Genomic DNA, 57,108 nt, shown 5'->3' with positions numbered 1-57,108 from the left:
CGACAAAGAAACCGGACAACCGACCCTCCCCCACCCTTCGATCGGGGAGACCGCTGCCCTTCCTATCTGACGACCGACCGAGCAACGCTGCCGAAGCAACACGCCCCGTCCGGTGAAGCGGCATATATGGACCACCCTCGAACGGGTCAAGCGATTCGATGACAGTTTTTTGGCGCGATGGTGTCAGTCCGCCGCATGGGTCAACCGCGCGACAAGACTGGCTATTTGACTTCGAAGCTCGAGACGCCGCCGCTGCGCCGATCGGTTGAGTGCCCGACCCAAGATGGAGATCGCCGCGAGCGACCGCCCCACCCCGACCAATCCCGAACAACAGCAGTCGATGCCGGGAGGAGGAAGCGCGCGGGACGCAGCGGCTGGTCGAGCAGGAGGCTCGGCGGCGCCGCCACGCAGCTGCCGATCCCCAACTCCTTTCCCGCAGAAGAAGGAGGACCAGGAGCATAATTACGACTTCTTCGTCACGTCGCTAACCGGCAGCTACCCCGAGGGACGCTTTACCAGCGGGCCTAGCATCGACCGGCGCGGCGAGTTCACGGTGTTCCGCAACGAGCCCCCGGGCGGCGAACCCGAGCCCGGCGCGGCACGGCCCGACGGCATGGCGCAGGTCGAGCAGACCGACACGACCTCGGCCTGAGCGACGTGGCCGGCGCGACCGTTGCGCGCCGGCCACAGCTGGAGCGGGATCGTTCCGATGCGGTCCGGTCGCATCTTTGAAATCGATTAGAGCGGGCATAGGATCACGGACGACGCCACTCCCATCGAGAGGGTGACGCGACCCACGTTCCTCAGGAGGGGAAGATGCCGCTACTCACCACGCGCCGCGCCGCGCTGCTCGCCGGCGCCGCGTTGCTGCCGAGCGCCCCCGCGCTGGCCCAATCCACCGCCGGCCCCGTGGCCACCCAATCCGCCGACCAGACCGGCACGGCCTCTCCCGCGCAGGACGCGGCGAGCGCCGCCCCCGACACCGCCCCGGCGGCCGACAATGGCGACGGGCTGCAGGATATCGTCGTCACCGGCCAGACCTCGCGCGACCGCCCGCTGATCACCTCCTCCGCCGACATCACCTACGCCACCCGCGACGACATCGATCGCCGCGCGCCGCGCTCCACCGCGGACATGCTCGAACTGGTCCCCGGCATCTTCGTCGAGGGGACCGCGGGCGAGGCGTCGAACAATTATTCGGTGCGCGGCCTCCAGGGCGGCGGGCAGCGCTTCGTCCAGCTCGAGGAGGACGGCATGCCGATCCTCTACGGCGGCGGCGGCGCCGACTTCTTCTTTCAGCAGGATCTCACGATCGACCGGCTCGAGGCGGTCAAGGGCGGCTCGTCCGGCGTGCTCACCGTCAATGGCGCGGGCGCGACGATCAACTTCATCTCCAAGCGGCCGAACCAGGAGCGGTTCGAAGCGATCGCGCGCGGCACCTATTACAATTACGGGCTTAAGCGCGCCGACCTCTACGTCTCGGCGCCGCTGGCGGAAAATCTCGCCTTCAGCATCGGCGGCTATTATCAGAGCAGCCCGGGCGTGCGGCGCAACCCGTTCGACTATGACGGCTATCGCGTGAAGGCGATGCTGGAATATCGCTTCGACGGCGGCGGCTTCCTGCGGCTCTCCGCCAAGCGCGGCGACATGAACACGGCCTATTACGCCAGCATGCCGTACCGCTACGACAATGGCGAGCCGAGCGGCTTCCCCGGCCTCGACACGCAGCGCGACAATATCGGCGGCGACGCCTTCCGCAACATCGCCGTACCGGTGTCCACCTTCGTCGAGCGCGACGGCATCCGCAACTTCCGCTACGATCAGGGCATCAAGTCGATCTCGAACCAGTTCCGCGTCGACTTCGAGAAGCCGGTGACCGACACGTTCGACGTCTTCCTGCGCAGCCGCTATCTCGACTACAGCTACGACTTCAACGGCCTCTTCCCCGGCTCGGGCACCGGCAATGCCGGCCTGGCGAGCGCGGTGAGCTATCTCACGCCCGGCAGCGGCTCGCCGATCAACGACCTGCTCAGCGCCGGCGCGGTGGCCTTCCCTGCGCGCGCGAGCTTCGGCATCCGCAACCTGCGCACCGGCACGGTGATCGGCGCCAACCAGACGAGCCAGCTCGACGCGCTCAACGGCAACGGCTTCCTCCAGCGCACCACGCTCAACCACGACCGGCTCGACGCGCACGACTTCGGGCTTAATCTGGGCGGACGCTGGGAATATCAGGGCGGCAGCTTCACCAATTCGCTCACCGCGGGCATGATGTATTACGCCGTCCACCGCCGCCAGAACCAGTCGGCGGTCGCCAGCGTCGTCAACGACGTGCGCAACAACAGCGACATCTACGACATCGTCGCGCTCGACGGCGGCAACAACGTGATCGGCACGCTGAGCGACAACGGCCTGGTCTCCTACGGCGACTGGGGCAACGGCATCCGCGTGCGCGACGATAACGCCGTGTCGCTCTACGCCAACGACGAGCTCGCGATCGGCAAACTCCGCATCGACGGCGGCATCCGTTTCGAGAACATCCAGTCGACCGCGCGCGACGGCATCGACGCCGCCGGGGTCGACGCCGCCAACCGCATCGTTGAGATTCGCCCGGGTGTATTCCAGCAGCTGGTACCCCAGGGTACTGCCGGTCTCGTGCCGACGGTCGGCCCTACCTTCGCCGGCCAATATACCACGCTCAACCGTTCGCAGGAGAAGATCGCCTGGACGGTCGGCGCGAACTATCTGATCACGCCGAACCTCTCGATCTACGCGCGCTATGCCGACGGTTTCCAGACCAACAGCGCCGATCCGATCACCACGATCAAATTGTACGAAGCCGGCATCCGCTACCAATATGAGCGCTTCTTCAGCGGCTCGGTCACGGCGTTCCGCACCAACTTCGACGACCAGAACTACAATTTCGCCAATCCCGAAAACCCGGCGCAGCAGCAGAACATCAACGCCGACCTGCGCACCAAGGGCATCGAGGTGGACCTGATGCTCCGCCCGGTGCGCTGGTTCTCGATCGACGGCCAGGCGGTCTTCCAGGACCCGAAGCTGGAGAACCTCCAGCTCGATGGCGCCACCCAGGCGGGCTATGAGGGCAACCGCCCCGAGCGCACGCCCTCCACCTTGTGGACGGTGACGCCGGCGATCCAGCTTCCCAATGGCCTCGGCGACATCTTCGCGCGCTACAAATATGTCGGCAAGATCTTCGCCGACGCGGGCAACGGCGTCGCGCTGCCGGGCTACGGCGTCACCAGCGCGGGGATCAACGTCAACGTCACGCCGCAGCTGCAGGTGAGCTTCAACGCGGAGAACATCTTCAACGTCGTCGGCCTGACCGAGGGCAACCCGCGGCAAGGGCAGACCCAGGCGATCACCCAGGGTTTCTTCTATGCCCGCGGGATCGTGGGACCGACCTATGGCGGGTCGGTGACGCTGCGGTTCTGAGGACGAGAGGGCGAGCGGCAAGGATCATTCGTCCGTGCCGCTCCCCAAACAGAACGCGGCAAGCTTCGAGGCGCAGAGCGTGTACGTCCGGGACGAGCAAACCGCGCGCCTGCGCACGCAGGAGCCCAGAGCCGAGAGCGCGACGGCTGCCATGCCGGGCTCCTGGGTGCGCAGGAGAACGGCAACGGCTAGCGTGCTGATGCCTCTGCCCCCCACATCCGGAGCCCGATCATGACCCGCGCCGCCCGCCTCCTCGCCGCGCTGCTGCTCGCGGGCAGCGCCGACGTGGCGCTCGCCCAGCGTCCGCCCGAGCTCGCCTATCAGCTCAACGAGGGCGACAATCTCAACGCCTTCCTGCGCAACGGCGCCACCGCGGCCCACCTGCTGCTGCGCGACGGCGCCGAGCCGCGCATCCTCGTCGCCTTTCCCGCGGGCAATAGCGGCGTCGGTCTCTGGTTCGAGCGCGCCGCCGTGCCGGTCACGTGGCGGCTCGACCGCGCACCCGCCGCGATCACCCTGGCCGACGCGCGCGGCCGCCCGCTCCATGGCATCCGCGCCACCGCCAGCGTCGCCGCGCCGCGGTTGGCGCTACGTCAGGCCGTGCTGTCGAACGTCCGCTTCCTGCGCGACTATCAGAGCGTCGGGCGCTTCCCGCCGGAGGTAGCGGGCGCTCCCCGCCTCGGCGGCGACACGATCACCTATGCGCGCGACCGTGCCGACGGCGCGCCCGGCTATCGACTCGCCCTGCGCGTGCTCGCCGGCCGGATCGAGCGCGGTGCGTTGGTGGCGGGCCGCGACGGCCGCATCCAGCTCGAGATCACCGCCGCGACCGGCGACACGCCGCTCACCGGCATCGCGCTGCCCGAGCTGCTCAACGCTAACGCCGCCGACGATCGCCAGGCGCGCAATGCCCTGCGCTTCCTCAGCTATCGCGAGAAGTTTTTGGCGGGCTCGTGGCGCTTCGACACCTATTTCGGGCGCGACACGCTGATGTCGGTGCGACTGCTCATGCCCGTGCTCCAGCCCATTGCGATCGAGGCGGGGCTTGGCGCGGTGCTGGCGCGGCTCGCGGCCGACGGTGACGTCGCGCACGAGGAGGGACTCTCCGAGTTCGCGCTGCTCGAGAACCGCAAGGCCGGACGCAGCGGCGATGCCGCCACGCTCGACTATGCCATGATCGATGACGACTTCATGCTCGCGCCCGTCACCGCCGCCTATCTGCTCGAGCACGCCGACCCGACCCGCGCGCGCGCCTTTCTGGCGCGGCCGATCGCCAGCGAGGCGCGCCCCGGCACCAGCGAGCCCGCCGGCGCGGCGCTGCTGCGCAACCTGCGGCTGGTGATCGAGCGCGCGCGCGGCTTCGCCGACGCGCCCGCGGTCGATCGCCTCGTCGCGCTCCGCCCCGGACGCATGACCGGCCAGTGGCGCGACAGCGAGGAGGGGCTTGGGCGCGGGCGCTACCCCTATGACGTCAACGCGGTGCTGGTCCCCGCCGCGCTCGACGCCGCGGCCCGGCTAAGCGCGGCGGGGCTGCTCGACCCTTATGTGAGCGCGTCCGACCGAGCCGGGCTGGCGCGCGCCGCGGCAATGGCGGCGACGTGGCGCGAGCATGCGCCCGCGCTGTTCCGCGTCGAGCTGCCCGCGCGCGAGGCGGCGCCGAAGATCGCGGCCTATGCGCGCACGCTCGGCGTCTCCGCCGCGCCCGCGCTGGCGAGCCTGGGGCAGGCGCCGCTGGTGTATCACGCGCTGTCGCTCGACGAGCGCGGCCGGGCAGTGCCGATCCTCAACTCGGACGAGGGCTTCGCTTTGCTGTTCGGCGAACCGCCTGCGGCCGAGCTGGAGCGCGACGTCGCCGCGCTGGCACGCCCCTTTCCCGCGGGGCTGATGACCGACGTCGGCCTGCTCGTGGCCAATCCGGCGTTGGCGGACGCGGCGACGCAGGCGCGCTTCACCCCCGCGGCCTATCACGGCGCCGTGGTGTGGTCGTGGCAGCAGGCGCTGTTCGCCGCCGGGCTCGAACGGCAGCTCAAGCGCCTAGATCTGCCCGCCGCGACCCGCACCGTACTGACCGACGCGCAATCCCGGCTGTGGCGCGCGATCACGGCGACGCGCGCGATGCAGAGCTCGGAGCTGTGGTCCTGGACCTATCGCGACGGGCGTTACGAGGTGGTGCCGTTCGGCGCGGGCAAGAAGGACGTCGACGAGTCCAACGCGGCGCAGCTGTGGAGCACGGTCTATCTGGCGGTGCGTCCGCCGCGGTGATCTTCCTCCCCCGTCTTCCCGGACCAAGTCCGGGATGACGGACGGGGCAGCAGGACCCATCCTCACGCCATCGCCGCCGCCAGCGCGGCGTCGTGCATCGGCAGCGTCGGGGCGGCGCGCGCGATCAGCGCGGCGAGCGCGCGCACCTGATCGATATTGGCCGCACCGTCCAGCGCGTCGGCGAGCGGGTGATAGCCCTCGGCGACGATCCCCTGCCCTTCCAGCACCGCCAGCCAGCTCGCCTCGCGGAACAGCTCGTCGGTCTCCAGCATCAGCCGCCCACCGCGGCGGTACAGCGCCTCGCGCTCGACCAGCGCGTCGGGCAGCGCCATCGCGCGACACGCCTGCCACAGCGGCTCGGGTTTATCGCTCTGCGCGTGATAGTGGAGGATCAGGAAGTCGCGGATCCGCTCCATCTCCGCCGCCATCAGCCGGTTATAGCGTGCCGCCAGCGCTGCGTCGTCGCCGCGCGCGGGGAAGAGCGTCAGCAGCTTGGCGATGCCGCTCTGGATCAGGTGAATGCTGGTCGACTCGAGCGGCTCGAGGAAGCCCGCCGCCAGCCCGATCGCGACGACGTTGCCGCGCCACGGCTCGGGCCGGGCGCCCGCGGTGAAGCGCAGGAAACGCGGCTCGCCCAACGCCTCGCCGTCGAGATGGGCGAGCAACGTCGCCGCCGCTTCGTCGTCGGAGAGAAAAGGCGAGGCATAGACATAGCCGTTGCCGGTGCGATGCTGGAGCGGGATGCGCCACTGCCACCCCGCCGCGCGCGCGGTCGAGCGCGTGTACGGCAGCGTCGGCCGCGTCGCCGCGCTGGGCACCGCCACCGCGCGGTCGCACATCAGCCAGCGCGACCAATCGTCGTAGGATGCGCCCATCTCGCCCGCGATCAGCAGCGCGCGAAAGCCCGAGCAGTCGACGAACAGCTCACCCGCGAGCCGCTCGCCGCGCTGGCTGGTGAGCGCGGTGACGCGGCCGCTCGCCGCGTCGCGCTCGACTGCGGCAAGCCGCCCCTCGACCCGCACCACCCCGGCCGCCTCGGCCAGTCCGCGCAGGTGCGCGGCATAGCGCCCGGCGTCGAAATGATAGGCATAGCCGAGCGTTGACAAAATCGAACGCTGCTCCGCCGCGGGCTTGGCGAAACGACCGGTGAGCGCCGCCTGCGTGGTCAGCGACAGCGCCGCGAGCGGCAGATCGAGCCCCTCCGCCCGCGCGCGCAGCCAGCGGTGGTGGAAGGCGACTCCAGGCAGCGCCGCGCCATAGAGGCCGAACGGGTGGAAATAGCAGTGCCTCGGCCGCGCCCAGTCGACGAACTCGATACCGAGTTTGTAGGTCGCGCCCGTGGCCCGCAGGAACGCCGCCTCGTCGAGCCCGATCAGCTGGTTGAACCAGTGGATCGTCGGGATCGTCGCCTCGCCCACGCCGACGGTGCCGATCTCCTCCGACTCGAGCAAGGTGATCGCCACCGAGCGCCCGAGCTGGCGCGCGAGCGCGATCGCGGTCATCCAGCCGGCGGTGCCGCCGCCGAGGATCACCACGCGCCTCACCCGTTCCCGCTCCGCCACGTCCGTCTCCTCTCGACGACGGTGTAGGGCGGAACGGGGCCGAGCGGGAGCGGGGAAGCGTTGGGCCCGACGCGAGAGAGCACACCATCTCCCTCGGCGTCATCCTGAACTCGTCTCAGGATCCACTGGTCCGCCGGCGCCGCGACCGCTGAGTCAGCGGCGCCGGAATCCTGAGACGAGCTCAGGATGACGGCTGAAGAAGAGGCCGCGACACCACATCCGCCACCCGCCTCCGCACACTGGCCGCGCCCCCGCCCGCTCTGCTATCGCCGCGGCGATGACGTGCTCTCCGCTGTCCGCCCGCGTGCGCGCCACCGCGCTGTCGCTGCTGGCGCTGCTCGCGCTCCTGCTGGCGCCGTTCGCCGTCGCGCAGGTCGATCCGGTCACCGCCGCCACCGCGCGGCTGATCAAGGCCGAGCGCGAGGTGCGCTCGGTCGACGGCGCGCTCGACCAGTCGACCGACCGCGAGGCGCGCGACACGCTGCGCGAGCGGGTCAACGCCGCGCGCGAGGACGCCGCCGCCGCCGCCGACGACCTCACCGACCAGCTCGCGCTCGTCGATTCGCGCGCCGCGCAGCTCGGCCCCGCCGCCGCGGGCGAGGCGCCCGATCTGGCCGCGCAGCGCGCGCGGCTGGCGCGGCAACGCACCACGATCGACTCGAACAGCAAGCGCGGCCGGCTGATCGCAGTCGAGGCGCAGCAGCTGGTCGAGGAGATCGACCATACCGAGGCCGAGCAGTTCAGCCAGACGATCGCGGCGCACGTCCCTTCCCCGCTCTCACCCAACTTCTGGGGCGCGGTGCTGCAGGCGGCGCCGCGCGACCTGCGCCGGATCGAGGCGGTGGTCACGCTGGCGACGCGCCAGCTCGCCGCGGGGTGGCGCGCCGCGCCGGTCTGGCCGGCGCTGCTCGGGCTACTCGTCGCGCTGGCGGTCGCGCTGCCCGGGCGCGCCGCGGCGGTGCGGATGGGGCTGCGCTTCCTGATCGACGACGCGCCCGGGCATCGCGTGCGGCGCTCGGGGAATGCGATCTGGCGCGTGCTGATCGGCACAGTGACGCCGCTGCTGGCGAGCTTCGCGCTGGTGCAGGGGCTGCGCTGGGCGGGGCTGGTGCCTGCGGCGGTCAACGGGCTGGCGGACACGTTCGTGCAGGCGAGCTCGTTCGCTGGCTTCACCGTCGCGGTGACGGGCGCGGTGCTGATGCGCAACCAGCCGAGCTGGCGCGTCGCGCCGATCGCCGACGACGTCGCCCGCCGGCTGCGACCCTTCAGCTGGCTGCTCGCGGCGGTGGCCTTCTTCTCGATCAGCGTGAACGCCTTCAATCAGATGGTCGGCGCCAGTGCCGCGGCGCTGAGCGCGACCCAGGTGCTCGTCGCGTTGCTGCACCTGCTGATCCTGGCGGCTGCGCTGGTGGCGCTCGGACGGCTGCGCGCGGCGCGGGCCGAGGACGACCAGGCGCCATCACGCGCCGGGCTCGGCGCCGCCTCGCTGGTGGCCTGGACGGTCGTGGTGGTGGCGACGTTCGCGCTGCTGCTCGGCTATGTCGGCCTGGCCTCGTTCATTGTCCGGATCGTCGCCTGGGCGACGGTGCTCGGCTGCGCCACGTTCCTGCTGATGGCGGCGATCGACGATGTCGCCACTACCGTCTTCGTGCGCGACGGCGGCCTCGGGCGGACCCTGTCGCGTGCGCTCGGCGTCCGCGGCGCGCTGATTGAGCAGTTCGGCGTGCTCGCCTCGGGCGTGCTGCGGCTGACGTTGGCGCTGTTCGCGCTGGGGTTGCTGTTCTCGCCGTTCAACGGCGGCAACGGCGTCGGCGCCTTGGTGTCGCGGCTGGGCGCGCTGGCGCAGGGCGTGCAGGTCGGCGGCATCGCGATCTCGCCAGGGACGATCCTGCGCGGCGTGGTGGTGCTGTTCATCGGGCTGGCACTGGTGCGCGGCTTCATGCGCTGGCTCGAGCAGCGCTATCTGCCCGCCACCGACCTCGACGGATCGGGGCGCAACTCGGTCAGCCTGGTGGCGCGGTACGTCGGGGTGGCGCTGGCGGTGATCTGGGCGCTGGCCTCGCTCGGCATCGGCGTCGAGCGGATCGCGCTGCTGCTCTCCGCGCTGTCGGTCGGCATCGGCTTTGGCCTGCAGGCGATCACGTCCAACTTCGTGTCGGGGCTGATCCTGCTGGCGGAGCGCCCGATCAAGATCGGCGACTGGATCCGCGTCGGCACCGACGAGGGCGACGTCAAACGCATCAACGTGCGCTCGACCGAGATCGCGCTGGCCGACCATTCCACGCTGATCGTCCCAAACAGCGAGCTGATCACCAAGTCGGTGCTCAACAAGACGCTGGCGAGCCCGCTCGGGCGCATCCAGGTGCAATTCTCGGTGCCGCTGGAAAGCGACGCCGACAAGGTGCGCACGATCGTCGCCCAGGCCTTCGCCGACGAGGGCGCGATCCTCGACGATCCGCCGCCCGCGATCTTCATCGACTCGATCGCGGACGGACGCATCTTCTTCAACTGCTTCGCCCACGTCGGCTCGCCGCGTGCCGCGTACAGTTCGCGCAGCGCGATCTTCACGGTGCTGCTGCGCCGGTTCCGTGAGGAAGGAATCGAGCTGGGCACGGTGCCGCAGCGCCTCGAGCTGCTCTCGCGCGATCCGGCGAGCACTCTCGGTCACCCCGACGTGCCGGCGCAGGGGCAGCACGCCTCGGTGTAACGGCTTCCTAAATAGAGCATCCTTCCTTCTCCGTCATCCCGGACCTGGCCCGGGATGACGGAAGAAGCGGGTGGAGCGCCGCGGTCCGCGAAAGACGGTGCTCGATCCGGCGTCACGAGCTCTCATCGCGTGCGGAGCCTCAGCTGTGCCGCGCACGCCGCTTGAAAATTGGAAGGAATCGTTGCCGCCACATTAGTGTATCGTCAGTCCATCCGCTCTATGGCTCGCCGCGGGGGAAGGAGCGTTCACGCGCGGCAGGGGGATGGCGATGGTGCGGCGGCTGTATCGTTGGTACGCCGGGATCGGTGACGATCCGCGGCTGGCGATCGCCCAGGTCACCAACCTGTATCGTCAGATCCCGCTGCTCTACGGGCTGCTGCTGATCAACTCGCTCGCGGTGGCGGTGACGCATCACGACAGCGCGCCGGCGCTGCTCACCGTGACCGTACCCGCGCTGCTCTTCGCCGTCACGTTGATCCGCCTGCTGCGCTGGGCACACGCCGGCCGCCGCGGAGTCGCGCCCTCGCCCGCGTCGGCGCGTCGCCAGCTGCGCACGATCACCGCCGCAGCGGCGCCGATCGCGGTCGCCTATATGGTCTGGTCGCTGCTGCTGATGCGCTACGGCGACGCGGCGCAGCAGACGCATGCCGCGGTCTATCTCTCGACCACGGTGATGGGCTGCGTCTTCTGCCTCATGTCGTTGCCGCAGGCCGCGCTGTTGGTGGCAGTGATGGTCGTGCCACCCTTCATTGCCGCCTGCCTAGCGCATTATCAGATCATGTTCGCGGTGATCGCCACCAACGTGGCGCTTGTCGTGGCGGTGCTGCTGCGCGTGCTGTTCAACAGCTTCGACTATTTCCAAGACCAGGTGGCCGCGCGCGCCGCGCTGGAGCACCAGCACGCCGAGCTGATGCGGCTCAACGCCGAGAACGGCCGGCTGGCGCTGACCGACAGCCTCACTGCGCTGCCCAACCGCCGCCAGTTCCACCACGATCTCGACCTGCTCGCCGCCGCGCGCGACGGCGCCCCCTTCGCGGTCGGGCTGCTCGACCTCGACCGGTTCAAGCCGGTCAACGACACCTACGGCCATCAGGTCGGCGACCTGCTGCTGGTCGAGCTGGCGCGGCGGATGCGCGCGATCGCGGGCGGCGCCACCACCATCTACCGGCTCGGCGGCGACGAGTTCGGCCTGCTCACCCTTGGCGCGCGCGACGAGGCGGTCGCAGCGGCTGAGTGGCTGTGCCAGAGCATCGCCGCGCCGTTCAGCGTCGGCGAGCTGCGCGTTGCGGTCGGCGGCTCGCTCGGGCTGGCGCTCTCGGGCGAGGTGGAGGCCCCCGGCACGCTCGCGGGCGAATTGTTCGATCGCGCCGACTATGCGCTCTATCACGCCAAGCGGGTCAATGGCGGCGGCACCTGCGTGTTCACGCCCGACATGGCGCGTGCGATCCGCACCGACCGCGCGATCGAGGCGGCGCTCCAGGCCAGCGCGCTCGACGAGGAATTGCGCGTCGTCGCCCAGCCGATCGTCGCCGCCGCCAGCGGCAGGGTCGTGGCGGTGGAGTGGCTCGCGCGCTGGCGTAGCCCGCTCGTGGGCGAGGTGCCCCCGGCCGAGTTCATCGTCATCGCCGAGCGCTCCTCGCTGATCCACGACATCACGCTGGCGGTGTTCCGCAAAGGGCTCGCGGCGGCGCGCGCGCTGCCGGCCGATCTGGCGCTGTCGTTCAACCTCTCGGCCTGCGACCTGCACTCGCCCGCGACGATGGCGGCGATCGAGCGCGAGATCGACGCCTCCGGCGTGGCGGCCGAGCGGATCTGGATTGAAGTGACCGAGACCGCGGTGATGCGCGACCCGCCCGCTGCCGCGCGTGCACTGGCGCAGCTCCGCGCGCGCGGCATCAAGGTGGCGCTCGACGATTTCGGCACCGGCCATTCCAGCCTCAGCAACCTCCATCAGCTGCCGCTCGACAAGGTCAAGATCGACCGCAGCTTCCTCGCCGACGACGAGGCCGCGCGCGGCTGGGCGGTGGTGGCGGCGGTGGTCGCGCTGTGCCGCTCGCTCGCGCTGGAATGCGTCGCGGAGGGCGTGGAGACCGAGGCGCAGCGCGACGCGCTGCTGCGGATCGGCTGCGGCGCGGCACAGGGCTATTTCTTCTCGCCGCCGGTCGAGGCCGAGGCGGCGGCGGTGCTGGTGCGCGGATGGGATCGACGGCGCGAGGCGGCGTAAGGGAGGTCGCGGCCTCGCGGGAGCGGCTCGGCACTCTTTCGCTTCGCCGTCGTCCTGAACTCCTTTCAGGATCGACCGTGCAGCAGGCGTCTCACGCTTTAGCTTCGCGGAGCCGTGAATCCTGAAGCGGGGTCATAATGACGCCTTCGACGAGTCTGTCCCGGCCGCACGCGGACAATCCAAGTCAAAGGTGGTCCCCGTCACCGCGGCGGCGCGGTCGAGGCGCGTACCTTGAGCTCGCCCGCGATCACCACCGGCGCGGCGGGGCGCGCGCGGCCGCCGAGCTGCGCGATGATCAGCTCCACCGCGCGCGCCGTCGTCGCCGCGATCGGCTGCTCCATCGCGGTGAGCGGCGGGTGCGCGAAGCGCGCGATCGGGGTGTCGTCGAAGCTCACCACCGACAGGTCCTCGGGCACGCTCAGCCCGCGCTCGCGCGCGGCGGCGAGCACGCCGAGCGCCATCTGGTCGCTGCTCGCCAGGATCGCGCTGGGGGGCGTCGCGGCGCCGAGCAGCGCATGCGCCGCCGCCTCGCCGCTGGGAAAATCGAAGTTGCCGACCGCGAGCAGCCCGTCGCAGCTCGCCCCGGCCTCGCGCATCGCGCCGCGCCAGCCGTCGGCGCGCTGCGCGCTGGTGGTATAATCCTCCGGCCCGGCGACGAAGCCGATGCGGCGATGGCCGAGCGCGAGCAGATGCTCGGTCGCGCGCCGCGCCCCCGCCTCGTCCGCCATCGACAGCGCGATCCCGGTGCCGCCGCCCTGCGCGCCGATCCTCGCGAAGGCGATGTCATGGCGGTCGAGCAACTCGGCGATCAGCGGGTTGTCCGAGTGCGGCGGGGTGAGGATCACGCCGTCGGGCTGGAGCGCGGCGATCGTCGCGGCGAGCTCGCGCTCGATCCGATCGCTGTGCGTGTCGACGAGCTCGAGCAGCAGGCGATAGCCGTGGCGTGCGCAGGTCAGCATGCCGCCGAGCAGCATCTGGTCGACCCAGTCAGTCCCCTGGCGCGCGCGCCAGTCGCTGATCGTGCGGTCGCGGTCGTTGAGCGCCAGGATCAGGTAGCTGCGCGAGCCGCCCATGCGCTGCGCCGCCAGCGACGGGACATAGCCCAGCCGCGTGATCGCCTCGCGCACGCGCTCGGCCATCGCCGGGCGCACGTTGGGCTCGTTGTTGATAACGCGGCTGACGGTCTGCAGCGAGACGCCCGCGTCCGCCGCGACATGCTTGATCGTGACCGTCTGCCGCCGCCGTGCCATCTCTGCTCCCCCGGACCGCCGGTCGCCCCGGTTCGCGCACCGCCATAGCCAAGCCCGTGCCGCGCCGCCAACCCACCGCGCGGTCGAGGGTGGCGCGGCGGTGGCGCGGCCCTATCATGCGCGCGTCCATGCCCGTTCCCGCTCTCCCCCGCCCCGCGCGCCCGGCGTGGTTCCTGCTCGCCTTCGCGCTCGCGAACATCGGCGGGGTGATCGCCTATCTGCCGCTACTCACGCTGCTGCTGCCGCTCAAGATCCACGCCGTCGCGGGGGACGCGCGCATCCCGCTGCTGAGTCTCACCGCGATCCTCGGCGCGGTCGCGGCGAGCGCGGCCAACGTGCTGTTCGGCTGGCTGAGCGACCGGTCGGTAGCGCGCGGCGGCGGGCGGCGGCGCTGGGCCGCGGGCGGGCTGGTCGCCACCGCGGCGAGCTACGCGCTGATCGCCGCGGCCGCGAGCGCGGCGACGATCGTGGCGGCGGTGGTGCTGTTCCAGATCGCGGTCAACGCGGTGCTCGCGCCGCTGCTGCCGATCATGGCCGACGAGGTGCCCGACGCGCGCAAAGGCCTCGCCGCCGGGCTGATCGCGCTGGGTAACCCGGTCGCGGCGCTGCTCTCGGCGCTGCTGGTCGCGGACGAGGGACTCGCCGACGCCACCCGCCTCGCGGTGGTGCCGCTGCTCGCCGCGCTGGCGCTGCTGCCGCTGCTGCTGCTGCGCGGCGGAGGCGGCGCGGCCGAGACCGCGCCCACGTCCACGCCGCTCCTGCCGCGCCGCGACCTGCTGATCGCCGCCGCGGCGCGGCTGCTGATGCAGCTCGCCACCGCGGCGCTGTCGCTCTACCTGCTGTACGTGTTCGAGAGCATCGCGCCGGGCGAGCGCCAGCTCGTGCTCGCGCGCCAGGTCGGCACGCTGCTGACGATCTGCTACGTCATCCCGCTGCCGCTCGCGCTGCTGGTCGGGCGCTGGTCCGATCGCGACGGGCGGCGCCAGCCCTTCCTGGTCGGCGCGGGGCTGGTCGCGGTGGCGGGGCTGGGCACGATGGCGCTGGCGAGCGGCACCACCGCCGCCGCGCTGGGCTTCGCGATCTATTCGGTCGGCTCGGCGGTGTTCCTCGCGCTCCACTCGGCCTTCGCGCTGCAGCTGCTGCCCGACCCGCGGCGACGTGGGCGCGACCTCGGACTGCTCAACCTGACCAACACGCTGCCATCGCTGCTAGGCCCGCTGCTGACCTGGACGCTGGCGACACCGCGCGACTTCGCGCTGCTGCTGACGGTGCTGGCGGTGCTCACCGCGCTCGGCACCGGTGCGGTGACGCTGGTGCGTGCGCGGCGCTGACCGTTCTCCTGCGCAGGCAGGAGCCCAGGGTAACAAGCGTTGATCTGCGCGGCCCTGGGCTCCTGCGTGCGCAGGAGCACGGCTCGCCTTCTGCCGCGCCGACGCGGTTGCCAGCGCGGCGGCGACGTCGCACATCAGCGTCATGTCCAGCGGCCGCGCCGACCTGCCCGATCTCAGCTATTTCCTCGTCATCGCGCGCCACCTGAGCTTCGCGCGCGCGGCGGTGGAGCTGCGCGTCACCGCCTCCGCCCTGAGTCACTCGATGAAGGCGCTGGAGGCGCGGCTGGGCGTGCGGCTGCTCCACCGCACCAACCGCAGCGTCACGCTCACCGCCGCGGGCGAGCAATTGCGCGACTCGATCAGCGACCCGCTGCGCGCGATCGACGGCGCGATCGAGGCGCTCAACCGCTTCCGCGACGCGCCGGCGGGGCGTATCCGGCTCAACGTCGTGGTCGACGCGGCGCGGCTGCTGCTCGCGCCGGTGCTGCCCGGCTTCGTCGAGCGCTACCCCGACATCGAGGTCGACGTGGTCGCGAGCAACCGGCTGGTCGACGTCGTCGGCGAGGGGTTCGACGCCGGGATCCGCTACGGCGGCACCGTGCCCGAGGACATGATCGCGCTGCGGCTCTCGCGCGACATCCGCTGGGTGGTGGCCGCCGCCCCGGCCTATCTCGACCGCTTCGGCACGCCGGCGCACCCGCGCGAGCTGGCGCAGCATCGCTGCGTGCGGCTGCGCCAGGGCGCCGGACGGATCTACCATTGGGAGTTCGAGCAAGGTGACGAGGAGCTGGCGATCGACGTGCCCGGCGCACTGACGATCGATGACACCGACCTCGGGCTGAAGCTGGCGCGCGGCGGCGCGGGGCTGATGTACGGACCTGAGCCGGTCTTCGCGGGCGCGCTGGCGGAAGGCACGCTGCGGCTGGTGCTCGAGGACTGGGCGACGGTGGGCGGCGGCTACCACCTCTATTATTCGAGCCGCCGCCAGGTCCCCACCGCGCTGCGCCTGCTCGCCGACCACATCCGGGAGAAGCGGCCGCTGGGGTGAGGAGCCAAGGGCACACGATCGCTGCGCTTCCGGCTCTGGGCTCCTGCGTGCGCAGGAGCACACGGAGAGGCATAGCTGAGATCCCCTCATCACTGCGGTGAGCCGTCACCTTCCTGCGCCCGCGTCGCCGCTCCCCTATCTACAGCCCGCGCGTCACCCGACGCGCCCACATCCTGCCGAGGAAAAGAATTCATGGCCACCAAAGCCTATGGCGCGAACGCCGGCGACAAGCCGCTCGAGCCGATGGACATAGTCCGGCGCGAGCCTGGCGCGCATGACGTCCAGATCGACATAGCTTATTGCGGCGTCTGCCACTCCGACCTCCACCAGGTGCGCGGCGAATGGGGCGGTACGCTCTACCCCTGCGTCCCCGGCCACGAGATCGTCGGCCATGTCACCGCGGTCGGCGGCGAGGTGAGCAGATTCAAGGTCGGCGACACCGTCGGGGTCGGCTGCATGGTCGACAGCTGCCAGCATTGCGCCTCGTGCGACGAGGGGCTGGAGCAATATTGCACGGGCGGCGGCTTCGTCGGCACCTACAACGGGCCGACCGCGGACGCGCCCGGCCACACGCTCGGCGGCTATTCGGAGCGGATCACCGTCTCGGACAAGTTCGTGCTCAAGATCTCGCACCCGGAGGAGCAGCTCGCCGCCGTCGCGCCGCTGCTGTGCGCGGGCATCACGACCTACTCGCCGCTGCGCCACTGGGGCGTCGGGCCGGGCAAGAAGGTCGGCATCGTCGGGATCGGCGGGCTCGGCCACATGGGCGTCAAGATCGCGCACGCGATGGGTGCGCACGTGATCGCCTTCACCACCTCCGAGTCGAAGCGCGCGGATGCCAAGGCGCTCGGCGCCGATGAGGTGATCAACTCGCGCAACAGCGAGGAGATGGCGGCGCACGCCGGCAGCTTCGACATGATCCTCAACACGGTCGCCGCAAGCCACGACCTCGACGCCTTCACCGGCCTGCTCAAGCGCGACGGTACTCTGGTGCTGGTCGGCGTGCCCGAGCACCCGCACCCGTCGCCGAGCGTCGGCACGTTGATTTTCGGCCGCCGCGCGATCGCAGGCTCGCTGATCGGCGGCATCGCCGAGACGCAGGAGATGCTCGACTTCTGCGCCGAGAAGGGCGTCACCGCCGACATCGAGATGATCCGCATCCAGCAGATCGACGAGGCCTATGACCGCATGCAGCGCAGCGACGTGAAGTACCGCTTCGTGATCGACAACGCGACGCTCAAGGAGGGGTGACGCGTAGTTCCTCCCCGCCATGCGGGGAGGATTACCTCGTCCGCCCAACGATTTTCTGCGCGCTCCTGAGACAAACCAGCGGTTCGGGAGTTACAGCCGCGGACAACCGGGAAAAAGGGAACGGGCATGTCGGACGATCGCGAGGGACAGATCCGCGAGCGCGCTTATCGCCTCTGGCAGGACGAGGGCGAGCCGCACGGCAAGCATGACGAGCATTGGCGCCGCGCGCAGCAGGAATTTCCCGGCGAGCAGCCGTCCGACACGCCCGAGCCGCAGGACGGCAGCGACACCCCCGCTGTCACCTCGGGTGACGAGACCACCGGCGCCGAGCTGACCAAGCCGCTCGCCAACGAACCGGCGGACTCGCCCGCCACCACCATCCCCTCGGGCAGCCCCGAGACAGGCGACGTGGGCAGCGCCGCCGGCAAGGCGCTGCGGCCGCGTGGCGCCAAGGCCGCCGACTCCAAGGCACCCGGCGCCACCGCCGCGCCGAAGCGCCCGGGGCCCCGCACCAAGCGCGCCTGAGGCGCGCCGCGGCGCCCCTCCCGGCGCGAGACACCTTACCTCTTCGGCCGCGGTAGCGCGGCCTCTCTCCTGTCGGGAGCATGATGTTGCACGAACTGCCGGACCGGCTGTTGCCGGGATCGCCCTACCCGCTCGGCGCCACGTTCGACGGGGAGGGCGTCAATTTCGCGGTCTTCTCCGCCAATGCCGACGCGATCGAGCTTTGCGTCTTCGATCCCGCGGGCAAGCGCGAGCTCCGCAAGCTGATGCTGCCCGAATGCACCGACGAGGTGTGGCACGGCTATCTTCCCGACGCCGGGCCGGGGCTGGTCTACGGCTATCGCGCGCACGGTCGCTATGCCCCCGAGGAGGGCCATCGCTTCAACCCCAACAAGCTGCTGCTCGACCCCTATGCGCGTCGCATTCAAGGCCAGATCAAGTGGACCGACGCGCTCCACGGCTATCGCATCGGCCACCGCCGCGAGGACCTGTCGTTCGACAAGCGCGACAGCGCGCCCGCCATGCCCAAGGCGATGGTGGTCGACGACCACTGGGACTGGTCGCGCGACCGCCGGCCCAACACGCCCTGGTCCGAGACCGTGATCTACGAGGCCCACGTGAAGGGCCTGACCAAGCTGATGGAGCTGGTCCCCGCACGCGAGCGCGGCACCTATGCCGCGCTCGGCCATCCCGCGGTGATCAAGCATCTCCAGCGCATCGGTGTCACCGCAATCGAGCTGCTGCCGATCCACAGCTTCACGCAGGATCGCTTCCTGCAGGAGAAGGGGCTGCGCAATTATTGGGGCTATAACTCGCTCGGCTTCTTCGCGCCCGAACAGTCCTACATGGCGTCGGACCATCAGGACGAGCTGCGCCGCGCGGTCCACCGGCTCCACAAGGCCGGGATCGAGGTGATCCTCGACGTCGTCTACAATCACACCTGCGAGGGCTCGGAGCGCGGCCCGACCCTGTCGTGGCGCGGGCTCGACAACGCCAGTTACTATCGTCTGGTCCAGGACAATCCGCGCTACACGATCAACGACACCGGGACCGGCAACACGCTCAACATGAGCAAGGCGCGCGTGATCCAGATGGTCGCCGACTCGCTGCGCTACTGGGCGACCAGCTTCGGCATCGACGGCTTCCGCTTCGACCTCGGGCTCACGCTCGGGCGCGAGGATTATGGCTTCGATCCCGGCGCGGCCTTCTTCGACGTGCTGCGGCAGGACCCGGTGCTCGGGCGGCTCAAGCTGATCGCCGAGCCGTGGGACATCGGCCCCGGCGGCTATCAGCTCGGCAACTTCCCGCCCGGCTTCGCCGAGTGGAACGACAAGTACCGCGACACCGTACGGAAATACTGGCGCGGCGACCCGGCGCAGCGCGGCGATCTCGCGGCACGGCTGGCGGGCTCGGGCGACCTGTTCGACCGCCGCGCGCGGCGGCCTTGGGCGACCGTCAACCTGCTCGCCGCGCACGACGGCTACACGCTCGCCGACACGGTGATGTACGAGGGCCGCCACAATGAGGCCAATGGCGAGGACAATCGCGACGGCCATTCCGAGAACTACTCGCGCAACTGGGGCGCCGAGGGGCCGACCGACGATCCCTCGATTAACGACGCGCGCGGCCGCGTGATGCGCTCGATGCTGACCACGCTGCTCGCCTCGCTCGGCACGCCGATGCTGGTCGCGGGCGACGAGTTCGGGCGCACGCAGAACGGCAACAACAACGCTTATTGCCAGGACAACGAGATCAGCTGGCTCGACTGGAAGGCAGCGGCGAGCGAGGACGGTCAGCGCCAGATCGACTTCACCGCGCGGCTTACCGAGCTGCGCCGGCGCTATCCCGTCTTGCGCGCCGCGGCCTTCCTCTACGGCGAGGATTCGCCCGGCGAGGGCGTCAACGATGTCGAATGGTGGAACGAGCGCGGCGAGCGCATGACTCCCGAAGACTGGGACAATCCCGAGGGCCGCGCGCTGATGATGCGCCGCGCGACGCGCACCGAGGATGGCGAGGTCGAGGCGGTCTCGCTGCTGCTCAACGCCAGCGCCGACCCGATCACCTTCCAGCTGCCCGCGCCGCAGGTGCAGCGCGTGGTGCTGCTCGACAGCGCCAAACCCGAGCAAGGCGAGATCGAGGTCGACGACAGCTACGAGGTCGCGCCGCAGGGCGCCGTGCTGCTGACGTGGCGCAGCGCGTTCCCGTCATGATGGCCTGGGGTCCCGAGCCGATCCAGGACGGCGGCACGCGCTTCCGCCTGTGGGCGCCCGACGCCGCCGCGGTGACGCTCGAGCTCGCCGAGGGCGCGCCGATCGCGATGACTGCGGGCGACGACGGCTGGTACGCCGCCGAGGCGACGGTCGGCGCGGGCGCACGCTATCGCTTCCGCGTCGGCGACCAAGTGGTGCCCGACCCGGCGTCGCGGCGGCAGGACGGCGGGGTGCACGGCTGGAGCGTCGTCACCGACACGCGCTTCGACTGGCAGCACCCGCAGTGGCGCGGGCGGCCGTGGCACGAGATGGTGATCGTCGAGCTCCACGCCGGCGCGCTCGGCGGCTTCGCGGGCGTGACCGAGCGGCTCGCCGATATTGCCGCGAGCGGCGCCACCGCGATCGAGTTGATGCCGCTCGGCGCTTATGGCGGCGAGCGCGGCTGGGGCTATGACGGCGTGCTGCCCTATGCGCTGCACGAAACCTATGGCACGCCCGACGAACTGCGCACCCTGGTCGACGCCGCGCATGGGCTCGGCCTGAGCGTCTTCGTCGACGTGGTCTACAATCACTTCGGCCCCGACGGTAATTATCTCGGGCTCTACGCCAGGAGCTTCTTCGATGAGGCCGTGCACACCCCCTGGGGCGGCGCGGTGAACGTGTCGGCGCCGCCGGTGGCCCAGTATTTCGTCGACAATGCGCTGATGTGGTTGCGCGACTATCGCGTCGACGGACTGCGCTTCGATGCCGTCCACGCCATCGCCGACGACGACTTCCTCGACGCCATGGCGGCCGAGCTGCGCGCCACGCTGCCGGGGCGCCACGTTCACCTCGTGCTGGAGAACGAGCGCAACGACGCCGCGCGGCTGCACGACGGTGGCTATGACGCGCAGTGGAACGACGATTTCCACAACGTCCTCCACGTGCTGCTCACCGGCGAGACGAGCGCCTACTACGCCGACTTCGCCGACCAACCCGCCGAGCGGCTGGCGCGCTGCCTGGCGGAGGGCTTCATCTACCAGGGCGAGCCGTCGCAGAACCACGACGGCAAGCCGCGCGGCACGCCGAGCAGCGACCTGCCGCCGACGCGCTTCGTCGCCTTCCTCCAGAACCACGACCAGATCGGCAACCGCGCGCTGGGCGAGCGGCTGACGCGGCTGACCTCGCCCGACAAGCTGCGCGCCGCCACCGCGCTGCTGCTGCTGTGCCCGCAGGTGCCGCTGCTCTTCATGGGCGACGCGGACGGCAGCGAGACGCCGTTCCTGTTCTTCACCGATTTTCACGACGAGCTCGCCGACGCGGTGCGCGAGGGCCGCCGCAAGGAGTTCGCCAAGTTCGACGCCTTCGCCGACGAGGCGGCGCGCGCACGCATCCCCGATCCCAATGCCGCGGCCACGTTCAAGCGCTCGCGCCCCGAGCCGGGTCCGCAGGCGGCGGCGTGGCGCGCGCTCTACGCCGACCTGCTCGCGCTGCGCGCCGAGCGGATCGTGCCCGGGCTGGAGGGCGCGATGTCGCTCGGCGCGCGTGCCACCGGCGCGGCGGCGGTTGAGGCACGCTGGCGGCTCGGCGACGGCACCACGCTGGCGCTCGCGCTCGACCTCGGCGACGCGCCCGCGCCGCTGCCGACACCCGAGCGAGTGCTGTGGCGCGAGGGCGAGCGCTTCGTCGCCTGGGTGGAGGCGTGACCGACGTCGCCGCCCGCGCCGCCGCCGCCGGCCTCGTCCGTGACTGGGAGGACGCCGACGGCAACGCCCAGCGCGTACCCGACGACGTGCTCGCCGCGATCCTCGACCGGCTCGACCCGACGCCGCCAGACACCCCCTTCCTCTCCGCCGACGCGGGTACCCCGATCGAGCTCCCCGCCAACCCCACCGGTGCGGTCGAGCTCCACTTCGAGGATGGCGGCCGTGCCACCCCGAAGCGCGACGCCGACGGCAGGCTCCCGCCCATCGACCGTCCCGGCTACCACCGCTTGCTGGTGGGCGAGCGCGCGTACACGCTCGCGCTCGCGCCGCGGCGCTGCCCCGAGCCGCCGCCGCGCAGCTGGGGCGCCGCGGTGCAGATCCCGGCGCTCCAGTCGCGCGCACCGCGCGCGTTCGGCGACGCCGGCGCATTGGTCGAGGCGGCCGAGGCGTTCGGCCGCGCCGGCGCGCAGGCGCTCGCGATCAGCCCGACGCACGCGCTGTTCCCCGCCGACCCAACGCGCTTCAGCCCCTATGCGCCCTCGACGCGGCTGTTCCACAACGTGCTGCTCGCCGACCCCGGCCTCATCGGCGTACCGCTGCCCCCCGCCCCGGCGCCCGCGCTGATCGCGTGGGAGAGCGCGGCGCGCGAGCGGTTGCAGCAGCTGCGCGGCGCCTATGAGCTCGCCAGCGAGGCGGCGCGCTCGGCCGCGCTCGCCTTCCGCCGCCAGCGCGGCGCCGCGCTCGAGGCGCATGCGCGCTTCGACGCGCTCCACGCGCATCTCGGCGGCCACGGCTGGCAGGACTGGCCGAGCGACTATCAGGACCCGCGCTCCGAAGCGGTGAACCGCTTCGCCGCCGAGCACGCCGACGACATCGCCTTCTACGCCTTCCTCCAATGGCTCGCCGACCTCGGCCTCGCCACCGCGCAGCGCACCGCACGCGAGCGGATGCGCGTCGGGCTGATCGCGGACCTCGCGGTCGGCATGGACGGCGACGGCAGCCATGCCTGGGGGGCGCGCGACGAGCTGCTCACCGGCCTCACCGTCGGCGCTCCGCCCGACCCGCTCGGCCCCGACGGCCAGAATTGGGGGATCACCGCACTCGACCCGTTCGCGCTCGAGCGCACCGGCTTCCGCCCCTTCATCGAGACGCTGCGCGCGACGCTGGCGCACGCCGGCGGGATCCGCATCGACCATGCGCTCGGTCTACAGCGGCTCTGGGTCATCCCGGCCGGCGAGAGCGCCGACCGCGGCGCCTATCTCACGATGCCCGGCGACCACCTCCGCCGCATCGTCGCGATCGAGGCGCAGCGCGCCGGCGCGCTGGTGATCGCGGAGGACCTCGGCACCGTCCCGCCCGGCTTCCGCGACGACCTCGCGCGGCGCTGCATGCTCGGCATGCGCGTGCTGCCGTTCGAGCGCGACGCCGACGGCGGCTTCACCGATCCCGCCGACTGGGACGCGATGGCGGTGGCGATGACCGGCACGCACGACACGCCCACGGTCGCGGGCTGGTGGAAGGGCCGCGACATCGACTGGGCATGGCGGCTCGGCCGCCGCTCGCGCCACGCCGACGCCGCCGCCGACCAGGCCCACCGCGGCGACGAACGCGCCGCATTGTGGCAGGCGATGGGCGAGACCGGCGCCGCGCCGACGCACCCACCGCTCGACCGCGTGCTCGCGCACGTCGCCGCCGCGCCCGCGCCGCTCGCGATCGTGCCGGTCGAGGACCTGCTCGGCGAGGAGGAGCAGCCCAACCTTCCCGGCACGGTCGACGAGCACCCCAATTGGCGCCGTCGCCTGCCCGCCCCCACCGAGCAGTTGCTCGCGCAGCGCGACGTCGCGCGCCGCACCGACCTGCTCACCGCCGAGAGACACGGATGACCCCGCGCGCCACCTATCGCTTCCAGTTCCACAAGGATTTCACCTTCGCCGACGCCGAGGCGCTGGTGCCGTACCTCGAGCGGCTCGGGATCAGCCACGTCTATGCCTCGCCGATCACGGTGGCGACGCGGGGCTCGACCCACGGTTACGACGTCACCGATCCGACCGGGATCAATCCCGAGCTCGGCGGCGAGGACGCGTTCCGCTCGCTCGTGACCGCGCTTCGCGCGCGCGACATGGGCGTGATCATCGACATCGTCCCCAATCACATGGGCGTCGCCGGCGGCCACAACGCCTGGTGGACCGACGTCCTCCAGCGCGGCCCCGCCAGTGCCCACGCGCGCGTGTTCGACATCGACTGGCGCGAACGGATCGTCCTGCCGGTGCTCGGCGCGCCACTCTCCGAGGCGCTCGCCAAGGGCGACATCGCGGTCGAGCGCGCCGGCGACCGCTGGGAAGTGATGGCCTATGGCGAGCACCGCTTCCCGATCCGCGACGAGGATCAGGACGGCGCCGAGACCAGCCCGCTCGCCCCGTTGCTCGAGCGCCAGCACTATCGGCTCGCTTACTGGCGCACCGCCAACGACCAGCTCAACTGGCGCCGCTTCTTCACCATCAACGAACTCGCCGGCGTCCGCGCCGAGGATCCCGCGGTGTTCGAGGCGACCCATGCGCTCTATTTCCGCCTCCACGACGAGGGGCTGATCGACGGCGTCCGGATCGACCATGTCGACGGGCTGACCGACCCGATCGGCTATTGCCACCGGCTGCGCGAGCGGCTCGGCGCCGACGCCTGGATCATCGTCGAGAAGATCCTCGGCGCGGGCGAGCCGCAGCCGCACGGCTGGGCGATTGACGGAACCAGCGGCTACGACTTCATGGAACAGGTCACCGCACTGCTCCACGATCCCGCGGGCGCGGAGCCGCTCGGCGCCCTGTGGGAGGAGATCAGCGGGCGCAGCGTGACCTTCGAGCCCGAAGAGTTCCAGGCACGGCAGGACCTGCTGTCGTGGCAATTCGCGGGGCAGCTCGACGGCTGCGTCGCCGCCTTCGCCGCGCTCGCCGCGAGCGCCACCGGCGGCGACGGCGTCACCCCCGCCGCACTGCGCCGCGCGATCGAACGGCTGCTCTGGGTCTTCCCGGTCTATCGCACCTACGGCACCGGCGACGCCGCCCCCGCCGGCGACGAAGCGGTGCGCGCGCAAGTCCGCGCCCGCGTCGCCGAGCTGATCCCGCCGGGCGAGGCGCCGATCACCGACCGCGTTCTCGCCTGGCTCGCCGGCGATGGCCCCGGTGACGCGACGCTCGCCGCCGAGGCAGTGCGGCGCTTCCAGCAGCTCTCCGCGCCGATCGCGGCCAAGGCGGTCGAAGACACCGCTTTCTACCGCTACGGCCGGCTGCTCTCGCGCAACGACGTCGGCTTCGACGCCGAGACCTTCGCGCTGCCCCCCGGCGCCTTCCACGCGGCGATGGAGGAGCGCGCGCGCGCGGTGCCGCAGGCGATGCTCACCACCGCGACGCACGACCACAAGCGCGGCGAGGACGTGCGCGCGCGGCTGGCGGCGGTGAGCGCGCGGCCAGAGGCGTGGCGGACGTTCGCACTACGTTGGGTCGCGGAAGACGAGGCGGTCGATCCTGCCGACGCCTACATGCTGCTGCAGACGGTAGTCGGCGCCTGGCCCGACGACGGTCCCGGCGGCGACTTCGCCGAACGAGTGAAGGGCTGGCAGCAGAAGGCGCTGCGCGAGGCCAAGCTGCGCTCGTCGTGGGAGGCGCCCGACGAGGCCTACGAGGCCGCCGCGGACGCGCTGCTCGACCGCTGGCTCGCCGACGCGGCGTTCGTGTCGGCGGTGGAGGCGCTGCTCGCCGCGCTGCGCCCGATCGCCGAGGCGAACACGCTGGCGCAGGTGCTGCTGCGCTATGCGCTGCCGGGCGTACCTGACCTCTACCAGGGGACCGAGCTGGCCGACCTGTCGCTGGTCGATCCCGACAACCGCCGTCCGGTCGATTACGATCGGCGCGCGCGTCTGCTGGAGGGCGGGGCACCGCCGAAGCTGCGGCTGATTGCCGAGCTGCTGGCATTGCGGCGCGCGCATCCGGCGCTGTTCCGCGACGGCGACTATGCCACGGCCGAAGCGAGCGGCGCGGGCGCCGCGCACTTGCTCGCGTTCGAGCGGCGCGGCGACGGGCGCACGCTGCGCTGCGCGGTGGCGCTGCACGGCGTGACGGACTGGGGCGACACGCGCGTGCGCTTCGCCTCGGGCGAGGAGATCGCGGCGCGCGCGCTGTTCGCCGCGGGACCGGTAACGATAGCGGTGGTGTGAGCGGAATGGGCGGAGGACTGCGAGACCTGGATCCTCCCCGCTCGCGGGAAGGATTTTCGAGGCACCGTCACGCTGTCCTACACCGCGGCGGTCTGTCACACAGGCGCGGCTCTGTCTCATCGTCGCCGTCCGCGATCATGCCCGGCGACGCCCATCAACCACGACTGCCCCAACACCCGCGCCTAACTCAACGTTCGCGCCAACCGCGCCAGCGACTCAACATTCGCAACATTCGCGCCCGCCAGCGCTCCGAGCCGAGGGGCGAAACCCTAGCTCCGCCGCTACTTGGCCGAACGCGCCGCCACCGCGCGAATGTTGAGTCCCACCCGCCTCAGTGGCTCGCCGTCTCCCCCGCGGCGCGGCGTTCGATATACTTCAGCGTCAGCTCGGCATTATGCTCGTCGATCCAGGCCGCCATCGCCAACTCCTCGTTGAGCGACGCGGTCAGCAGCGACACCGGCTGCTGGAACCCGCCGGCGTCCGCCAGCGCCAGCAGCGACTTGTAGCTCGCCGCTTCGAAATGCTCGAAAGCGTAGTTGGCGAAGCTGTTCTTCAGGATCTCGTCGGGCGCGAACACGTGCGCCAGCGCCGCCATGTTGCCGGTGAAGGACAGCGCCGCATCCTTCAGCACCGAATGCGTCTCGCCGAAGCCGGCCAGGATTTCTTCCAGCCGCTGGATCTGCTCCTCGGTCTCAGCGCGGTGCATGCGCAGCTGCGCGGCAACCTCCGGATAGTTGGCAAGGTGGTCGAGCTGGCGGTCGATCAGTGCCAGCGCCTGATGCTCGACTCCGTGCGCGTTCTTGAGCCCGGTCACGAACACCGACTGGACCACATCGTTCGAATAGCTTGCCATGCGTCTCTCCTTGCTCTCCGGATCAAGCTGGTGCCGCGCTGGATGTTCCTTTAAAAACAATGCCTTTGATGCAGGTTATCGGTCTCCGGCACGGATGGGCCGATGGCGTTGCAACCCAAGTGTCACATGTCTCGGCCATGGCGCCGCTCGGTTTTGCTTGGCGCCGCGCGCAACTCGTGCTTCGGGCTATCGGGACGGGAAACACCCTCGGGTGGGGATGGGAGTACGATGTTCGCTTGGTTTCAGCGTCTTCTGCCGAGGACGGGCAATTTCTTCGAGCTGTTCGAGGCCCATGCCGCGATCGATCTGGCCGGCGCCCGCGCGCTCGCTCGGCTGGTCGGCGGCGAGGGCGATCCCGCCGCGATGATCGCGGAGGTTATCGCGCGCGAGCATGATGCCGACGATGTCACCCGCGACGTGCTCAAGACAGTGCGTTCGACCTTCCTCACGCCGTTCGACCGCGGCGCCATCGCCACGCTGATCGGCGCGCTCGACGACACGGTCGACGAGATGCAGGCCGCCGCCGCCGCGATCGACCTCTACCAGGTGCGCGAATTCGCCCCCGAGATGCGCGAGATGGCCGCCGCCGCGGTGGAGGCGGCCGAGCTTGCCGTCGCGGCGATGCCGCTGCTGCGCGACGTCAGCCGCAACGGGCAGAAGCTGCACGATTTCACCGAGCAGTTGATCCGCATCGAGGGCCGCGCCGACGAGATGCACGCCGCCGGGCTGAAGCGCTCGCTCGGCGAGTTCGGCCGCACCGACACGCTCCGCTTCGTAGTGGAGCGCGAGCTGTACAAGCATCTCGAGCGCGTGCTCGACGCCTTCGAGGACGTCGCCGACGAGATCGATGGCATCGTCATCGATCACGCCTGAGCCGCGGCCATGCACGAGCTCGCCTTTCCGCTGCTGGTCGGCCTCATCCTGGTCGCGCTGGCGTTCGATTATCTGAACGGGTTGCACGACGCCGCCAACTCGATCGCCACCGTGGTCGCCACCCGGCTGCTGTCGCCGGTGCAAGCGGTGGTGTTCGCCGCCTTCTTCAACTTCGCCGCCTATTTCTTGACGCTGGCGGTGCCGAGCCTGCACGCCGTCGCCGAGACGATCGGCAAGGGGCTGATCGCGCAGGAGGTGGTGACCCCCGCGGTGATCTTCGGCGCGCTTGGCGGGGCGATGACGTGGAACGTCATTACCTGGCTGAAGGGCATCCCCTCGTCGAGCAGCCATGCCTTGGTGGGCGGTCTGATCGGGGCGGGCGTGGCACATGCCGGGCTCTCTGGCGTGAAGTGGGCCGGGCTGAACAAGACCCTGATCGCGATCGTGCTCTCGCCGACGATCGGGATGTTCCTGGCGATGCTGGTGATGCTGCTGTCGAGCTGGGCACTGCGCCGCCGCACCGCGAACCAGGCCGAGCGCTCGTTCCGCGTGCTGCACCTGATGTCGTCGGCCGCCTACTCGCTCAGCCACGGCCTGAACGACGCGCAGAAGACGATGGGGATCATCACCGTCCTGCTCTATTCGACCGGCTACCTGACGGGGCCGTTCGCGGTACCGCACTGGGTCGCCATCAGCTGCTATGTCGCCATCGGACTCGGCACGATGACGGGCGGCTGGCGCATCATCGAGACGATGGGCTCGCGCATCACGCGGCTATCGCAGCACCAGGGGTTCAGCGCCTCGCTGGCGGGGTCGATCGTGCTGTTCGGCGCGTCGACGCTTGGTATTCCGGTGTCGACGACGCACACGATCACCGGATCGATCATCGGCGCCGGCGTGGCGCGGCGCGCCACAGCGGTGCGCTGGGGCGTGGCCAAGAACGTGGTGGTCGCCTGGGTGATCACCATTCCCGCCTCGGCCGCGGTGGGCGCGCTGGTCTACTCGCTGACATTGTTGTTCTGAGGACGTAAGGGAGCACGCGCCGCGCTGCCCCAGCGATTAGCGTCATCCTGAACTCGTTTCAGGATCCAGGGCGCCGCGTACCCCGCATCGGAGGCGCCTGCGGGACGGTGGATCCTGAAACAAGTTCAGGATGACGCCCGGAGGAAGCGCGGACGCACCCCCCTCACCCCGTCGTCAGCGTCTTCGCCACCGCGACCTTCCAGCCGGCCACCAAGCGCTCCCGGTCCGCCGCCGCCATGCGCGGCTCGAAACAGTCGCGCCGCGCCCAGGTGGCACGCACCGCGTCGAGATCGGCCCAGACCCCTGTCGCCAGTCCGGCGAGGAAGGCGGCGCCGAGCGCGGTGGTCTCGAGATGCACCGGCCGCTCGACCGCTACCTGAAGCAGATCGGCGAGGAACTGGCACAGCCAGTCGTTCGCCGCCATGCCGCCGTCGACGCGGATCGTCGCCGGTGCGGCGCCGCCGTCGGCGATCATCGCGGCGGTGAGGTCCATGGTTTGATAGCCCACCGCCTCCAGCGCGGCGCGCGCGAGATGCGCCTGGGTAGCGCCGAGCGTCAGCCCGAAGATCGCGCCACGCGCGTCCGGGTCCCAGTGCGGCGCGCCGAGGCCGACGAACGCCGGGACCATGTAGACCCCGTGGCTGTCGGGCACCTGCGTCGCCATGTCGTTGGTTTCGCGCGCATGCGTGATCACGCCGATGCCATCCCGCAGCCATTTGACCGCCGCCCCGGCGACGAAGATCGAGCCCTCCAGCGCATAGGTCATCGTGCCGTCGAGCCGATAGGCCGGCGTGGTCAGCAGCCGGTGCTCCGACTCGATCGCTTCGGCGCCCGTGTTGAGCAGCAGGAAGCAGCCGGTGCCGTACGTCGACTTCGCCATGCCCGTGTCGAAACAGGCCTGGCCGATCAGCGCGGCCTGCTGGTCGCCGGCGATGCCCGCGATCGGGATCGCGACGTCGAACAGGCCCTCGGCAGTGTGGCCGAAGACGCGGCTGTTGTCGTGCACCTCGGGCAGCAGCGCCATGGGGACGTCGAACAGACGGCACAGCTCCTCATCCCAGCGCTGCGCGCGAATGTCATAGAGCAAGGTGCGGCCGGCGTTGGTGACGTCGGTCGCATGGACCTGCCCGCCGGTCAGCCGCCACAGCAGGAAGCTGTCGATCGTGCCGAACGCCAGCTCGCCGCGCTCGGCCCGCTCCCGCGCGCCCGCGACGTGATCGAGGATCCAGGCGAGCTTGGTGGCGGAGAAATAGGGGTCGATCAGCAGCCCGGTCTTGGCGCGCACCGCGGGTTCGTGCCCGGCCGCCTTGAGCTCGGCGCAGAGCTTGGCGGTGCGGCGGTCCTGCCAGACGATCGCGCGGTGGATCGTCTCTCCCGTGGCACGGTCCCACACCACCACCGTCTCGCGCTGGTTGGTGATGCCGATCGCGGCGACGCCCCCCGCGCCGACGCCGCTCTGCGCGACCGCGTCGTGCGCGACCTGGAGCGTGTCGCGCCAGATGTCCTCGGGATCGTGCTCGACCCAGCCGCCCTCGGGATAATGCTGCGCGAACTCGGTCTGCGCGGTCGCCACCGGGCGCGCGTCGCGGTCGAAGACGATCGCGCGGGTGGAAGTGGTGCCCTGGTCGATCGCCAGCACATGGGACTTGGTCTCGGCCATGAATCCTCTCCTCAGCGCCGCCGCGGTAGATACGGCTTGACCAGGAATTGATAGAGCGCCGCGCCGACGACGCCACCCACCAGCGGCCCGGCGACCGGCACCCACCAATAATGGTCCGGGCCGGGGAACGCCGACCCGCCCCAGCCGAGCAGCCAGCAGAACAGCCGCGGGCCGAAATCGCGCGCAGGGTTGATCGGCCAGCCCTCCAGGAAACCCGCCGAGGCGCCGATGCAGGCTACCAGCAGACCGATGATCAGCGCGCTGGCATTGGCCATCGGCGCGGAGGTGTTGAATTCGTCGGTGATCGCGAAGATGCCGAGCAGCAGGATCGCGGTGAGCACCACCTCGTCCCAGAAGGCGTGGACCGCGGTAATGTGGAGCCCCGGCGCGGTGAAGAACACGCCCGCCGCCCCGCCCTGCGCACGGGTGAGCGCGTGGCTGGCATTATAGGCGTCGATCACGGGACCGAACATCTGGTACACCAAGGCCGCGCCGATCATCGCCCCCGCTACCTGCGCGACGACATAGGGCAGCACCTTACGCCGCGGAAAGTCGCGGAACAGGGCCAGCGCCAGCGTCACCGCCGGGTTGGCGTGCGTGCCCGACACCGCCCCGGTGACATAGATTGCGATCGTCACCGCCAGACCCCAGGCGATGCACACGCCCCAGTAAGCGGTGGCGTAGGGGCTTGGATCGTACAGCGTGATCATCGCCGCGGCCGAGTTGCCCAGCGTGATGATGATCGCCACCGCGAGCAACTCCGAGATCAGCTCGCCGCGCAGCGTGCCGACGACGGGCGCCGCCTCCTCCGCCATAACTCCTCCCCTGAGCCGTCGCGGCCCTTCCCGCCTGTGTCCGCCCGGTTCAAACGAACGTCAACATCTTCGTTTGAAGTCGTCGCTGCGGCGGCTCATATCTGCACGATGACGAGCGGGAACGAGACACGCGACGGCTTCGACGCCGACCTGCTGGTGGTCGGCGGCGGGATCAACGGCGCCGGGATCGCGCGCGACGCCGCCGGGCGCGGCCTGCGCGTCACGCTGGTGGAGCAGGACGATCTCGCCGCGCACACTTCCTCGGCCTCGACCAAGCTGATCCACGGCGGGCTACGCTATCTCGAATATGGCGAGGTGCGGCTGGTGCGCGAGGCGCTGATCGAGCGCGAGCGGCTGTGGGCGATGGCGCCGCACATCATCTGGCCGCTGCGCTTCGTGCTGCCGCAGACGAACTCGCCGCGCCCGGCCTGGATGGTGCGCGCCGGGCTGTTCCTCTACGATCATCTCGGCGGGCGCGAGCGCCTGCCCGCCACCGAGACGATCCGGCTGGCGAGCGATCCGCGCGGCGACGGCCTGCGCCATCGCGGCCGCGCCTTCGTCTATTCCGACTGCTGGGTCGAGGACAGCCGCCTCGTCGTGCTCAACGCGCGCGACGCCGCCGATCGCGGCGCGACCGTGCTCACGCGCACCCGCCTGGTCGACGCCGAGCGCACGGGCGGCGGCTGGCGCGCGACGATCGCGGACGAGCGCGGCGAGCGCACTCTCGCCGCGCGCGCGCTGGTCAATGCCGCGGGGCCCTGGGTCGCCGACATCCTGTCGAGGGTGCCGCACGCGCGCGACGATCGCGGGGTACGGCTCGTCAAGGGCAGCCATATCGTCGTGCCGCGTCTCTACCCGGGCGACCACGCTTTCATGCTGCAGAATCCGGACCGCCGCGTCGTCTTCGCCATCCCGTACGAGGGCGAGTTCACCCTGATCGGCACCACCGACGAGCCGTGGGAGGGCGCGCCCGGCCGCGCCGCCATCGCGCCGCACGAGACCGACTATCTGCTCGAGACGATCGCGCGCTACTTCGCCGTGCCCGTGACGAGCGAGCAGATCGTGTGGAGCTACGCCGGCATCCGCCCGCTGTACGACGACAAAGCCGCCAGCGCCTCGGCGGTGACGCGCGACTATGTGCTCGATCTCGATCGCGGCCCCGCCGGCGCCAGTGAGAACGCGCCGATGCTGAGCATCTTCGGCGGCAAGATCACGACCTATCGCAAACTCGCCGAGCACGCGATGGCGGAGCTGGCCGAGACCTTCCCCGACGCGGGCGGCGCCTGGACCGCGGGCGCGACCCTGCCGGGCGGCGACTTTGCCGCCGAGGCCTTCGAGCCGCTCGTCGACTCATTGGCGCGCGACTATGCGGCGCTCGACCGCGCGCTGCTGCGCCGGCTGGCGCGCGCCTACGGCACCGAGGCACGGACGCTACTCGGCACCGCCGGCTCCACCGCAGATCTGGGCGAGGAATTCGGCGCCGGGCTGACCGCGCGCGAGCTCGACTATCTCGCCGCGACCGAATGGGCCCGCACCGCCGAGGACGTGCTCTTTCGCCGCAGCAAGCTCGGCCTTCACGTTCCACCGGGCACCGCCGAGCGGGTCGACGCCTATTTCGCTCGCGCGCCGACGTGAGCGCGGACGCGTCGGAGGGCGGCGATCCCGCGGTTGAGCGCCACCGCCGCATCCTCGCGCTGGCGCGCGGTGCCGGGCGCGTCACGGTCGACGACCTCGCCGCGCGGTTCGAGGTCACTCCGCAGACGATCCGTCGCGACCTCAACGTGCTCGCGCGCCGCGCGCTGCTCTCGCGCGTCCACGGCGGCGCGATCGTCACGTCGGGAATCGACAATCTCGCTTATGCCAGGCGCCGCGACATCGCCACCGGCGCCAAGGCAGCGATCGGCGCCGCGGCGGCCGCGCTGATCCCGAACGGCGCATCATTGTTCATCAACATCGGCACCACCACCGAGGCGGTCGCGGGGCAGCTGGTGGCGCACCGCGACCTGCTGGTGATCTCGAACAACCTGAACGTCATCGACCTGCTCGACGGGCATGACGGAATCGAGCTGGTAGTGGTCGGCGGGCAGGTCCGGCGCGGCGATCGCGCGGTGGTAGGGGCGCTGGCGATGCGCTTCATCGAGAGCTTCAAGGTCGACGTCGCGCTGATCGGCGCCTCCGCGATCGACGTCGACGGCAGCCTGCTCGACTTTGCCGCAGACGAGGTGCAGGTCACCCAGACGATCGCGCGCAACGCGCGCCAAGTGATCCTGGTGGTCGACTCCTCAAAGGTCGGGCGCGCGGCGCCGGTGCGGGTCGGGCGGCTCGACATGGCGGACTATCTCGTCACCGACCAGCCGCTGCCCGAGGCGCTGCTGCGCGCCTGCCACGAGCATGGCGTGCAGGTGATCGAGGCGGGGTGATTGAAGGTGTGGACGACGCGTCTGCGGACTGGCGTCATCCTCAAGCTGGTCGGCGTCATCGAGACCTTGTTTCACGGGTCACACGCGCTTCGGCACAGCGGCCGACGAATACGAGCCTTGGTGTATCCTGAAACGAGTTCAGGATAACGCCGTTCGTGGGCTCGACACGTGCCCCTCTCACCGCTGCGCTGGCCCCTTCACATAGGGCACGAAGTCGCCCAGCCGCAGGATCGGCCGCGGCACGTGCGAGAAACGATCGACGATCCGGATCTGATCGTTACGGCACAATTGCCCGCCGAAACGCTCGGTCACCAGCACATCGTCCCAGCGCATCGTGTCGAGCCGGCCGATCGGCACGTTGACCCAGATCCGCCGTCCATTGCCGTAGACGATTGCCTTGCCCGAGATGATCCGCTGCGAATCGTTCGTTGTCGGCGTGATGCAGCGCACCGCCGGCTCGGCGGTGCGGCCCTTGAGCAGCTCCGCCAGCTCCGCGTCCGGCGTCTTGCGCTTCGCCGCCGCTGGTGCGGCCGCGAGCAGCGCCACCATCGCCATCGCTACGCTCGCCCTCAGCATCGTACCACCTCGCGCCTCTTACCGTCTCAAAGGCAAGGGAACGCCGCCCGATCAGGCTCGTTCCTCCCCCTAACTTCAGGGGTTTAGCCGAATGACCGAGATAGAGGCGGCAGCGCTCCCGGCGCTGACCGACCCGTTGCCGACGCCGCAGCTGGGTGTTGCCGAAAGTGCCGCCGCCTTGGCCGAGCTGCTCAGCGACCGTGACCTGTTCGTCGCCGCCGTCGACGAGGCGCGCGGCCTCTCCCTGGCGCACGCCCTAGCCGCGGCGATGCCCGCGGCCTGCGTCATCTTCTGCCCGGGCAGCGACGCGCTGCCGGGCGAGAAAGCCGCCGCCTCCCCCGCGAACGTCGGCCAGCGGGTCTCGGCACTGCGCCGGCTGCGGCTTCTGACCAAGAAGAAGGGCCAGCGGCCGCGTATCGCCTGTGTCACTACCGGCGAGGCGCTGGCGCGCGCCTATCCGCTCCCCGCGGCGTTCGAGGCCGAGCCGCCGACGATCCGCCGCGGCGCCGCGCTCGATCTCGCGCAGCTCTACGAGGAGCTGATCGCAATCGGTTATGTCGCCGACGAACGGGTCGACGAGCCCGGCGAGGTGGCGCTGCGCGGTCAGGTTCTCGACATTTTCCCTGCCGACACGCCGCAGCCGCTGCGAATTGAGGTGGCCGCGGGCAAGGTCGTCGGCCTGCGCAGCTATGACCCGGCAGACCAGCGCACGACCGAGGAGCTGGAGGAGCGCGAGCTGGGACGCGTGTCGGAACCGGATCTAATCGCGTCTCCCGCGGAGAAGCCCGGCGCGACAACGACCCTGCTCGACCATCTCCCCGGCGCGCTGGTCGTGATCGGTCCCGCGGCCGAGGAGCGGCGGCGCCGATTCCTCGCGCTGGCCGCCGACACCGCCAAGCGCTCGCCGCATCGTACGCTTGTCGACGTGGTCGAGGAGGCGGTTTGGGCGAAGGCGCTCGCCGGGTGCGACCAGGCCGGCGTCGATCGTGCCGGTGACCCACCGCCGCGCTTCGTTGAGCGCAAGGCGCCGCTACGCGCCTTCGCCAAGCTCGCCCGCGCCGCGCGTGAGGAAGGCGGCCGCGTGGCGCTGCTCGGCAGCGAGCGCGACCTGCGCTTCCTGCGCCGCCGCGTCGCCAAGGCGCTCAAGGACGAGATCGCTACGGTCGACTCCTGGGCCGAGGTCGCGAAGGCGAAGAAGGGCGCGCTCGTCGGGCTCGCGCTGCCCGCGGATCGCGGCTTCCGGCGCGAGGGTGTGATCGCGGTCGCCGCCGCCGACCTGCTCGGCAGCCGCGCCGAGCGCGAGAGCCTCGCCACCGCCCCCGCCGACCTGGCGGTGTTCGAGACCGGCGAGATCCGCGTCGGCGACGTCGTCGTCCATGAGGAACATGGCATCGGCGTGGTGCTCGGGCTCGAGCGCCTGCCGGGCGAGGAGGACGGCGACGCAATCAAGCTGGGCTATGCCGACGATGGCGTGCGGCTCGTGCCGGTCGCGGAGGCGGACCGCATCTGGCGCTACGGCGCGGACGCGGACGCGGTGACGCTCGACCGGCTCGACGGGTCGAGCTGGCAGAAGCGTCGCGGCGAGATCGACGCGACGATCGCGGAGAGCGCGCGCCAGCTCACCGAGGTGGCGCGCGAGCGCGAGGCGCGCGAGGCGCCGGTGCTCGAGCCCGAGGCCGCGGCCTACGAGCGGTTCGCCGCCGGCTTCGCCTTCACCGAGACCGCCGACCAGGCGCGCGCGATCGAGGCGGTGCGCCATGATCTCGCCTCTGGCAGGCCGATGGATCGGCTGATCGTCGGCGACGTGGGCTACGGCAAGACCGAGGTCGCGCTCCGTGCCGCCGCGATCGCGGCGCTCGCCGGCAAGCAGGTCGCGATCGCGGCGCCAACGACGGTGCTGGCGCGTCAGCATCTGGAGAGCTTCGCGCGCCGCTTCGAGCCGCTCGGGATCGAGGTGGCCGGCCTGTCGCGGCTGAGCAGTGCGGCGGAGAAGAAGCGCGTCAAGGCCGGGCTCGCCGACGGCTCGATCCGCGTCGTGATCGGGACCGGCGCGGTCGCGGGCAAGGGCGTCGACTATCACGACCTCGCGCTGGTGGTGATCGATGAGGAGCAGCGCTTCGGCACCGCCGACAAGGAGAAGCTGCGCGCGCTCTCCGCCGGCCATGTGCTGACGCTGAGCGCCACGCCGATCCCGCGCACGCTCCAGAGTGCATTAGTTGGGCTCCAGCAGCTCTCGATCATCGCGACGCCGCCGGCGCGGCGTCAGCCGATCCGCACCGCGGTGGGCGTGTTCGACCCCGAGACGCTGCGCGCAGCGCTGCTGCGCGAGCGCGCGCGTGGCGGGCAAAGCTTCGTGGTGGTGCCGCGGATCGAGGACATGGCCGGGATCGCCGACAGGCTCGCCCGGCTCGTCCCCGAGCTGTCGCTGGTCCAGGCGCACGGCAAGATGCCGGCCGCCGAGATCGACGAGGCGATGGTGCGCTTCGCCGGCGGCGATGGCGACGTGCTGCTCGCCACCAACATCATCGAGGCGGGACTCGACGTCCCGCGCGCCAACACGATGGTGATCTGGCGCGCCGACCGCTTCGGCCTGTCGCAGCTCCACCAGCTGCGCGGGCGGGTCGGACGCGGGACTCGGCGCGGGCATGTTCTGCTCGTCACCGATCCCGAGCATGAGATCGCGCCGCGCACCTTGAAGCGGCTGCGCACGCTGGAGGCGTTTGACCGGCTCGGCGCCGGCTTCGCGATCAGCGCGCGCGACCTCGACATGCGCGGCGCGGGTGACCTGCTCGGCGACACCCAGGCGGGGCATATGAAGCTGATCGGGATCGACCTCTACCAGCAGCTGCTCGAGGGCGCGTTGCGCCGTGCCCGCGGCGAAGAAGTGGAGCGCTGGACGCCCGAGCTCCAGCTCGAGGTAGGCGGTCGGCTTCCCGAGACGTGGATCCGCGACGAGGAGATCCGCGTGACGATCTACACGCGGCTGGCGCGGATCGACGAGGCGGAGGCGCTCGACGCGCTGGAGGAGGAGCTGGAGGATCGCTTCGGTGCGCTGCCCGACGAGGCGCGCACGCTGCTGTCGGTGGCGCGGCTGCGCGTCGACGCGCGTGCGGCGGGGATCGCGGCGGTAGCTGCCGGTCCGGCGGCGATCGCGCTGACGCCGCGGCCGGGCGCGGAGATCGACCCCGCTGCGCATGGGCTGGAGGCGAAGGAGCGTCGGCTGCTGCTGCGCGAGCGGATCGACGCGCCGCGCGACCGGCTGGAACGCGCGGGAGCGCTGTTGCGCGAGCTGGCGGGGGGGTGAGCGGGCGACTGAGGGCGCCGCGCTGAGCTGAGCGTCCAGCGTATGGCCTCGCGGCGGACGGCTCAGACCAGGCTCAACTCACCCGCTCGGCTCGCCCCTGGCATCCACTTCCGTTCGGCTCGAATAGTCGTCGAGCCTGTCGAGACGGCGTATCGAGAGGCACCCGCGCGGCGCCTTCTCGATACGCGATCTCGACAGGCTCGATCGCTACTCGAGGCGGACGGGTAAGGGGAACGGCGGTCCTCTCTCCCTCAGAACCGCACGCGCCCGCCCGCCGAGAACACCAGCGCGCGCGCGTCGGTGAGCGTGCCGTTGACCAGCACCGGCGTCTGCGCCGCGGTGCCGGCATAAGCCGCGGTGGTGCGGTCGATCGTCGTGTCGGCGAAGTCGACGTAATTGCCCGCGAGGTCGAGCGAGAAGCTCGGCGTCACGTCGAAGGACGCGCCCAGCGCGTAATTCCAGCGGTTCGCGTCGGGTACGCGCGCGTCGCGCTCGCCGTCGCGGGTCGGGGTGAGCGCGCGCTGCACGCCGCCGCGCAACGTCAGCCGCGGTGACACCGCATAATCGATACCGCCCGCGTAGCTCCACGTGTTACGGTAATTCTCGGGCAGCGCGGCGTTGACCGGCGCGCCGAGGCGGATCGCGTCGAACTTCTCCCAGGTGTAGCGGATCGTCTGCGCGTTGAGCGTCAGCGCCGGGGTGACGCGGAAGCGGCCTCCGACGATCACCTGCGCGGGTGTGGAGAAGCTGGCATCGACACCGTTGATCTCGCGATTGTTAGCCGCGAGCGGGCCGAGCAAGCCGCTGACGGTGAGATCGCCCTTGAGATTATGCTGGATCGACGACTTGTAGCTGACGCCCACGGTCGCCCAGTCATTGTGCATCTGGAAGCCGGCGCTCCAGCCCACGTCCCAGCCGCCGCCGGCGAGCTTCTGACTGCCGTCGGGCAGCGCCGCGGCGAGGTTGGGCAGCGCGTTGGTCAGGCTGGCCTCGGCATGCTCGACATTGGCCGCGCCGCCGACGCGCAGCCAGTCGGTCACCGCCACGCCGACCGAGGGTTGGATGTCGAAGGTGCGCAGATAGGTGCGATCGGCGCTGTAGCGCGCCCAGCTGTCGCCGCTATAATCGGTGGTGAAGCTGTAGGGCGAGGTGACCGCAAGGCCGACCGCGAGCCGATCGGTCAGCGGCACCGCGATCGCGCCCGAGGGCAGCACGCCGTTGTTGATCGGGTCCTCCGAGGTGGCGTCGCCGCCCACCGGCGCGAAGGTGCCGCCGGGGCGGCGGATCAGCGTGTTGTTGTTGTTCACCCTGCCCTTGGGCAGGATTACCGAGGCGCTGACGGTGGCTTCGGCGCGCTCCTGCCCGCCGATCGCCGCCGGGTTCCACCACAAGGACGCCGCGCCGGTATCCGCCGCCTCGCCCGAAAAAGCGCGGCCCGCGGCGCGCGCGGCCTGTTCCTGGAGGTAAAAGGCCTGGGCGTGCGCGATGCCGGCGCTTGCCAGCGCCGCGCCGGCGGCGGTGAGCGACACCGCAAGCTTCTTCGACGGGGACATGTGCGAACCTCTCATTTGTGACGTTTATGTGATCTGCCTGCGGCCAGCCGGGCTGAACGCGTGATGAAGGAAAGTGTATGGTCGGTCGGTCGGGCTCTTCACGTCGGCCGCCGTGTTCCTGTGCAGGCAGGAACCCAGCGCCAAGCAGCGCGTCGCCCGCCGCCCTGCGCTCCCGCGTGGTGCGCGAGAGCACAAGGGGAGGACGTCCCGCTTACTCTCCTCAGTTCCGCAGCGGCTTGCCGGTCATCAGCATCGCCTCCACCCGCGCGTGGGTGCGCTCGTCACGCGCGCTGGCGAGGAACGCCTCTCGCTCCAGCGTCAGCAGCTGCTCCTCGGTGACGATGTCGACCAGATCCGCTTCGCCGCCGGTCAGTACCTCGGCGAGCCGGCCCGCCACCACCACGTCATAGTCGGTGGCGACGCCCTTGCGATGGAAGTCGGCGACCGCGCCCGCGATGCCGACGCGCCCGCTCTCGCCCGGAAGGCGATAGACCGGCGGCTCGGGCGGCGTATAGCCGTCGACCAGCGCCAGCGCGCGCGTCTTGGCGTCAGCGAGCAGCCGATCGCGGTTCATCGTCACGCCGTCGCTCGCGCGCAGGAAGCCCATCTCCTTGGCTTGCGCCGCGGACTTGGAGACCTGCGCGGTCGAGATCAGCTCGAACGCCTTCATCACCGCGGGCATCGGCCCCTTGGGCATCGTCGGCAGCTTGGCCAGCCGGTCGAGCAGCTCGCCGTGGCCGCCCCAGCCGGGCACCAGCCCGACGCCGCACTCGACCAGCCCGACATAGCTCTCCGCATGCGCTTGCACCGCATCCGAGTGGAGCAGCACCTCGCAGCCGCCGCCCAGCGCCAGCCCCGAGGGTGCGCTCACCACCGGGAAGGGCGCATATTTCAGCGCCTTGAACGCGCGCTGCCCGGCCGCGACCAGCTTCTCCACCTCACCCCAGGCACCCGCCTTTACCGCGAAAAGCGCGAGGCCGAGATTGGCGCCCGCCGAGAAGTTGCTGCCCTCGTTGTAGATCACCAGCGCCTTGAACCGCCCGGGCACCAGCGCCACCGCCTGCTCGATCAGCGCGGCGACCTCGCCGTCGAGCGCGTTCATCTTGGCGGTGAACTCGAGGCACAGCACGCCGTCGCCGACATCCCACAGCGCCGCGGAGGCGCTAGTCGCGATCGGCGCCGAGCGGCGCTTGACGTCCTCGAGCAGCAGCACGCCCTCGGCGCGCGGCACGTCGTGATAGGCGCCGTCGCGGCCGAGATACTGCCGCGTCCCGCCCTCGACGCGATAGAACGGACGCTCGCCCGCGGCATCGAGGATGGCGGGCACGGCGCGACCCTTCGCGCGGAGCCGCTCGGCGAGCTTGCCCGGTCCGAGCCGGTCGATCAGCTCGAACGGGCCGAACTTCCAATTGTAGCCGAGCTTCATCGCGTCATCGATCGCGACCACGTCGTCGGCCGCCTCGCCGACCAGCATCGCCGCATAGCTCAGCACGTTGCCGAGGATCGTCCAGGCATAGTCGCCGACCTTGCCCGGTACGGCGACCAGCGCGGCGAGATCCTTCTCGGCTGCGCGCGGCAACGCCGCGGGCTTATGCTCGGGGCGATAGTCGCCGCTGGCGAGATCGATCGCCAGCTTGGCGCGGCTGCCGTCGGGTTTCTTGTCGAGCCGGTAGAAGCCGCCCTTCCCCTTCCGCCCGGTATAGCCCTCGGCGATCATGCGATCGACCAGCGGCAGCTCGCGCACCGTACCGAAATAGGGGTCGCCCTCCGGAAGCGTCGCGGAGAGGCTCTTCGCCAGCAGCGGCATCAGATCGATGCCGACCAGATCGATCAGCCCGAAGATGCCGGTCTTGGGTACGCCCATCGGACGCCCGCCGATCTGGTCGGCCTCCTCGACCGTCAGTCCCTGGTCGAGCGCGGCGTTGACCGCGACCGCGAGCCAATAGGTGCCGATGCGATTGGCGATGAAGCCCGGCGTGTCCTTGGCGCGGACGACGCGCTTGCCCATAAGGCGGTCGACGAAGGCCTCGACCTTCTCCGCCACGGCCGCGTCGGTGTGCTCGCCGCGGACGATCTCGACCAGCCGCATGTAGCGCGGCGGGTTGAAGAAGTGCGTGATGAGGAAGTCGCGCGTGAACTGCTCCGAGCGGCCCGCGACGAGGTGGCCGAGCGGGATCGTCGAGGTATTCGACGACAAAGCGGTGCCCGGGCGCTTGAACTGCTCCAGCCGCGCGTAGAGCGCCTGCTTGATGTCGAGCCGCTCGACGATCGCCTCGACGATCCAGTCGCACTCGGCGACGCGATCGAGATGGTCGTCGATGTTGCCGGTCTCGACCAGCCGCGCCGCCGCGGTCGACATGAACGGTGCGGGCTCGGTCTTGAGCATCTTCGCGACCGCGCCCTTCGCGACCGCGTCACGATCGGTCGCGTCCTTGGGCACGATGTCGAGCAGCAGCACCGGCACGCCCGCGTTGGCGACCTGCGCGGCGATGCCCGCACCCATCACGCCCGCGCCGATGACGCAGACCTTCTTCACAGCCTCGCTCATGTCACGCGCGCTCCAGCACCGTGGCGATACCCTGCCCGCCGCCGATACATTGCGTCGCCAGCGCATAGCGGCCACCCTCGCGCTCGAGCAACGCCGCCGCCTTGCCGACGATGCGCGCGCCGGTGGCGCCGAGCGGGTGACCGATCGCGATCGCGCCGCCGTCGAGGTTGATCGTCTCCTCCTTGAGACCCAAGTCGCGGATGCAGGCGATCGCCTGGCTGGCGAAGGCCTCGTTGATCTCGACCACGTCGAGGTCGCCCGCGGCGATGCCGGCGCGCTCCAGCGCCTTCCTCGACGCGCCGATCGGTCCCAGCCCCATCGTCTCGGGCGCGCAGCCCGCCACGCCGACCGCGACGATCCGCGCCAGCACCTTGAGGCCGTGCTTCGCCGCGAACTCCTCGGAGGTAACCAGCACCGCGCTGGCGCCGTCGGTGAGCGGCGAGGAGGTCCCCGCGGTCACCGACCCGTCCGCGCTGAACGCGGGCTTGAGCCCGGCGAGCACCTCGGCGGTGGTCTCGGGGCGGATGATGCCGTCCTGCGTCACCTCGCCCTTCTTCGTGCGGATCGGCACGATCTCCTCGGCGAGCCGGCCCTCGGCGCGCGCCGTGGCAGCCTTCTGCTGGCTGTTCACCGCGAACGCCTCCTGCTCGGCGCGGGTGATCTGATACTGCTGCGCGACGTTCTCGGCGGTCTGACCCATCCCCATATACGCGCCCGGGCTTTTGGCCGCGAGCTCGGGACTGGGCAGCGGGTTGTAGCCGCCCATCGGGATGCGGCTCATCGACTCGAGCCCGGCGCAGATGAACGCCTCGCCCGCGCCGATCTGGATCTGCCCCATCGCGATGTGGATCGCGCTCATCGACGAGCCGCAGAAGCGGTTCACCGTCATGCCACCGACCGAGAGCGGCAAATCGGCGAGCAGCCCGACGAGCCGCGCGACGTTGAGCCCCTGCTCGCCCTCGGGAAAGGCGCAGCCCAGGATGATGTCCTCGATCGCGGCGGGATCGACCCCGGTCTTGTCGAGCAGCCCGCGGATCACCTGCGCGGCGAGATCGTCGGGGCGTACCCGCGCCAGCTCGCCCTTGCCCGCGAGCTGGAAGGGCGACCGGGCGTAGCCGGCGATCACGACGTTGCTCATCTCATTCCTCTCGAGTCCGAGTTCGTTGGATGCCGCTTACGTCAACGTCAATGCGGGCTCAAGCGGATCGTGGCGCGACGCGGCGGCGATAGAAGAACTGCTGCGATGCCAAGCGCATCTGGACTCGCCTCGGCGATAGGATAGCCTAGCCTGCCGACGCCGATCCGTGGGAGACGATCATGTTCGCCATCGCCGACTCGGGCCCGTTCGCGGTGCTCGCGATCAACGACTCGGCGCGCCCGGTGCCGACCTGGAAGACGATGTTCGGCTGGCCCGCCGATGATCCGCGTGCGCTGCCGCTATCGGTTCGCTCGCGCGCCGACCGCAAGATCTGGGCGGCCAAGTTCGACCAGGCCGTGTGCACGACGCAGCGGCCGGTGCTGCTGATTGCGGACGGGCTGGGCTGTGCCGCGAGCGCGTGGTGGGGGCGGCTCTCGCCGGCCGACTATGTGTCGCGGATCGCGGGCGCGTTGCTGTTCGCCCCGCGCAGCGAGGAGACCGGCGCCGACGGCGATCCGGGCCTGTTCGCCTCGCCGGGTACGCCGCTGCCCTTTCCCTCGGTGGTGATCCAGCCGCAGCACGACGAGGCGGCGATCCGCTCGACGCTCGACGCCTGGGGCAGCCAGCTCATCGCCGGGCGGCGCGTGCGCAGCGTCGCGGACGAGCGTGGCGCGTGGCAGCAGGCGCAGCGGCTGTTCCTGCGCGTGACCCACCAGGTCGCGGCGCACGAGATCGCGCGCGCCGAGGCGCTGATCGGGCGGCGGTAGCGGACGCTCGCCGGGCCGCTTGAGCCGTGCTCCTGCACACGCAGGAGCCCAGAGCCGCGGGCGCCGACTCAGCGCCGCACGTCGAGCTCACCGCCTAGGAAGGCATCGAGGTCGGCTTGGCGGAATAGCCCGGCGTCGCCCGGCAGCGAATGTTTGAGCGCCGCGAGCGCCAGCCCACTCCGCGCCGCCGCCTCCGCGCCCTCGCCCCGCCGCAGCGCGTGGAGCACGCCGGCGGCGAAGGCGTCTCCGCCGCCGATGCGGTCGACGATGCCGGCGAGCACCACTTCCTCGCTCTCGACCGCCCCCTCGCGCGTGTCGATCCGCGCCGAAAGCCGGTTGAGGTCGACATGCTCGACGTGGCGCGCGGTCGAGGCGATCGTCCGCAGCGTCGGAAAGGCGGCGAAGGCCGCCTCGGCGGCACGGCGCGGATCGCCGGCGAGATCGTCGCGGCCGAGCAGCAGCGCGACGTCGCGGTGGTTGCCGAACATCAGGTCGGCGTGGCGGACCATCTCGCCGAGGATCGCGCGCGGGTCACCGTCCCAGCGCGCCCATAGCTTGCCGCGCCAGTTGCCGTCGAACGACACCGCGATGCCGCGCGATGCCGCCGCTTCTGCCGCGGCGACCGCGCTGCGGGCCGGCACGGGACCGAGCGCGGGGGTGATGCCCGACAAATGCAGCCGGTCGACGCCGTCGAGCAGCCGCTCCCAGTCCCACGACTCGGCCGGCGCCTCGGCGAAGGCCGAGTGAGCGCGGTCGTACACCACTTCGGTCGCGCGCAGTCCCGCGCCGGTGGTGGCGAAATAGAGCCCGATCCGCTCGCCGCCGAGCGCGACATGCGAGACATCGACGCCGTGTGCGCGCAGCGTGCGCAGCGCGGCGCGGCCGAGATCATTGTCCGGCACCCGGCTGGCGAAGGCGACGTCATGACCGAGGCAGGCGAGCTGGGTGACGACATTGGCCTCGGCACCCGCGACCCAGACATCGAGCCGCGGCGACTGGAGCAGCAGCTCGCGCCCCGGCGGCGACAGCCGCAGCATGACCTCGCCGAACGCCAGCAGCCTGCCCATCGCTCTCCCCTAACCCGTTGCGCCGCCGTGTGTCGGGGCTGGGGAGAGCGGCGTCAACCGCGTGCGGTACCGGGCTCGGCGACGAAGCGTGCGATCACGTCCTTGGCGAGCCGCGCCGGGCGCTGCGTCGCGGCGTCGAGGCAGCACCACACGCTGCTCACCTCGGCGACGATCTCCTCGCCGCGCTTGAACAGGGTGCTGAAGAAGGTCCGCGCGCCCTGCGCCTTCTCCGCGATGACCTCGGCGACGATGCCGTCCTCCAGAAAGGTCGGGCGGCGATAGGTGATCTCATGCTTGAGCGCGACCCAGAGGTGCTGCGCCACCGCCTCGGGCGGCGCGACGCGCTCCCAATAGTCCATCACCGCGGCCTGCACCCACTTGAGATAAACCGCGTTGTTGACGTGGCCCATGAAGTCGATGTCCTCGTCCGCGACATGGACGGGATATGCGTGCGCGTGCGCGGTCATTGAATCGGTCTTCCGGTGGCGAGCGCCGAATGTACGGGATCGCACCGCGCCGCACAATGCGCTCGCCGACCCGCGCTGCACTGTAATGGCGCGCCTATCCGACTGCTGCCGTGCTCCCAACAAGGCGCGAACCGGGTGCCGGTCCCGCCGTGGTGTTCTAGGCGCCTGCCCCCCAGGAGCACGGCGACCTCTACTACAGCCCCTCGCCGCCGATCCATTGCGCGTTGGCGAGGCGGCGGGCGAGCGTCCAGTTCTGCTGCCGAATGTCGGGCACCGCTACCACCTCCCACAGCTCGCCGCGGGTCATCGGACCGATGCAGTAGAGTCGGTCGCTGATGCCGCCGTCGGCGGCGACGACGCGCGACTGGCGATCGACGTCGAGGCCGATCCGCAGCTCGTCGGGCCGGATCATCCCGGCGGCGAGCAGCTGGCGGATCAGCGGCTCGCGCGAGCGCAGCAGATCGCCCTGCGGCCCGGTGCAGTTGACGATCCGCGCCGCACGCGTCGTCGTCACTGCCTCGCCGCCGCGCGCGCGCCAGCGCAGCGACGCGTGGGTGCCGTCCGCCTCCGCCCCCGCCAGCTTGCCCGCGACGAAGCGCAGGCGCCCCGCCTCGACCAGCGCGTCGATCCGTCCCGCCACCGCGGGGGCGAGCCGGTGGCGGTGCACGTCCCAATAGGGCCGCAGGTGGCGGAGGAAACGCGCGCGCGTCACCGCATCGGCGCTGCCCCACATCATCTGGGTCACCGGGCGCAGCTCGTCGACCGCGGCGCGCCAGCCAATCACCTCGGCACGGTCGCGCACTGCGCGCACCAGCGCCGAGAGCGTCGCCGCAGGCCGCTCGCTCAGCCCCGGCCGCGGCGCGCCATCGGCGTGACGGCGCGGCACCAGCCCGCGCCGCGACAGCGCGAGGATTCGTCCGCGAAACCCCGCGGAGTCGAGCAGGAGCGCGGCGTCGACCGCGGTCAACCCCGTGCCGACCAGCACTACCTCGTCGCCATCGGTCAATCCCTCGGCGATGTCGCCGGCCCAGGGGTCGGCGCGATAGCAGCCGTCCGGCAGCGTCGCCGGATCGAGCCCGGGCGGGCTGTGCGGCGGCAGGTTGCCAAGCGCGAGCACGGCGACGTCGGCCTCGACGCGCCCGCCCTCGGCCAGCGTCAGCGCGAAGCCGCGCGAGCCGCAGTCGAGCGCGCAGACCTCGCCCGTCACCAGCGTCAGCCGCTCGGGATGGGCCGCGGCGGCCTCCTCGAGCATTGCGCGGAGATAGCGGCCGTAGATCTTGCGCGGCACGAAGGTGGTGCGCTCGCCCAGCCCCTCGCGCTCGAGCCAGCGGACGAAATGGTCGGGATCGTCGGGCAGCGCGCTCATGTTGCCGGCGCGGACGTTGAGCAGATGCTCGTCGTGCGCCGCGCTATAGGCGACGCCGCGCCCGACTTGCGAGGGACGGCGCTCGATCAGCGTGGCGCGCGGGCCGTCATGGCGGACGAGGTTGATCGCCAGCAGCGTGCCCGAGAAGCCGCCGCCGACGATCGCGACATGGTCGCCCGGCTGCACCAGCGTCACAGCCCCAGCTCGCTCATCTCGACTACGCGATGCTCGCGCGCGCTGATCTCGGCAGCGACCCCGATCGCGACCGCGCGCAGCCCGTCCTCGGCGCTCACCTGCACCGGCGCCTCGCCGCGCACCGCGGCGGCGAAGGCGAGATGCTGGTAATAGGTCGCGCCCTCGTGGCTGCCGGCGGCGTGCGCGACCGGATCGATCGGCACGGTCGCGCGCTCCACGTGCTTGGGATTGCCGAAGCCGGTGCGCGGCGAGAACACCAGCTCGCCCGGCGGGATCAGCACGTCGAGCCGCGCGGCGTCGCCGGTGGCGCTCATCTCCTCCTGGTGCTCGGCGCCGTCGGCGAACATGCAGAGGTCGAGCATGGCGCGGACGCCGTTGCTGAAGTCGACCGTGGTGAAGCTGTTGTCGATGATGTCGGGCCGCTCGCCGCCGTAGCGCTCGTCGAGATGGTTGACGTCCATCGCGCCCGAGCAATGGACGCGCACCGGCTCGGCGCCGGTGACCACGCGCATCAGGTCGAAGAAGTGGCAGCATTTCTCCACCATCGTGCCGCCGGTGTTGCGCGCGAAGCGGTTCCAGTCGCCGACCTTCCCGAGGAAGGGAAAGCGGTGCTCGCGGATCGACAGCATGCGCAGCGCACCGACGCGCCCGGCGTGGACCTGCGCGATGAACGCCGCGGCGGGCGGCATGAAGCGATATTCCATGCCGGTCCAGAACGGGGCGGCGCGCGCCGCGGCCCGCTCGACGATCCAGCGCGCGTCGTCGAGCGTGGTGGCGAGCGGCTTCTCGCACAGGATCGCGGCGTCGGTGGCGAACAGCGAGTCCAGCACGGCGCGGTGGGTGTGGTTGGGCGAGGCGATGACGATCGCATCGACCTCGGCGTCGCGCGTCAGCGTCTCGGCTGAGTCATAGACCGTTGCGCCCGCGGCGGCGTTGCCGAGCGCGTCACGCGCCCAGTCGAGCGAGGTCGGCACCGGATCGGCCAAGGCGACGACGCGAGCGCCGGGCACCAAAGCGATGTTGCGGAGGTGCTCGACCCCCATCATGCCCGTGCCGACCAATCCATACCTGATCTCGGCTACCATCACGTCCAACCCTGTGCCATGCCGCCGCGGATGACGACGCTGCGCCTATCGAACCAACCGCGCCCGCTCGGCAAGAGCGGGCTGACCGTCTCACCGCTCGCCTGGGGCATGTGGCGCCTCGCCGGCGACGACACCGCGCCGGTACGCGCGCTGATCGACGCCGCGCTCGATTCCGGCATCACTTTGTTCGACACCGCCGACATCTACGGTGCCGACGGGCCCGCCGGCTTCGGCTCCGCCGAGCAACTGTTTGGCCGCGCGCTCGCCGAGGATCGCGCGCTGCGTGATCGCATGGTGATCGCCACCAAAGGCGGCATCCGGCCCGGCATCCCGTACGATTCGAGCGCCGACTATCTCGCCGGCGCGCTCGACGATTCGCTGCGCCGCCTCGACGTCGAGGTGATCGACCTCTACCAGGTCCATCGCCGCGACTTCCTCACCCACCCGCAGGAGGTCGCCGCCGCGCTGACCCGGATGGTGGAGAGCGGCAAGGTGCGCGCGCTGGGAGTTTCCAACCATTCGGTGCACGAGCTGGAGGCGCTCCAGTCCTTCCTGACGCAGCCGCTGGCGAGCACCCAGCCCGAGTTCTCGCCGCTGCGCGCCGCGCCGCTGTTCGACGGCGTGCTCGACCAAGCGATGCGGCTCGATCTCGCGGTGCTCGCCTGGTCGCCGCTCGGCGGCGGGCGGCTGGCCGACCCGTCGCATCCGGCGACGCGGCTGCTGGCGGAGCATGGCGCCGCATTCGGCGTCGACGCGGCCACCGCGGCGCTGTCCTGGGTGATGGCGCATCCGGCGCGGGTGATCCCGATCATCGGCTCGCAGAACCCGGCGCGGCTGCGCGCCGCCGCCGCCGCCTACAAGGTCGAGTGGACGCGTCCGCGCTGGTACGCCGTGCTCGAGGCCGGCATCGGGGAGAAACTGCCATGACGCGCGCGCCCTGCGAGGTAAGCTGGTTCTCGGCGTTGTGTGACGACGATTATGAGTTCCTCGGCGTCCCCGACGAACGGCTGCGCTCGTCGTGGGAGCATTGCCGCGACATCGTGCTCCAGGCCGAGAGCGGCGGGTTCGACAATATCCTGCTGCCGTCGGGCTACACGCTGGGGATCGACACCACCGCCTTCGCCGCCGGCATCGCGCCGCTGCTGCGCCGGCTGTGGCTGCTGATGGCGGTGCGCGTCGGCGAGAGCTGGCCGCCGCAGCTCGCACGCCAGATCGCGACGATCGATCGGATGCTGGGCGGCCGGCTGACCGTCAACATCATCTCGAGCGACCTTCCGGGAGAGACGCTGGCGAGCGCGCCGCGCTACCGCCGCACCGTCGAGGCGATGCACATCCTGCGCACGCTGCTCGACGGCAAGTCGCTCGATCACCAGGGTGAGTTCTGGCAGCTCCAGCTCGATCCGCCCGGCGTCACCACCACGCTGGGGCGCTGCCCTTTGCTCTATTTCGGCGGCCTGTCCGAGGCGGCGCGCGACGCCGCGGCCGAGCAGGCCGACGTCTATCTGATGTGGCCCGATACGATCGAGGGCGTGCGCGGCATCATCGCCGATCTGCGCGCGCGCGCCGCGGCGAAGGGGCGGACGCTGCGCTTCGGCTATCGCGTCCATGTCGTGGTGCGCGAGAGCGAAGCCGAGGCGCGCGACGCCGCGGACCGGCTGCTGTCACGGCTCGACGACGCCACCGGCGCCGCGATCCGCGCGCGCTCGCTCGACTCGCAGTCGGCCGGCGTGCGGCGGCAGGCCGAGCTGCGCGAGGGCAGCGACGACGGCTATGCCGAGGCCAATCTGTGGACCGGCATCGGCCGCGCGCGCTCGGGCTGTGGCGCCGCGATCGTCGGCGACCCCGACCAGGTGCTCGCCAAGCTGGAGGCCTATCGCGCCGAGGGCATCGACGCCTTCATCCTCTCGGGCTATCCGCACGCCGCCGAGGCCGACCTGTTCGCGCGCCACGTGTTGCCGCGGCTCGACCACGCGCCGCTGGCGCGGTGAGCGCGGTGCGGCGGGGCGTTCGCGAGATGACCGAGCCGAGGCGTGTGTCACTTCTCGATCCTCTTCCTCTCCCCTCTCATCCCGGACTTGTTCCGGGATCCTCTGAGCCGCGCATCCTGCGATCGCGGCGTGCGCGGATGAGTGGACCCCGGCGCAGGGCGGGGGTGGCGGAGCGGGTAGCGGGTCAGCGGGTCCCAGCCGGGTGAACCGCAGCCTCGCCGATCTCGGCTCCGCTCGTCGCGCGCTGCTCTTCGCGCTGGTCATCACCGCGGGCGTGCTCAACCTGGTCGACCGCCAGATCATCGCGGTGCTCAAGCCGCAGATCGCCGCGGACCTCAACTGGAGCGACGACGATTACGGCACGCTCGCCGCCTGGTTCCAGGCCGGCGCGGCGGGTGGCTTCCTCGTCACCGGCTGGATCGCCGACCGGCTCGGGGTGAAATGGGCCAACCCGGTCGGCGTCGCGGCGTGGAGCGTCGCCGCGCTGCTCCACGGCTGGGCGCGCACCACGGTCGAGTTCGTGCTGGTCCGCGTCACGCTCGGCGCGACCGAGGCGATGGGCACGCCTACCGCGACCAAGACCGTCGCCGCGGTGCTGCCGCCGGCGTGGCGCTCGGCCGGCTTCGGCGTCAGCAACGCGGCGAGCAGCCTCGGCGCGATCCTCGCGCCGCTCGCCATCCCCGCCGCGGCGCTGCTGCTCGGCTGGCGCGGCACCTTCGCCGCGGCCGGGGTGATCGGGCTCGGCTGGGCGCTGGCCTGGCTGGTCGCCACGCGCGGGCTGCGGCTGGACTCGCCCGTCGCGGCGCCGGGCGCATCTGCGCCGGTCGATTATGGCCCGATCCTGCGCGAGCGGCGCACCTGGGCGGTCGCCGGCGCCAAGCTGCTGTCAGACGCAACCTGGTGGCTGCTGCTGTTCTGGCTGCCCGACTTCTTCCACCGCCGCTTCGGGCTGAGCGGGGTCGAGCTCGGCGTCCCGCTGGCGCTGGCGTATGGCGGCGCCGCGCTCGGCTCGCTGATCGGCGGCGGGATTGCGACCCGGCTGCTTGCGCTCGGGCATCGCGCCTGGGCGGTGCGGCGCGGCGTGATGCTGGCGGCGGCGCTGTGCGTACTGCCCGTGCCGCTCGCGCTGGCGACCTCGAGTTATCCCGCCGCGGTGGCGCTGATGGCGCTCGCACTGGCGGGGCATCAGGCCTTCTCCACCAACCTGTTTGCGCTGATCGCCGACATCGTGCCGCAGCAGAAGGTCGGGCGGGTCACCGCCTTCGGCTCGTTCAGCGGCAATGTCGGTGGCGTGGTGATCTCCAAGGTGGCGGGCGTCGTGTTGGCGGCGGGGCTCGGCTACCTGCCGCTGCTGCTGTTCGCCGGAATGTCATACCTGCTGGCGCTGGGCTGGATCGTGCTGCTGCTCGGCGCCGCGCTGCGTACGGCGAGTGCGACGTCCCGCGCCTGACCTAACGTCACGCGATCACACGATCAAAGCTGTTGCGCACGTCGCATGGTAGCGCTAACTCTATCGCCGACGCGGGCGTAGATCCGCTGCGAACCGAGAGGAGAACGCCCGAATGCGCCCATCCCGATCCACCGCCCGCCCTCTGCTGCTCGCCGCGATCGCATCGCTGCCGCTGATCGCCTGCTCGTCGCAGGACAGCACCTCCGCCGCCGCGGGCAACAACGCGACCGCCGAGACCGCCGGCTGGAACCAGGAGCGCGCGCCCGACGGTCGCTCGTACCTGTCACAACCGCTGGTGCGCGACATCTACACCGCCGATCCCTCGGCGCACGTCTGGGGCGACGGCAAGCTGTACGTCTATCCCAGCCACGATATCCCGACCGAGACCAAGGACGACGATCTCGGCAACCAATATGCGATGCGCGACTATCGCGTGCTGCGGCTCGACGCGCCCGGCGGCAAGGTCACGGTCGGCCCGGTCGCGCTCGACGTGAAGGATGTGCCCTGGGCGTCGCAGCAGATGTGGGCACCCGACGCCGCCTTCAAGAACGGCACCTATTACCTCTATTTCCCCGCGCGCGACCGCACCAAGGACCGCAACGGACTGGGCGCGTTCCGCATCGGCGTCGCCACCTCGAACAACCCGATGGGCCCGTTCAAGGCCGAGCCCGAGGCGATCAAGGGCAGCTATTCGATGGACCCGGCGGTGTTCACCGACGCCGACGGCACGTCGTACATGTACTTCGGCGGCATCTGGGGCGGCCAGCTCCAGCGCTGGAAGGACGGCAAGTACGATCCCAACGGCAGCGACACCGACCTCAAGCAGGACGACCAGCCCGCGCTCACCGGCAAGGTCGCCAAGCTCAACGCCGACATGAAGAGCTTCGCCGAGACCCCGCGCGATGCGGTGATCCTCGACGAGAAGGGCAAGCCTGTGCTCGGCGGCGACCATGAGAAGCGTTTCTTCGAGGCCTCCTGGGTCTTCAAGCGCGGCGGGCAATATTATTACACCTACTCGACCGGCGACACGCACTTCCTCAACTACGCGATCGGCAAGACGCCGTACGGCCCGTTCACCTACAAGGGGCACATCCTCAAGCCGGTGCAGGGCTGGACGACGCACCACTCGATCGTCGAGTGGAAGGGCAAATGGTGGCTGTTCTATGCCGACACCCAGTTGTCGGGGAAGAACCACCTCCGCAACGTCAAGATGACCGAGCTCACGTTCAACCCGGACGGCACGATCCCGACGATCGACCCGTTCGTGAAGTAAGGCGGGCGGCGGCGTCCGGCTCGGTGCTCCCCGCGGGGCATCACCCCGGGTCCAATTGGGAAACGTCGCCGCATCTCGCACCCGGCCCCCACCTGGACCCCGGCGTTGGCCGAGGTGGTAGGAGGAGCGGCCAAAGCCTACCCTCTTCAGCGCTCTGACCTGGCAGAAAGCGAAACATGTTCCTCGGCATCGACATCGGCACCTCGGGCGTGAAGGCGGTCGTCATCGACCCCGCGGGCGCGATCGTCGCGCAGGGCACCGCCGCGCTTACCGTGCAGCGCCCGCACCCGCTCTGGTCCGAGCAGGACCCCGAGGCATGGTGGCAGGCGACCGAGGCAGCGGTGCGCGCGCTTCCGACGGACGTGCGCCGCTCGGTGCGCGGCATCGGGCTCGCCGGCCAGATGCACGGTGCGACGCTGCTCGGCGCCGACGACCGCCCGCTGCGCCCCGCGATCCTGTGGAACGACGGGCGCTCCTTCGCCGAGTGCGCCGAGCTGGAGGCCAAGGCGCCCGAGCTGCACCAGGTCGCCGCCAACCTCGCCATGCCCGGCTTCACCGCGCCCAAGCTTCTCTGGATCGCGCACCACGAGCCCGAGGTCTTCGCCGCGATCCGCACCGTGCTGCTGCCCAAGGACCATGTCCGGCTGCGCATGACCGGCGAGAAAGCGAGCGACGTGTCCGACGCCGCCGGCACGTTGTGGCTCGACGTGGCGAAGCGCGACTGGAGCGACGACCTGCTCGCCGCAACCGGGCTCAGCCGCGAGCAGATGCCGCGCGCGGTGGAGGGCAGCGACGTCGCCGGCAGGCTGCGCGCCGAGATCGCCGAGCGCTGGGGCATGGACCAGGTACCGGTCGCGGGCGGCGGCGGCGACAATGCCGCGGGCGCGGCGGGCGTCGGCGTGGTCAAGGACGGCGACGCGCTGCTGTCGCTCGGCACCTCGGGCGTGATCTTCGTCGCCACCGCCGAGCTGCGCGCCAACCCGGCGGCCGCGGTCCATGCCTTCTGCCACTGCCTGCCGAACCTGTGGCATCAGATGGCGGTGCATCTCTCCGCTGCGGTCTGCGTCGACTGGGCGGCACGGCTGATCGGCGCGGCGGGTGCGGCCGAGCTGTTCGCGCGCGCGGAGTCGGCGGGCGTCGGCAACGGCCCCGAGCTGTTCCTCCCCTATCTCTCGGGCGAGCGCACGCCGCACAACGATGCGCAAGTGCGCGGCGGCTTCCTGCGGCTCGACCATGACACCACGCCCGAGCGGCTCGCCCAGGCGGTGCTCGAGGGCGTCGCCTTCGCGCTGGCCGACGGCGTGCGCGTGCTCCGCGAGTCGGGCACCGCGGTCGAGCGGCTGTCGGTGATCGGCGGCGGCGCGCGCTCGCGCTACTGGGGCGAGACGCTCGCCGCCGCGCTCGAGGTCGAGCTCGCCTATCTCAAGGGCGGCGAGGTCGGCCCGGCGATGGGCGCCGCGCGGCTGGCGCAGCTCGCCGTCGACGGCGGCACGCCCGCCGAGGTCTGCGTCGCGCCGTCGGTCAGCCATATCGTTACGCCCGACGCCGCGCTGCTCGACCGGCTCGCCCCCAAGCGCGCCGCCTTTCGCGACGCCTACCCCCGCATCAAACCCTGATCTTCGTATCCGCCTAGAGGAGCTATCGATGGCCACCGACTTCTTCGCCGACATCCCTCAGATCAAATATGAGGGCCCCGACAGCGACAACGAGCTCGCTTACCGCTTCTACGACAAGGACCGCGTGGTGCTCGGCAAGCGGATGGAGGACCATCTCCGCTTCGCCGCCTGCTTCTGGCACACCTTCTGCTGGCCCGGTTCGGACGTGTTCGGCGGCGGCACCTTCAACCGCCCGTGGCACGCCGGCGCCAACGACAGCGCCGCCGCGGCGCAGAAGCGCGAGGTGGCGTTCGACTTCTTCGCCAAGCTCGACGTGCCTTATTACTGCTTCCACGACGTCGACGTGATGGCCGACGCGCACGGCGTCGCCGAGCATCGCCGTTTCTTCGCCGAGGCGGTCGATCATCTCGAGAAGCTGCAGGCCTCGTCGGGCCGCAAGCTGCTGTGGGGCACCGCCAACCTGTTCAGCCACCCGCGCTTCGCCGCCGGCGGCGCGACCAATCCCGACCCCGAGGTCTTCGCCTTCGGCGCGGTGCAGGTGCGCGACGCGCTCGAGGCGACGCATCGGCTCGGCGGCCAGAACTACGTGCTGTGGGGCGGTCGCGAGGGCTATGAGTCGCTCCACAACACCGATCTCAAGCGCGAGCTCGACAATCTCGGCCGCTTCCTCAGCCTCGTCGTCGAGCACAAGCACAAGATCGGCTTCGACGGCACCATCCTGATCGAGCCGAAGCCGCACGAGCCGACCAAGCACCAGTACGACTTCGACACCGCCACGGTGTACGGCTTTCTCAAGCGCTACGGTCTCGAGAATGAGGTCAAGGTCAACATCGAGGCGAACCACGCCACGCTCGCGGGCCACACCTTCGAGCATGAGATCGCCACCGCCAACGCGCTCGGCATCTTCGGCTCGATTGACGCCAACCGCGGCGATCCGCAGAACGGCTGGGACACCGACCAATTCCCCAACTCGGTCGAGGAACTGACGCTGGCGATGCTCGAGATCATCCGTGCGGGCGGCTTCACCACCGGCGGGTTCAACTTCGACGCCAAGGTGCGGCGCCAGTCGATCGACGCGACCGACCTGTTCTACGGCCATGTCGGCGGCATCGACACAGTGGCGCGCGGGCTGCTCAACGCGGCGAAGCTGATCGAGGACGGCCGGCTCGATTCGATCAAGCGCGACCGCTACGCCGGCTGGGACGCCGCGTTCGGCCAGCAGGTGTCGAGCCTCGACCTCGCCGGGATCGCCGATCTCGCCGAGCGCGAGAACGTCGACCCGCGCCCGCGCTCGGGCCAGCAGGAGCGGATTGAGAACCTGCTCAACCGCTTCATCTGAGGGTGACGGTGGGACGGTGTGAGTCGCCCCGCCTCTCCACACAGTGACGTGACAGTCTAACATCCGGCCTGTTCCCCGGCGAAAGCCGGGGTCCAGTCGGAAAGGCCGGGGTGAGACCAACAAACCTCCCCAACCTGGGCCCCGGCATTCGCCGGGGAACAGCGAGGGAGTAGGTAGGCCGCAACTCCACCCAGGCTTGCGCCCCCTCCCCTCGACGCCTAAATATGTCGGACTAATTCCCCAAAGCCGAGGATTTCCATGATCGACGGAGCGATGCTGATCGGTGCCGAGCTGCGCCAGGCCGAGGCGCGGTTCACCGCGGTCGACCCGGCGAAGGGCGCGCCCCTCACCCCGACCTTCTCCTCGGCCGGCCCGGACGCGGTCGCTGACGCCAGCGAACTCGCCGCCGCGGCCTTTCCGGCCTATGCCGCGACCGCGCCCGAGGATCGCGCCGCCTTCCTCGAAGCGATCGCCGACGAGATCGTAGCGCTCGGCGATCAACTGATCGAGCGCGCGCAGCAGGAGAGCGGTCTCCCGCGCGCGCGGCTCGAGGGCGAGCGCGGCCGCACCGTCGGCCAGCTCAAGCTGTTCGCGCAGATGGTGCGTCAGGGCGACTGGCTCGACGCCACGATCGACCCCGCTTTGCCTGACCGCCAGCCACTGCCGCGCCCCGACCTGCGTCGGATGAACGTCGCGGTCGGTCCGGTGGCGGTGTTCGGCGCCTCCAACTTCCCGCTCGCTTTCTCGGTCGCAGGCGGCGACACCGCCTCGGCGCTCGCCGCCGGCTGCCCGGTAGTGGTCAAGGGCCATCCGGCGCACCCCGGCACGGGCGAGCTGGTGGCGCGCGCGATCCGCGCCGCGGTCGACAAGGCCGGCCTGCCCGCCGGCGTCTTCTCCTATCTGCCGGGCGAGACCAACCGCCTTGGCGAGGCACTGGTCGCCGATCGCCGCATCAAGGCGGTGGGCTTTACCGGCTCGCGCGGCGGCGGGCTCGCGCTGGTGAAGATCGCGGCGTCGCGTTCCGAGCCGATCCCGGTCTATGCCGAGATGTCGAGCATCAACCCGGTCGTCATCATGCCGCACGCGCTCGAGACGCGCGGCGAGGCGCTGGCGCCCGCCTATGTCCAGTCGCTGACGATGGGCGCGGGGCAGTTCTGCACCAATCCGGGCCTCGTGCTCGCGATCGCGGGCGAGGCGCTCGACGCCTTCGTCGCCGCGGCGGGACGCGCGCTGACCGAGAGCGCGCCCGCGACGATGCTGTCGCCGGGCATCCATGCCAGCTTCGAGCAGGGCGTGGAGGCGCTGGCACGCCACAGCGCGGTGACGACGGTGGCGCGCGGCAAGGTCGGCGAGGGCGTGAACCAGGCGGTGGGCGCGCTGTTCCGCGCCGAGGCGGCGAGCTTCCTCGCCGATCGCGCGCTCGGCCACGAGGTGTTCGGCTCGTCCTCGATCGTGGTGGCCTGCCGCGACATGGACGAGGTGCGCCAGGTGATCGCGAGCCTCGAAGGCCAGCTCACCGCGACGCTCCATCTCGACGCCGAGGACGAGGCCGAGGCCAAGACGCTGATCCCGGTGCTCGCCGATCGTGTCGGCCGCATCCTGGTCAACGGCTGGCCCACGGGCGTCGAAGTGAGCCACGCGATGGTACACGGCGGTCCCTTCCCCGCGACGAGCGACGGCCGCACCACCTCGGTCGGCACGGCGGCGATCTACCGCTTCCTGCGCCCGGTGAGCCTGCAGAACCTGCCCGCATCGCTGCTGCCCGAGGCGCTGGCGGACGCCAATCCCTGGGGCGTGGCGCGCCGGCTCGACGGCAAGCGCGAGGCGTCGCCGCGGTAATCTGGGCGTCTGCGTATAGCTAGGGAGGGCGGCCCTGCGGGGCCGCCCTTTTCGTTGGTAGCGGCCGCGGGGCGGAGGAGCGTACGCGAGCTGCCCTCACCTCGCGAGTAGCGACCATGTCGCGCGCTGTCCCATGACATCGGCATGGCGCGCTCCCCCCTGGCAGGACGAGACGACAACGCCCGTCGCGCGGCCGGCC

Annotated in this window: 39 protein-coding genes; 26 read left to right on the top strand and 13 right to left on the bottom strand. The window is 71.0% G+C overall.

Annotated elements, in window-relative coordinates:
• Positions 1–283 precede the first annotated feature (283 nt).
• The 3 genes from QBJ89_RS17675 to QBJ89_RS17665 all read left to right on the top strand — a co-directional run bounded on the left by QBJ89_RS17675 (position 284) and on the right by QBJ89_RS17665 (position 5,715).
• Entirely contained in the window at positions 284–652 is a 369-nt protein-coding gene (locus tag QBJ89_RS17675; RefSeq protein WP_277981796.1) for a hypothetical protein, read from the top strand.
• A 164-nt stretch (positions 653–816) separates the two neighbouring features.
• Complete coding sequence (locus QBJ89_RS17670) at positions 817–3,453, top strand: TonB-dependent receptor domain-containing protein (RefSeq protein WP_277981795.1); 2,637 nt, start codon at positions 817–819, stop codon at positions 3,451–3,453.
• A gap of 231 nt (positions 3,454–3,684) precedes the next feature.
• The gene (locus tag QBJ89_RS17665) at positions 3,685–5,715 is read left to right on the top strand and encodes a hypothetical protein (RefSeq protein WP_277981794.1); all 2,031 of its coding nucleotides are present in this window, start codon (positions 3,685–3,687) and stop codon (positions 5,713–5,715) included.
• Positions 5,716–5,777: 62 nt separating this feature from the next.
• Here the strand turns inward: QBJ89_RS17665 and QBJ89_RS17660 are convergent, their stop codons facing one another.
• Positions 5,778–7,277, bottom strand: a complete 1,500-nt coding sequence (locus QBJ89_RS17660; RefSeq protein WP_277981793.1) for a tryptophan halogenase family protein — start codon at positions 7,275–7,277, stop codon at positions 5,778–5,780.
• Positions 7,278–7,554: 277 nt separating this feature from the next.
• On the opposite strand from QBJ89_RS17660, the gene QBJ89_RS17655 reads away from it, so the two are divergent.
• Both QBJ89_RS17655 and QBJ89_RS17650 read left to right on the top strand, forming a co-directional pair.
• A complete protein-coding gene (locus QBJ89_RS17655) occupies positions 7,555–9,984 on the top strand; it encodes a DUF3772 domain-containing protein (RefSeq protein WP_277981792.1) in 2,430 nt (809 codons plus the stop codon).
• A 268-nt stretch (positions 9,985–10,252) separates the two neighbouring features.
• Positions 10,253–12,208, top strand: coding sequence for a putative bifunctional diguanylate cyclase/phosphodiesterase (locus QBJ89_RS17650; protein WP_277981791.1), 1,956 nt, complete (start codon positions 10,253–10,255; stop codon positions 12,206–12,208).
• A 200-nt stretch (positions 12,209–12,408) separates the two neighbouring features.
• Here QBJ89_RS17650 and QBJ89_RS17645 read toward each other — a convergent pair whose 3' ends face one another.
• Positions 12,409–13,458 (bottom strand): LacI family DNA-binding transcriptional regulator, encoded by a 1,050-nt coding sequence (locus QBJ89_RS17645; protein ID WP_277981790.1) that lies wholly within the window; start codon positions 13,456–13,458, stop codon positions 12,409–12,411.
• A 128-nt stretch (positions 13,459–13,586) separates the two neighbouring features.
• On the opposite strand from QBJ89_RS17645, the gene QBJ89_RS17640 reads away from it, so the two are divergent.
• The 8 genes from QBJ89_RS17640 (at position 13,587) to treY (ending at position 25,694) form a co-directional block, all read left to right on the top strand.
• Positions 13,587–14,789 (top strand): MFS transporter, encoded by a 1,203-nt coding sequence (locus QBJ89_RS17640; RefSeq protein ID WP_277981789.1) that lies wholly within the window; start codon positions 13,587–13,589, stop codon positions 14,787–14,789.
• 142 nt (positions 14,790–14,931) lie between these two features.
• Positions 14,932–15,837 carry a LysR family transcriptional regulator gene (locus tag QBJ89_RS17635; protein WP_277981788.1) on the top strand — a complete coding sequence of 302 codons (906 nt, stop codon included), beginning with the start codon at positions 14,932–14,934 and terminating at the stop codon, positions 15,835–15,837.
• A gap of 192 nt (positions 15,838–16,029) precedes the next feature.
• On the top strand, positions 16,030–17,088 hold the full coding sequence (locus QBJ89_RS17630) for an NAD(P)-dependent alcohol dehydrogenase (protein WP_277981787.1): 1,059 nt from the start codon (positions 16,030–16,032) through the stop codon (positions 17,086–17,088).
• A gap of 126 nt (positions 17,089–17,214) precedes the next feature.
• Positions 17,215–17,613, top strand: a complete 399-nt coding sequence (locus QBJ89_RS17625; protein ID WP_277981786.1) for a DUF2934 domain-containing protein — start codon at positions 17,215–17,217, stop codon at positions 17,611–17,613.
• An 86-nt stretch (positions 17,614–17,699) separates the two neighbouring features.
• Positions 17,700–19,802 (top strand): glycogen debranching protein GlgX, encoded by a 2,103-nt coding sequence (gene glgX, locus QBJ89_RS17620; RefSeq protein ID WP_277981785.1) that lies wholly within the window; start codon positions 17,700–17,702, stop codon positions 19,800–19,802.
• Positions 19,799–21,487, top strand: coding sequence for a malto-oligosyltrehalose trehalohydrolase (gene treZ, locus QBJ89_RS17615; protein ID WP_277981784.1), 1,689 nt, complete (start codon positions 19,799–19,801; stop codon positions 21,485–21,487). The genes glgX and treZ overlap by 4 nt, the downstream gene beginning before the upstream one ends.
• A complete protein-coding gene (malQ, locus tag QBJ89_RS17610) occupies positions 21,484–23,370 on the top strand; it encodes a 4-alpha-glucanotransferase (protein WP_277981783.1) in 1,887 nt (628 codons plus the stop codon). Before treZ ends, malQ begins: the two co-directional genes overlap by 4 nt.
• Entirely contained in the window at positions 23,367–25,694 is a 2,328-nt protein-coding gene (treY, locus tag QBJ89_RS17605; RefSeq protein ID WP_277981782.1) for a malto-oligosyltrehalose synthase, read from the top strand. The genes malQ and treY overlap by 4 nt, the downstream gene beginning before the upstream one ends.
• A 331-nt stretch (positions 25,695–26,025) precedes the next feature.
• On the opposite strand, the gene QBJ89_RS17600 is transcribed toward treY, so the two are convergent.
• Entirely contained in the window at positions 26,026–26,547 is a 522-nt protein-coding gene (locus QBJ89_RS17600) for a ferritin-like domain-containing protein (RefSeq protein ID WP_277981781.1), read from the bottom strand.
• A gap of 228 nt (positions 26,548–26,775) precedes the next feature.
• Here QBJ89_RS17600 and QBJ89_RS17595 point away from each other — a divergent pair, with 228 nt between their 5' ends.
• Positions 26,776–27,420: a DUF47 domain-containing protein gene (locus QBJ89_RS17595; RefSeq protein WP_277981780.1), complete on the top strand. Its 645-nt coding sequence runs from the start codon at positions 26,776–26,778 to the stop codon at positions 27,418–27,420.
• 9 nt (positions 27,421–27,429) lie between these two features.
• A complete protein-coding gene (locus QBJ89_RS17590) occupies positions 27,430–28,443 on the top strand; it encodes an inorganic phosphate transporter (RefSeq protein WP_277981779.1) in 1,014 nt (337 codons plus the stop codon).
• Between the two features lie 163 nt (positions 28,444–28,606).
• Here QBJ89_RS17590 and glpK read toward each other — a convergent pair whose 3' ends face one another.
• Together glpK and QBJ89_RS17580 are read right to left on the bottom strand one after the other, a co-directional pair.
• Complete coding sequence (glpK, locus tag QBJ89_RS17585) at positions 28,607–30,103, bottom strand: glycerol kinase GlpK (protein ID WP_277981778.1); 1,497 nt, start codon at positions 30,101–30,103, stop codon at positions 28,607–28,609.
• Between the two features lie 11 nt (positions 30,104–30,114).
• Positions 30,115–30,918 (bottom strand): MIP/aquaporin family protein, encoded by an 804-nt coding sequence (locus QBJ89_RS17580; RefSeq protein ID WP_277981777.1) that lies wholly within the window; start codon positions 30,916–30,918, stop codon positions 30,115–30,117.
• A 108-nt stretch (positions 30,919–31,026) separates the two neighbouring features.
• Between QBJ89_RS17580 and glpD the strand changes: the two genes are divergently transcribed.
• Positions 31,027–32,553: a glycerol-3-phosphate dehydrogenase gene (gene glpD / locus QBJ89_RS17575; protein ID WP_277981776.1), complete on the top strand. Its 1,527-nt coding sequence runs from the start codon at positions 31,027–31,029 to the stop codon at positions 32,551–32,553.
• Positions 32,550–33,338, top strand: a complete 789-nt coding sequence (locus QBJ89_RS17570) for a DeoR/GlpR family DNA-binding transcription regulator (RefSeq protein ID WP_277981775.1) — start codon at positions 32,550–32,552, stop codon at positions 33,336–33,338. Before glpD ends, QBJ89_RS17570 begins: the two co-directional genes overlap by 4 nt.
• A gap of 177 nt (positions 33,339–33,515) precedes the next feature.
• Here QBJ89_RS17570 and QBJ89_RS17565 read toward each other — a convergent pair whose 3' ends face one another.
• Entirely contained in the window at positions 33,516–33,914 is a 399-nt protein-coding gene (locus QBJ89_RS17565) for a hypothetical protein (RefSeq protein ID WP_277981774.1), read from the bottom strand.
• 91 nt (positions 33,915–34,005) lie between these two features.
• Here QBJ89_RS17565 and QBJ89_RS17560 point away from each other — a divergent pair, with 91 nt between their 5' ends.
• Positions 34,006–37,218 carry a helicase-related protein gene (locus tag QBJ89_RS17560; protein ID WP_277981773.1) on the top strand — a complete coding sequence of 1,071 codons (3,213 nt, stop codon included), beginning with the start codon at positions 34,006–34,008 and terminating at the stop codon, positions 37,216–37,218.
• A 251-nt stretch (positions 37,219–37,469) separates the two neighbouring features.
• On the opposite strand, the gene QBJ89_RS17555 is transcribed toward QBJ89_RS17560, so the two are convergent.
• The 3 genes from QBJ89_RS17555 to QBJ89_RS17545 all read right to left on the bottom strand — a co-directional run bounded on the left by QBJ89_RS17555 (position 37,470) and on the right by QBJ89_RS17545 (position 42,457).
• Positions 37,470–38,771, bottom strand: a complete 1,302-nt coding sequence (locus tag QBJ89_RS17555) for an OmpP1/FadL family transporter (protein ID WP_277981772.1) — start codon at positions 38,769–38,771, stop codon at positions 37,470–37,472.
• A 220-nt stretch (positions 38,772–38,991) separates the two neighbouring features.
• On the bottom strand, positions 38,992–41,319 hold the full coding sequence (locus QBJ89_RS17550; RefSeq protein WP_277981771.1) for a 3-hydroxyacyl-CoA dehydrogenase/enoyl-CoA hydratase family protein: 2,328 nt from the start codon (positions 41,317–41,319) through the stop codon (positions 38,992–38,994).
• A 1-nt stretch (position 41,320) separates the two neighbouring features.
• Positions 41,321–42,457 (bottom strand): thiolase family protein, encoded by a 1,137-nt coding sequence (locus tag QBJ89_RS17545; RefSeq protein ID WP_277981770.1) that lies wholly within the window; start codon positions 42,455–42,457, stop codon positions 41,321–41,323.
• Positions 42,458–42,636: 179 nt separating this feature from the next.
• On the opposite strand from QBJ89_RS17545, the gene QBJ89_RS17540 reads away from it, so the two are divergent.
• Positions 42,637–43,224: an alpha/beta hydrolase gene (locus QBJ89_RS17540; RefSeq protein WP_277981769.1), complete on the top strand. Its 588-nt coding sequence runs from the start codon at positions 42,637–42,639 to the stop codon at positions 43,222–43,224.
• Between the two features lie 68 nt (positions 43,225–43,292).
• Here QBJ89_RS17540 and QBJ89_RS17535 read toward each other — a convergent pair whose 3' ends face one another.
• The 4 genes from QBJ89_RS17535 to QBJ89_RS17520 form a co-directional block, all read right to left on the bottom strand.
• The gene (locus QBJ89_RS17535; RefSeq protein ID WP_277981768.1) at positions 43,293–44,291 is read right to left on the bottom strand and encodes a sugar kinase; all 999 of its coding nucleotides are present in this window, start codon (positions 44,289–44,291) and stop codon (positions 43,293–43,295) included.
• A 53-nt stretch (positions 44,292–44,344) separates the two neighbouring features.
• Positions 44,345–44,758: an acyl-CoA thioesterase gene (locus QBJ89_RS17530; RefSeq protein WP_277981767.1), complete on the bottom strand. Its 414-nt coding sequence runs from the start codon at positions 44,756–44,758 to the stop codon at positions 44,345–44,347.
• 193 nt (positions 44,759–44,951) lie between these two features.
• On the bottom strand, positions 44,952–46,319 hold the full coding sequence (locus QBJ89_RS17525) for an FAD/NAD(P)-binding protein (RefSeq protein ID WP_277981766.1): 1,368 nt from the start codon (positions 46,317–46,319) through the stop codon (positions 44,952–44,954).
• Positions 46,316–47,404: a Gfo/Idh/MocA family protein gene (locus QBJ89_RS17520; RefSeq protein ID WP_277981765.1), complete on the bottom strand. Its 1,089-nt coding sequence runs from the start codon at positions 47,402–47,404 to the stop codon at positions 46,316–46,318. Before QBJ89_RS17520 ends, QBJ89_RS17525 begins: the two co-directional genes overlap by 4 nt.
• Positions 47,405–47,434: 30 nt before the next feature.
• On the opposite strand from QBJ89_RS17520, the gene QBJ89_RS17515 reads away from it, so the two are divergent.
• The 7 genes from QBJ89_RS17515 (at position 47,435) to QBJ89_RS17485 (ending at position 56,909) form a co-directional block, all read left to right on the top strand.
• Positions 47,435–48,331, top strand: a complete 897-nt coding sequence (locus tag QBJ89_RS17515; protein WP_277981764.1) for an aldo/keto reductase — start codon at positions 47,435–47,437, stop codon at positions 48,329–48,331.
• On the top strand, positions 48,328–49,392 hold the full coding sequence (locus QBJ89_RS17510) for an LLM class flavin-dependent oxidoreductase (RefSeq protein ID WP_277981763.1): 1,065 nt from the start codon (positions 48,328–48,330) through the stop codon (positions 49,390–49,392). The genes QBJ89_RS17515 and QBJ89_RS17510 overlap by 4 nt, the downstream gene beginning before the upstream one ends.
• 202 nt (positions 49,393–49,594) lie before the next feature.
• Complete coding sequence (locus QBJ89_RS17505; RefSeq protein WP_277981762.1) at positions 49,595–50,842, top strand: MFS transporter; 1,248 nt, start codon at positions 49,595–49,597, stop codon at positions 50,840–50,842.
• A gap of 112 nt (positions 50,843–50,954) precedes the next feature.
• Positions 50,955–52,115 (top strand): glycoside hydrolase family 43 protein, encoded by a 1,161-nt coding sequence (locus QBJ89_RS17500; RefSeq protein ID WP_277981761.1) that lies wholly within the window; start codon positions 50,955–50,957, stop codon positions 52,113–52,115.
• A 176-nt stretch (positions 52,116–52,291) separates the two neighbouring features.
• Complete coding sequence (gene xylB / locus QBJ89_RS17495) at positions 52,292–53,731, top strand: xylulokinase (RefSeq protein ID WP_277981760.1); 1,440 nt, start codon at positions 52,292–52,294, stop codon at positions 53,729–53,731.
• 28 nt (positions 53,732–53,759) lie between these two features.
• Positions 53,760–55,070, top strand: coding sequence for a xylose isomerase (gene xylA, locus QBJ89_RS17490; RefSeq protein WP_277981759.1), 1,311 nt, complete (start codon positions 53,760–53,762; stop codon positions 55,068–55,070).
• A gap of 258 nt (positions 55,071–55,328) precedes the next feature.
• Positions 55,329–56,909, top strand: a complete 1,581-nt coding sequence (locus QBJ89_RS17485; RefSeq protein ID WP_277981758.1) for an aldehyde dehydrogenase (NADP(+)) — start codon at positions 55,329–55,331, stop codon at positions 56,907–56,909.
• The last annotated feature ends 199 nt before the right edge of the window (positions 56,910–57,108 follow it).

Origin of the sequence: Sphingomonas phyllosphaerae (assembly GCF_029623345.1) — a bacterium.
GTDB classification, from domain to species: Bacteria; Pseudomonadota; Alphaproteobacteria; order Sphingomonadales; family Sphingomonadaceae; genus Sphingomonas; species Sphingomonas phyllosphaerae_C.
This window is presented reverse-complemented; position numbering and strand designations above follow the sequence as displayed.

Bases quoted from the DNA above. Each gene is read 5' to 3' on its own strand.
- QBJ89_RS17675 (WP_277981796.1), top strand. From the start codon at position 284: ATGGAGATCGCCGCGAGCGACCGCCCCACCCCGACCAATCCCGAACAA.
- QBJ89_RS17670 (WP_277981795.1), top strand. From the start codon at position 817: ATGCCGCTACTCACCACGCGCCGCGCCGCGCTGCTCGCCGGCGCCGCG.
- QBJ89_RS17665 (WP_277981794.1), top strand. From the start codon at position 3,685: ATGACCCGCGCCGCCCGCCTCCTCGCCGCGCTGCTGCTCGCGGGCAGC.
- QBJ89_RS17655 (WP_277981792.1), top strand. From the start codon at position 7,555: ATGACGTGCTCTCCGCTGTCCGCCCGCGTGCGCGCCACCGCGCTGTCG.
- QBJ89_RS17650 (WP_277981791.1), top strand. From the start codon at position 10,253: ATGGTGCGGCGGCTGTATCGTTGGTACGCCGGGATCGGTGACGATCCG.
- QBJ89_RS17645 (WP_277981790.1), bottom strand. From the start codon at position 13,458: ATGGCACGGCGGCGGCAGACGGTCACGATCAAGCATGTCGCGGCGGAC.
- QBJ89_RS17640 (WP_277981789.1), top strand. From the start codon at position 13,587: ATGCCCGTTCCCGCTCTCCCCCGCCCCGCGCGCCCGGCGTGGTTCCTG.
- QBJ89_RS17635 (WP_277981788.1), top strand. From the start codon at position 14,932: ATGTCCAGCGGCCGCGCCGACCTGCCCGATCTCAGCTATTTCCTCGTC.
- QBJ89_RS17630 (WP_277981787.1), top strand. From the start codon at position 16,030: ATGGCCACCAAAGCCTATGGCGCGAACGCCGGCGACAAGCCGCTCGAG.
- QBJ89_RS17625 (WP_277981786.1), top strand. From the start codon at position 17,215: ATGTCGGACGATCGCGAGGGACAGATCCGCGAGCGCGCTTATCGCCTC.
- treZ (WP_277981784.1), top strand. From the start codon at position 19,799: ATGATGGCCTGGGGTCCCGAGCCGATCCAGGACGGCGGCACGCGCTTC.
- treY (WP_277981782.1), top strand. From the start codon at position 23,367: ATGACCCCGCGCGCCACCTATCGCTTCCAGTTCCACAAGGATTTCACC.
- QBJ89_RS17600 (WP_277981781.1), bottom strand. From the start codon at position 26,547: ATGGCAAGCTATTCGAACGATGTGGTCCAGTCGGTGTTCGTGACCGGG.
- QBJ89_RS17595 (WP_277981780.1), top strand. From the start codon at position 26,776: ATGTTCGCTTGGTTTCAGCGTCTTCTGCCGAGGACGGGCAATTTCTTC.
- QBJ89_RS17590 (WP_277981779.1), top strand. From the start codon at position 27,430: ATGCACGAGCTCGCCTTTCCGCTGCTGGTCGGCCTCATCCTGGTCGCG.
- glpK (WP_277981778.1), bottom strand. From the start codon at position 30,103: ATGGCCGAGACCAAGTCCCATGTGCTGGCGATCGACCAGGGCACCACT.
- QBJ89_RS17580 (WP_277981777.1), bottom strand. From the start codon at position 30,918: ATGGCGGAGGAGGCGGCGCCCGTCGTCGGCACGCTGCGCGGCGAGCTG.
- glpD (WP_277981776.1), top strand. From the start codon at position 31,027: ATGACGAGCGGGAACGAGACACGCGACGGCTTCGACGCCGACCTGCTG.
- QBJ89_RS17565 (WP_277981774.1), bottom strand. From the start codon at position 33,914: ATGCTGAGGGCGAGCGTAGCGATGGCGATGGTGGCGCTGCTCGCGGCC.
- QBJ89_RS17560 (WP_277981773.1), top strand. From the start codon at position 34,006: ATGACCGAGATAGAGGCGGCAGCGCTCCCGGCGCTGACCGACCCGTTG.
- QBJ89_RS17555 (WP_277981772.1), bottom strand. From the start codon at position 38,771: ATGTCCCCGTCGAAGAAGCTTGCGGTGTCGCTCACCGCCGCCGGCGCG.
- QBJ89_RS17550 (WP_277981771.1), bottom strand. From the start codon at position 41,319: ATGAGCGAGGCTGTGAAGAAGGTCTGCGTCATCGGCGCGGGCGTGATG.
- QBJ89_RS17545 (WP_277981770.1), bottom strand. From the start codon at position 42,457: ATGAGCAACGTCGTGATCGCCGGCTACGCCCGGTCGCCCTTCCAGCTC.
- QBJ89_RS17540 (WP_277981769.1), top strand. From the start codon at position 42,637: ATGTTCGCCATCGCCGACTCGGGCCCGTTCGCGGTGCTCGCGATCAAC.
- QBJ89_RS17535 (WP_277981768.1), bottom strand. From the start codon at position 44,291: ATGGGCAGGCTGCTGGCGTTCGGCGAGGTCATGCTGCGGCTGTCGCCG.
- QBJ89_RS17530 (WP_277981767.1), bottom strand. From the start codon at position 44,758: ATGACCGCGCACGCGCACGCATATCCCGTCCATGTCGCGGACGAGGAC.
- QBJ89_RS17520 (WP_277981765.1), bottom strand. From the start codon at position 47,404: ATGGTAGCCGAGATCAGGTATGGATTGGTCGGCACGGGCATGATGGGG.
- QBJ89_RS17515 (WP_277981764.1), top strand. From the start codon at position 47,435: ATGACGACGCTGCGCCTATCGAACCAACCGCGCCCGCTCGGCAAGAGC.
- QBJ89_RS17510 (WP_277981763.1), top strand. From the start codon at position 48,328: ATGACGCGCGCGCCCTGCGAGGTAAGCTGGTTCTCGGCGTTGTGTGAC.
- QBJ89_RS17500 (WP_277981761.1), top strand. From the start codon at position 50,955: ATGCGCCCATCCCGATCCACCGCCCGCCCTCTGCTGCTCGCCGCGATC.
- xylB (WP_277981760.1), top strand. From the start codon at position 52,292: ATGTTCCTCGGCATCGACATCGGCACCTCGGGCGTGAAGGCGGTCGTC.
- xylA (WP_277981759.1), top strand. From the start codon at position 53,760: ATGGCCACCGACTTCTTCGCCGACATCCCTCAGATCAAATATGAGGGC.
- QBJ89_RS17485 (WP_277981758.1), top strand. From the start codon at position 55,329: ATGATCGACGGAGCGATGCTGATCGGTGCCGAGCTGCGCCAGGCCGAG.